Source organism: Rhodospirillales bacterium (genome assembly GCA_014323865.1).
In the GTDB taxonomy this organism is placed as follows: Bacteria; Pseudomonadota; Alphaproteobacteria; order SP197; family SP197; genus SP197.
Genome location: JACONG010000010.1, coordinates 281,552 through 339,222, shown reverse-complemented (window position 1 = coordinate 339,222; position 57,671 = coordinate 281,552). Strand labels below are relative to the sequence as shown.

General features: G+C 63.2%; 49 protein-coding genes and 3 pseudogenes (2 of these 52 running past the window's edge). 20 read left to right on the top strand and 32 right to left on the bottom strand.

All coding sequences use genetic code 11. The annotated features are described in order from the left end of the window. The 7 genes and pseudogenes from GDA49_05910 to grxD form a co-directional block, all read left to right on the top strand. A protein-coding gene (locus tag GDA49_05910) for a type I restriction endonuclease subunit R (GenBank protein ID MBC6439938.1) crosses the window boundary here: on the top strand, positions 1-2,904 show its 3' portion. It extends 138 nt beyond the left edge of the window; 2,904 of the gene's 3,042 nt are visible here — the last part of the coding sequence; its start codon lies beyond the left edge, outside the window; the stop codon is at positions 2,902-2,904. A 269-nt stretch (positions 2,905-3,173) separates the two neighbouring features. Next, positions 3,174-3,554 (top strand): annotated as a pseudogene (locus GDA49_05905) (restriction endonuclease subunit S). Between the two features lie 664 nt (positions 3,555-4,218). Beyond that, positions 4,219-5,880: a type I restriction-modification system subunit M gene (locus GDA49_05900; GenBank protein ID MBC6439937.1), complete on the top strand. Its 1,662-nt coding sequence runs from the start codon at positions 4,219-4,221 to the stop codon at positions 5,878-5,880. Between the two features lie 85 nt (positions 5,881-5,965). Further along, complete coding sequence (gene purQ / locus GDA49_05895) at positions 5,966-6,652, top strand: phosphoribosylformylglycinamidine synthase I (GenBank protein MBC6439936.1); 687 nt, start codon at positions 5,966-5,968, stop codon at positions 6,650-6,652. A gap of 53 nt (positions 6,653-6,705) precedes the next feature. Beyond that, complete coding sequence (purL, locus tag GDA49_05890) at positions 6,706-8,898, top strand: phosphoribosylformylglycinamidine synthase subunit PurL (protein ID MBC6439935.1); 2,193 nt, start codon at positions 6,706-6,708, stop codon at positions 8,896-8,898. 42 nt (positions 8,899-8,940) lie between these two features. Next, positions 8,941-9,249: a BolA family transcriptional regulator gene (locus tag GDA49_05885; GenBank protein MBC6439934.1), complete on the top strand. Its 309-nt coding sequence runs from the start codon at positions 8,941-8,943 to the stop codon at positions 9,247-9,249. Beyond that, positions 9,246-9,590 (top strand): Grx4 family monothiol glutaredoxin, encoded by a 345-nt coding sequence (gene grxD, locus GDA49_05880; GenBank protein ID MBC6439933.1) that lies wholly within the window; start codon positions 9,246-9,248, stop codon positions 9,588-9,590. Before GDA49_05885 ends, grxD begins: the two co-directional genes overlap by 4 nt. A gap of 74 nt (positions 9,591-9,664) precedes the next feature. Here grxD and GDA49_05875 read toward each other — a convergent pair whose 3' ends face one another. The 7 genes from GDA49_05875 to GDA49_05845 all read right to left on the bottom strand — a co-directional run bounded on the left by GDA49_05875 (position 9,665) and on the right by GDA49_05845 (position 18,305). Next, positions 9,665-10,396, bottom strand: a complete 732-nt coding sequence (locus GDA49_05875) for an HAD-IA family hydrolase (protein ID MBC6439932.1) — start codon at positions 10,394-10,396, stop codon at positions 9,665-9,667. A gap of 81 nt (positions 10,397-10,477) precedes the next feature. Further along, entirely contained in the window at positions 10,478-11,098 is a 621-nt protein-coding gene (gene rpsD / locus GDA49_05870) for a 30S ribosomal protein S4 (protein MBC6439931.1), read from the bottom strand. 249 nt (positions 11,099-11,347) lie between these two features. Continuing rightward, positions 11,348-12,094, bottom strand: coding sequence for an RNA methyltransferase (locus tag GDA49_05865; GenBank protein ID MBC6439930.1), 747 nt, complete (start codon positions 12,092-12,094; stop codon positions 11,348-11,350). A gap of 4 nt (positions 12,095-12,098) precedes the next feature. Next, positions 12,099-13,688, bottom strand: a complete 1,590-nt coding sequence (locus tag GDA49_05860; protein MBC6439929.1) for a citramalate synthase — start codon at positions 13,686-13,688, stop codon at positions 12,099-12,101. After that, on the bottom strand, positions 13,688-15,040 hold the full coding sequence (locus GDA49_05855) for a cysteine--tRNA ligase (protein ID MBC6439928.1): 1,353 nt from the start codon (positions 15,038-15,040) through the stop codon (positions 13,688-13,690). Before GDA49_05855 ends, GDA49_05860 begins: the two co-directional genes overlap by 1 nt. Positions 15,041-15,163: 123 nt before the next feature. Next, entirely contained in the window at positions 15,164-16,516 is a 1,353-nt protein-coding gene (locus GDA49_05850; GenBank protein MBC6439927.1) for a glutamate--tRNA ligase, read from the bottom strand. Between the two features lie 133 nt (positions 16,517-16,649). After that, entirely contained in the window at positions 16,650-18,305 is a 1,656-nt protein-coding gene (locus tag GDA49_05845) for an NAD+ synthase (GenBank protein ID MBC6439926.1), read from the bottom strand. 422 nt (positions 18,306-18,727) lie between these two features. Between GDA49_05845 and GDA49_05840 the strand changes: the two genes are divergently transcribed. Beyond that, on the top strand, positions 18,728-19,831 hold the full coding sequence (locus tag GDA49_05840; GenBank protein MBC6439925.1) for an SAM-dependent methyltransferase: 1,104 nt from the start codon (positions 18,728-18,730) through the stop codon (positions 19,829-19,831). Here GDA49_05840 and GDA49_05835 read toward each other — a convergent pair whose 3' ends face one another. The 13 genes and pseudogenes from GDA49_05835 to GDA49_05775 form a co-directional block, all read right to left on the bottom strand. Further along, positions 19,832-20,053: a type II toxin-antitoxin system HicA family toxin gene (locus GDA49_05835; GenBank protein ID MBC6439924.1), complete on the bottom strand. Its 222-nt coding sequence runs from the start codon at positions 20,051-20,053 to the stop codon at positions 19,832-19,834. Positions 20,054-20,056: 3 nt separating this feature from the next. Further along, entirely contained in the window at positions 20,057-20,269 is a 213-nt protein-coding gene (locus GDA49_05830; protein ID MBC6439923.1) for a type II toxin-antitoxin system HicB family antitoxin, read from the bottom strand. A 61-nt stretch (positions 20,270-20,330) separates the two neighbouring features. Beyond that, a complete protein-coding gene (locus GDA49_05825; GenBank protein ID MBC6439922.1) occupies positions 20,331-21,482 on the bottom strand; it encodes a nicotinate phosphoribosyltransferase in 1,152 nt (383 codons plus the stop codon). A 74-nt stretch (positions 21,483-21,556) separates the two neighbouring features. Beyond that, positions 21,557-22,936 carry a 3-deoxy-7-phosphoheptulonate synthase class II gene (locus GDA49_05820; protein ID MBC6439921.1) on the bottom strand — a complete coding sequence of 460 codons (1,380 nt, stop codon included), beginning with the start codon at positions 22,934-22,936 and terminating at the stop codon, positions 21,557-21,559. 240 nt (positions 22,937-23,176) lie between these two features. Continuing rightward, on the bottom strand, positions 23,177-24,592 hold the full coding sequence (gene gorA, locus GDA49_05815) for a glutathione-disulfide reductase (protein ID MBC6439920.1): 1,416 nt from the start codon (positions 24,590-24,592) through the stop codon (positions 23,177-23,179). A 256-nt stretch (positions 24,593-24,848) separates the two neighbouring features. Beyond that, a pseudogene (locus tag GDA49_05810) lies at positions 24,849-25,040 on the bottom strand (cation transporter). A gap of 226 nt (positions 25,041-25,266) precedes the next feature. Continuing rightward, entirely contained in the window at positions 25,267-26,505 is a 1,239-nt protein-coding gene (locus GDA49_05805) for an amidase (GenBank protein MBC6439919.1), read from the bottom strand. A gap of 3 nt (positions 26,506-26,508) precedes the next feature. Continuing rightward, entirely contained in the window at positions 26,509-27,942 is a 1,434-nt protein-coding gene (locus tag GDA49_05800; protein ID MBC6439918.1) for a hypothetical protein, read from the bottom strand. Further along, a complete protein-coding gene (locus GDA49_05795; protein ID MBC6439917.1) occupies positions 27,939-28,895 on the bottom strand; it encodes an ABC transporter ATP-binding protein in 957 nt (318 codons plus the stop codon). Before GDA49_05795 ends, GDA49_05800 begins: the two co-directional genes overlap by 4 nt. Positions 28,896-29,031: 136 nt before the next feature. After that, positions 29,032-30,489 (bottom strand): NADP-dependent succinate-semialdehyde dehydrogenase, encoded by a 1,458-nt coding sequence (gene gabD / locus GDA49_05790; GenBank protein MBC6439916.1) that lies wholly within the window; start codon positions 30,487-30,489, stop codon positions 29,032-29,034. A 262-nt stretch (positions 30,490-30,751) separates the two neighbouring features. Further along, complete coding sequence (locus GDA49_05785) at positions 30,752-31,507, bottom strand: GNAT family N-acetyltransferase (GenBank protein ID MBC6439915.1); 756 nt, start codon at positions 31,505-31,507, stop codon at positions 30,752-30,754. A 138-nt stretch (positions 31,508-31,645) separates the two neighbouring features. After that, a complete protein-coding gene (locus GDA49_05780; GenBank protein ID MBC6439914.1) occupies positions 31,646-31,897 on the bottom strand; it encodes a MoaD/ThiS family protein in 252 nt (83 codons plus the stop codon). Continuing rightward, a complete protein-coding gene (locus tag GDA49_05775) occupies positions 31,894-33,720 on the bottom strand; it encodes an aldehyde ferredoxin oxidoreductase family protein (protein ID MBC6439913.1) in 1,827 nt (608 codons plus the stop codon). The genes GDA49_05780 and GDA49_05775 overlap by 4 nt, the downstream gene beginning before the upstream one ends. 474 nt (positions 33,721-34,194) lie before the next feature. Between GDA49_05775 and GDA49_05770 the strand changes: the two genes are divergently transcribed. Beyond that, the gene (locus GDA49_05770) at positions 34,195-34,959 is read left to right on the top strand and encodes an SDR family oxidoreductase (GenBank protein MBC6439912.1); all 765 of its coding nucleotides are present in this window, start codon (positions 34,195-34,197) and stop codon (positions 34,957-34,959) included. Here GDA49_05770 and GDA49_05765 read toward each other — a convergent pair. After that, a complete protein-coding gene (locus GDA49_05765; protein MBC6439911.1) occupies positions 34,956-35,132 on the bottom strand; it encodes a hypothetical protein in 177 nt (58 codons plus the stop codon). The genes GDA49_05770 and GDA49_05765 overlap by 4 nt on opposite strands. A gap of 181 nt (positions 35,133-35,313) precedes the next feature. Between GDA49_05765 and GDA49_05760 the strand changes: the two genes are divergently transcribed. Next, positions 35,314-35,952 carry a DsbA family oxidoreductase gene (locus tag GDA49_05760; protein MBC6439910.1) on the top strand — a complete coding sequence of 213 codons (639 nt, stop codon included), beginning with the start codon at positions 35,314-35,316 and terminating at the stop codon, positions 35,950-35,952. 10 nt (positions 35,953-35,962) lie between these two features. Here the strand turns inward: GDA49_05760 and mfd are convergent, their stop codons facing one another. Together mfd and GDA49_05750 are read right to left on the bottom strand one after the other, a co-directional pair. Next, positions 35,963-39,475 carry a transcription-repair coupling factor gene (gene mfd, locus GDA49_05755; protein MBC6439909.1) on the bottom strand — a complete coding sequence of 1,171 codons (3,513 nt, stop codon included), beginning with the start codon at positions 39,473-39,475 and terminating at the stop codon, positions 35,963-35,965. 7 nt (positions 39,476-39,482) lie between these two features. Next, positions 39,483-39,746, bottom strand: coding sequence for a succinate dehydrogenase assembly factor 2 (locus GDA49_05750; GenBank protein ID MBC6439908.1), 264 nt, complete (start codon positions 39,744-39,746; stop codon positions 39,483-39,485). 87 nt (positions 39,747-39,833) lie between these two features. Between GDA49_05750 and recG the strand changes: the two genes are divergently transcribed. After that, complete coding sequence (gene recG / locus GDA49_05745) at positions 39,834-41,915, top strand: ATP-dependent DNA helicase RecG (GenBank protein MBC6439907.1); 2,082 nt, start codon at positions 39,834-39,836, stop codon at positions 41,913-41,915. Between the two features lie 9 nt (positions 41,916-41,924). Here the strand turns inward: recG and GDA49_05740 are convergent, their stop codons facing one another. Beyond that, entirely contained in the window at positions 41,925-42,626 is a 702-nt protein-coding gene (locus GDA49_05740; protein ID MBC6439906.1) for a DUF502 domain-containing protein, read from the bottom strand. Positions 42,627-42,660: 34 nt separating this feature from the next. On the opposite strand from GDA49_05740, the gene GDA49_05735 reads away from it, so the two are divergent. The 7 genes and pseudogenes from GDA49_05735 to GDA49_05705 all read left to right on the top strand — a co-directional run bounded on the left by GDA49_05735 (position 42,661) and on the right by GDA49_05705 (position 50,229). Beyond that, positions 42,661-42,921: a hypothetical protein gene (locus tag GDA49_05735; GenBank protein MBC6439905.1), complete on the top strand. Its 261-nt coding sequence runs from the start codon at positions 42,661-42,663 to the stop codon at positions 42,919-42,921. After that, positions 42,915-43,274 (top strand): annotated as a pseudogene (locus tag GDA49_05730) (hypothetical protein). The gene GDA49_05735 and the pseudogene GDA49_05730 overlap by 7 nt, the downstream one beginning before the upstream one ends. A 388-nt stretch (positions 43,275-43,662) precedes the next feature. Then, entirely contained in the window at positions 43,663-45,954 is a 2,292-nt protein-coding gene (locus GDA49_05725; GenBank protein ID MBC6439904.1) for a hypothetical protein, read from the top strand. A gap of 14 nt (positions 45,955-45,968) precedes the next feature. After that, entirely contained in the window at positions 45,969-46,874 is a 906-nt protein-coding gene (locus tag GDA49_05720) for a hypothetical protein (GenBank protein MBC6439903.1), read from the top strand. Continuing rightward, positions 46,871-48,163, top strand: a complete 1,293-nt coding sequence (locus GDA49_05715; protein MBC6439902.1) for a DUF2791 family P-loop domain-containing protein — start codon at positions 46,871-46,873, stop codon at positions 48,161-48,163. Before GDA49_05720 ends, GDA49_05715 begins: the two co-directional genes overlap by 4 nt. Beyond that, positions 48,160-49,623 (top strand): DUF2791 family P-loop domain-containing protein, encoded by a 1,464-nt coding sequence (locus GDA49_05710; protein MBC6439901.1) that lies wholly within the window; start codon positions 48,160-48,162, stop codon positions 49,621-49,623. The genes GDA49_05715 and GDA49_05710 overlap by 4 nt, the downstream gene beginning before the upstream one ends. A gap of 45 nt (positions 49,624-49,668) precedes the next feature. Next, the gene (locus GDA49_05705) at positions 49,669-50,229 is read left to right on the top strand and encodes a DEAD/DEAH box helicase (protein ID MBC6439900.1); all 561 of its coding nucleotides are present in this window, start codon (positions 49,669-49,671) and stop codon (positions 50,227-50,229) included. Between the two features lie 83 nt (positions 50,230-50,312). On the opposite strand, the gene GDA49_05700 is transcribed toward GDA49_05705, so the two are convergent. The 8 genes from GDA49_05700 to GDA49_05665 form a co-directional block, all read right to left on the bottom strand. Continuing rightward, complete coding sequence (locus GDA49_05700; protein MBC6439899.1) at positions 50,313-51,032, bottom strand: DsbA family protein; 720 nt, start codon at positions 51,030-51,032, stop codon at positions 50,313-50,315. Continuing rightward, positions 51,022-51,186, bottom strand: coding sequence for a hypothetical protein (locus GDA49_05695; protein MBC6439898.1), 165 nt, complete (start codon positions 51,184-51,186; stop codon positions 51,022-51,024). The genes GDA49_05700 and GDA49_05695 overlap by 11 nt, the downstream gene beginning before the upstream one ends. A gap of 155 nt (positions 51,187-51,341) precedes the next feature. Next, positions 51,342-51,983 carry a class I SAM-dependent methyltransferase gene (locus tag GDA49_05690; protein MBC6439897.1) on the bottom strand — a complete coding sequence of 214 codons (642 nt, stop codon included), beginning with the start codon at positions 51,981-51,983 and terminating at the stop codon, positions 51,342-51,344. A 44-nt stretch (positions 51,984-52,027) separates the two neighbouring features. Beyond that, positions 52,028-52,381: a hypothetical protein gene (locus GDA49_05685; protein MBC6439896.1), complete on the bottom strand. Its 354-nt coding sequence runs from the start codon at positions 52,379-52,381 to the stop codon at positions 52,028-52,030. 237 nt (positions 52,382-52,618) lie between these two features. After that, positions 52,619-53,452, bottom strand: a complete 834-nt coding sequence (locus GDA49_05680) for a histidinol phosphate phosphatase (protein MBC6439895.1) — start codon at positions 53,450-53,452, stop codon at positions 52,619-52,621. Continuing rightward, complete coding sequence (locus GDA49_05675; protein MBC6439894.1) at positions 53,449-54,084, bottom strand: glutathione S-transferase family protein; 636 nt, start codon at positions 54,082-54,084, stop codon at positions 53,449-53,451. The genes GDA49_05680 and GDA49_05675 overlap by 4 nt, the downstream gene beginning before the upstream one ends. Continuing rightward, complete coding sequence (locus GDA49_05670; protein ID MBC6439893.1) at positions 54,081-55,241, bottom strand: acyl-CoA dehydrogenase family protein; 1,161 nt, start codon at positions 55,239-55,241, stop codon at positions 54,081-54,083. Before GDA49_05670 ends, GDA49_05675 begins: the two co-directional genes overlap by 4 nt. A 33-nt stretch (positions 55,242-55,274) precedes the next feature. Beyond that, on the bottom strand, positions 55,275-55,916 hold the full coding sequence (locus GDA49_05665; protein MBC6439892.1) for a hypothetical protein: 642 nt from the start codon (positions 55,914-55,916) through the stop codon (positions 55,275-55,277). A gap of 345 nt (positions 55,917-56,261) precedes the next feature. Between GDA49_05665 and GDA49_05660 the strand changes: the two genes are divergently transcribed. Together GDA49_05660 and GDA49_05655 are read left to right on the top strand one after the other, a co-directional pair. Next, on the top strand, positions 56,262-57,317 hold the full coding sequence (locus GDA49_05660) for an ABC transporter ATP-binding protein (GenBank protein ID MBC6439891.1): 1,056 nt from the start codon (positions 56,262-56,264) through the stop codon (positions 57,315-57,317). Next, positions 57,314-57,671, top strand: the start of a protein-coding gene (locus tag GDA49_05655) for an ABC transporter permease (GenBank protein ID MBC6439890.1). Its footprint extends 560 nt past the window's final position; 358 of the gene's 918 nt are visible here — the first part of the coding sequence; the start codon lies at positions 57,314-57,316; its stop codon lies beyond the right edge, outside the window. Before GDA49_05660 ends, GDA49_05655 begins: the two co-directional genes overlap by 4 nt.

The window sequence follows — 57,671 nt, the reverse complement described above, 5'->3', positions numbered from 1 at the left end:
AACCGCGTCACGCTGACCGATAACGAATTCCAGCGGCTCCTCAACATGATCGTCACACCGGACGTTTACGAAGCCGCCCGCTCTCTGCGGACCATCGAAACCTTCATCCGCGACGACGGCACACCGCTCGACTACACCCTCGTCAATGTCAGGGACTGGTGCAAGAACACCTTCGAGGTCATCAACCAGCTCCGCATCAATACGGACAACAGCCATCATCGCTACGATGTCCTGCTGCTCATCAACGGCATCCCCGTCGTTCAGATCGAACTGAAGAGCCTCGGAATCGGTCCCCGCCGGGCCATGGAGCAGATCGTCGGCTACAGGAACGAGCCCGGCAACGGATACACCAGAACGCTTCTGTGTTTCGTCCAGCTCTTCATCGTCAGCAACCGCACGAAGACATTCTACTTCGCCAACAACAACACGCGCCACTTTGCCTTCGATGAAGAGGAGCGCTTTCTCCCGTTCTACAGCTTTGCAGACCCGGACAATGTGAAGATCGATCATCTCGACGACTTTGCGGATCACTTCCTGTCCAAATGCACACTCGGCCAGACGATCAGCCGGTACATGGTTCTTGTCGCGAGCGAGCAAAAGCTTCTGATGATGCGCCCCTACCAGATCTATGCGGTCAAGGCCATCGTCGACTGCATCGAACAGAGCTGCGGCAACGGCTACATCTGGCACACGACAGGTTCCGGCAAGACGCTGACCTCTTTCAAGGCCGCGACGCTGCTCAGGGACAACGAGAGCATTCACAAATGCCTTTTCGTGGTCGACCGCAAGGACCTCGACCGCCAGACCCGCGAGGAGTTCAACCGGTTTCAGGAAAACTGTGTCGAGGAAAACACCAACACCGCAACCCTGGTGCGCCGTCTGCTCTCGAACGATTACGCGGACAAGGTCATCGTGACGACGATCCAGAAACTTGGACTTGCCCTGAAGGAAAACGGCAAGGCCAAGGAACGGAACGGCACCCGCGGGCAATCGACCTTCAGGCAGCGGCTCAAGCCTCTGCGCGACAGGCGCATGGTGTTCATCTTCGACGAATGCCACCGTTCGCAGTTCGGCGAAACCCACGATGCCATCAAGACGTCTTTTCCAAACGCCCAGTTCTTCGGCTTCACCGGCACGCCGATCTTCAAGGAGAATGCGAGCGTCAAACAGATCGAGGACGAGGTTGCCAGCCTGCGAACGACTGAGGACCTCTTCCAGAAGCGGCTCCACGCCTACACGATTACGCACGCCATCGAGGACGGCAACGTCCTGCGCTTCCACGTCGACTACTACAAGCCGAAGGACGCCGACGCGCCTGGCCGGAAGCCTGACAAGCGGGCTGTTGCCGAGGCCATTCTCGGCAAGCACGATGCCGCGACCGGCAAGCGCCGGTTCAACGCGCTGCTGGCGACGGGCTCCATCGACGACGCCATTGCCTATGACAGGGTCTTCAGGGAACTTCAGGCGGAACGTCAGGCCGCCGACCCCAAAGCCGACCCCGGATTTGTCCCGCTCAGGATTGCCACCGTCTTTTCGCCGCCCGCCGAGGGCGACAGGGATGTCCGGCAGATCCAGGAGGACCTGCCGCAGGAGAAAGAGGACAACCGGCACGATCCGGAGGGCAAGAAAGCGGCGCTCAAGGCGATCATCGAGGCCTACAACCGTCAATATGGCACGGCCCACGACATCCATGATTTCGATCGCTACTATCAGGATATCCAGCAGCGCATCAAGGATCAGGAGTTTCCCAACGCCGATCTGCCAGGGAAAGGCGCGGAAAAGATCGATATCACCATCGTTGTCGATATGCTGCTGACCGGTTTCGACGCAAGATTTCTCAACACGCTCTATGTCGACAAGAATCTGAGGCATCACGGCCTGATCCAGGCCTTTTCCCGCACCAACCGCATTCTCAACGCAACCAAGCCCTATGGCCATATCATCGACTTCCGCGGGCAGCAGCAGAATGTCGACGACGCCATTGCGCTGTTTTCCGGTGCCCAATCCGGGCGGGCCCGCGAAATCTGGCTCGTCGACAAGGCACCCGAAGTCATCGGGAGATTCGCCAGGGCCGTTTCCGATCTCGGCGCGTTCATGACATCGCAAGGCCTCGAGGCAAGGCCCGATCAGGTCAGCCGGTTGAGGGGCGACGCCGCCCGCGCCGGGTTCATCAATCACTACAAGGAAGTCCAGCGCCTCAAGACCCAGCTCGACCAGTACACGGATATTGACGAGGATCAGCGCGAGGAGATCGAGCGCATACTGTCAACGGACGATAACAGAGCCTTCCGCGGTGCCTATCTCGAAACCGCCCGGCGCCTGAAGGAACAGCGGGGCAAACCGGGCAAGGACAACCAACCGACCGACCCCGAGCTCGATCAGCTCGATCTCGAGCTCGTTCTGTTCGCCTCCGCTGACATCGATTATGACTACATCATGGAGCTGATCGCCAGATACTCCGGCCAGGATCCCGGGCAGGTCGAAATCACCCGCGAGCAGTTGATCGCCCTTGTTCACTCTGACGCCAGGTTCCTGAACGAGCGGGACGATATCACCGCCTATGTCCATACGCTCAAGCAAGGCGAAGGCCTCGATGAAGAGGCGATACGCGCCGGCTATCGGCAGTTCAGGAAGGACAGGCAGGCCGGGGAGATCGACAACCTTGCGCATAGGCACGGTCTGACGGTTGAATCGCTCGCAGGCTTTGTCGAGACCATCCTTCAGCGCATGATCTTCGACGGCGAAGCCCTGACCGACCTGATGGAACAGCTCGGGCTCGGCTGGCGCGCGCGCTGTGACCGGGAGCTTGCTCTCATGGCCGACCTCATTCCGCTTCTGCACAAGCGGGCCGAAGGCCGCGATATCGCGGGTCTCAGTCACTATGAGAACGGGGGCGAGCGATAACGACCGAAAAGCCTCGGCACCCGGTGCCGAAGCTGCGGTTTCCGGAGTTTCGGGACGCGGGGGCGTGGGGGGTGAAGCAACTCTCAAACGCCGCTCACTTCGTGAGCAATCGTGTTTCGATTGGTCAGATTTCCAAAGGAGAATATGTCAGTACGGAGAACATGCTGCCTGACTTCTCTGGCATTGCTCCACCATCAAGTTTTCCGGCGTCAGGGTCAATAACTAGCTTCCGTATGAACGATTTGCTGATATCCAACATTCGACCATATATGAAAAAGATATGGCGAGCAACGAGGAGTGGCGGCGCATCCAATGATATAATTGTTTTGCGCAGCAAATCTGGCATTGTTGACAGCTATCTGGCCGCACTTCTAATGAGCGAAGCCTTCATAGACTACGTTATGGCAGGGGCTAAGGGCGTCAAGATGCCGCGAGGCGACATTAAACAAATCAAGCTGTATCCGCTCGGAGTACCGCATCCTGTAGAACAACAAAAGATTGCCGACTGCCTTGGCTCGCTGGACGACCTGATCGCGGCGCAGGGCCGCACGCGCGACACCCTGCGGCAGCACAAACAGGGGCTGATGCAACAGCTCTTTCCACAGCCCGGCGAAACCGTGCCAAAGCTGCGGTTTCCGGAGTTTCGGGATGTGACTGATTGGCATCGCCGGTTGATGAATCAGTATCTGAGCGAAAGCCGCGTCAAGGGCCGTGGAGGAGACGAAGCAAAGAAGCTTACAGTGAAATTGTGGGGTAAAGGCGTAATTGAAAAGTATGAAAATATTCAAGGAAGTGCAAACACACAGTACTACCGTCGACAAGCCGGACAATTTATTTACAGCAAGCTTGACTTTCTCAACCAGGCTTTTGGTATCATTCCGGAGTATCTGGATGGATTCGAATCAACAACTGATCTTCCGTGCTTCGACATCTCTCCTACGCTTAACGCAAATTTCCTGTTGGAATACGTTAAGCGTGAGGAATTTTACAGGACCCGGGGCGAGATCGCGGACGGTGGCAGGAAGGCGAAGCGCATCCATGTCGAGACGTTTTTGGACAGCTCAATCTATGTTCCGTCCCAAGCAGAATAACAAAAGATTGCCGACTGCCTTGGCTCGCTGGATAACCTGATCGCGGCACAGGACCGCAGGCTCGACGCCCTGCGACAGCACAAACAGGGGCTGATGCAACAGCTCTTTCCATCTGTGGAAGGGCAGTGATACATGAGCAAGACAAAAGAACTCCCGAACCGGTCGCGCCTGAAACGATGCCTGAACCGATGATGGAACCGATGACTGAAACGAAGGATGGATCATGACAGGGCAAGACCGGGAACAGCTTGGCCGGGAACAGCTTGGCAAAACACTCTGGGCCATTGCCGACCAACTCCGCGGTGCGATGGACGCGGACGACTTCCGCGACTACATGCTGGCCTTCCTGTTCCTTCGCTTCCTCTCGGACAACTACGAACAGGCCGCAAGGAAGGAACTCCGCCGCGGCTACCCGGAACCCGAGGCAAACGGTGCCGAAGGACGGCCCCCCTTTCCATCTGGCCCCCTTTCCATCTGGTACAATCGGAACCCCGATGACGTGGCGGCGTTCGAGAAGCAGATGCGCCTCAAGGTGCATTACGTCATCGGCCCGGACTATCTCTGGGACAGCATCGCCCACATGGCCCACACCCGGGACGACGAACTGCTCAACACGCTCCGGCAGGGTTTCAGCCATATCGAGCAGGAATCGTTCGGGAGCGCGTTTTCCGGGCTGTTCTCGGAAATCAATCTCGAATCCGAAAAACTCGGCAAGACATATGAGGACCGGAACGCGAAGCTCTGCACGATCGTAACGAGGATAGCCGAGGGCCTTGAGGCGTTTTCCGGGGACAGCGATACACTCGGCGACGCCTACGAATACCTGATCGGCCAGTTTGCTGCCGGATCGGGCAAGAAGGCGGGCGAGTTCTATACGCCGCAACGCATATCGGACATCCTCTCGGCAATTGTCATGCTCGACAGCCAGGAACCGGAGACCGACAAGCGGGGCCGCCTCGACAGCGTCATGGACTTTGCCTGCGGTTCAGGCTCGCTTCTGCTGAATGTGCGCAAGCGCATGGGGCCGAACGCTATCGGCAGGATCCTCGGCCAGGAGAAGAACATCACCACATACAACCTGGCGCGCATGAACATGCTGCTGCACGGGGTGAAGGACACGGAATTCGAGATCCACCATGGCGACACGCTGACCAACGACTGGGCCATGCTGCGCGAGATGAACCCGGCGAAAAAACCCTGCTTCGACGCCGTGATTGCCAACCCGCCATTCAGCTACCGCTGGGACCCGGATGAGGCCCTGGGCGAGGACATGCGCTTCAGGGACTACGGTCTGGCCCCGAAATCGGCAGCGGATTTCGCCTTCCTGCTGCACGGGTTCCACTACCTGAAGAACGACGGTGTCATGGCAATCATCCTCCCCCATGGCGTGCTGTTTCGCGGCGGTGCCGAGGCCGGAATACGCAAGAAACTCCTTGAGGACGGACATATCGACACGGTGATCGGCCTTGCCCCGAACCTTTTCTACTCGACCGGTATCCCGGTCTGCATCCTCGTCCTGAAGAAATGCAGGAAATCGAACGATGTCCTGTTCATCAATGCATGTGAGGACTTCGAGAAGGGCAAGCGGCAGAACCACCTTTCCGACGCGCATATCGAGAGGATCGTCGAAACCTATCGACAGCGACCCGACAACATCGAGCGTTATGCCAGACGTGTCGGCATGGACGAGATCGGGCGCAACGACCACAACCTCAACATTTCGCGCTATGTCAGCACCATCGAGCCGGAACCCGACATCGATCTTTCCGCCACACACAAGGAACTGGTCGGGATCGAACGTCAGATCCGGGAATCGACGGCGAGGCACAATGCGTTTCTGGAACAACTGGGGCTGCCTCCACTCCCATCGTCGGACGAGCAGTAAATCGACACCCCGCCCCCGCCCCCACCCATGCCCACACCATTCGCCCGCCCGTGCCCTTGATCCTGCCGGAGGCCTCTCCCTCTCCATGAAAGCCGCCATCGTTCTGTTTCCCGGCACGAACCGCGACACCGACATGAAGGATGCGCTTGCGCGCGCCGGGGCCGCGACCGAAACGGTCTGGCATGGCGATACCGGCGTGCCCGATTGCGATCTGATCGTCCTGCCGGGCGGGTTCTCCCATGGCGACTACCTGCGCTGCGGGGCCATGGCAGCACATTCGCCGGTCATGAAGGACATCGTTGCGAAGGCCAGGGCAGGCACGCCGACCCTTGGCGTCTGCAACGGCTTTCAGACGCTGATCGAGACCGGGCTGCTGCCGGGCGCGCTGCTCAGGAACGCCAGCCTGCGCTTCGTCTGCCGCGATGTGCACCTGCGGCTTGAGAACAGGCACCGCCCCCTGACCGGCAGGCTCGCCGAGGGCGATGTGATCCGCGTGCCCGTGGCCCATGGCGACGGCAACTATTTTGCCGCCGACGAGATGCTGAAGCGGCTCGAGGGCGACGGCCGTATCGCCTTCCGATACGTCGCCGGCCCCGGCGAACCGGACGAACGCGCCAACCCCAACGGCAGCACCGCCGACATCGCGGGCATCGTCAACCGGGCCGGCAACGTCCTCGGCATGATGCCCCACCCCGAGGACGCCACCGGCCCGCGCCAGCAGAGCCTTGATGCCGTCCCCCTGTTCCATGGCATCGTGGAGGCGCTCTCGTGAGCACGCAACCCGCAAGCACACAGCCCGCAGGCACCGAACCCGCACAGGAACCCATGATCACGCCGGACATCGTCGCCGAACACGGCCTGACGGCAGACGAATACGCCAGGATTCTGGAGATCGTCGGGCGCGAGCCGAACATCACCGAACTCGGCATCTTTTCGGCCATGTGGAACGAACATTGTTCCTACAAGTCGAGCCGGCTCTGGCTGAAGGCGCTGCCGACCGAAGCCCCCTGGGTGATCTGCGGGCCCGGCGAGAACGCCGGCGTGGTCGATATCGGCGACGGTCAGGCCGCCGTCTTCAAGATGGAGAGCCACAACCACCCGAGCTTCATCGAGCCGTACCAGGGAGCCGCGACCGGCGTCGGCGGCATCATGCGCGACGTCTTCACCATGGGCGCGCGCCCCATCGCCAACCTGAACATGCTGCGCTTCGGCGAACCCGACCACCCCCGGACCCGCTATCTGGTGGCCGGCGCGGTCGGCGGTATCGGCGCTTACGGCAATTGCATGGGCGTGCCGACCGTGGGCGGTGAGACAACCTTCCACCGCAGTTGCAACGGCAACAACCTGGTCAACGCCATGTGTGTCGGCCTCGCCCCCGCCGACCGCATCTTCCATGCCGCCGCCGGCACGGTCGGCGCACCGGTGATCTATGTCGGCTCGAAAACCGGGCGCGACGGCATCCACGGTGCCAGCATGGCCTCGGCCGCGTTCAGCGGGGACAGCGGGGAGAAGCGGCCCACGGTGCAGGTCGGCGATCCCTTCACCGAAAAACTGCTGCTCGAAGCCTGCCTGGAGCTGATGACGACGGATTCGATCGTCGGCATCCAGGACATGGGGGCCGCAGGCCTCACCTGCTCGTCGGTCGAAATGGCCGACAAGGGCAATGCCGGCATGGACCTCGACCTCGATGCCGTGCCCCGGCGCGAAGAGGGCATGACGGCCTGTGAACTGATGCTGAGCGAAAGCCAGGAACGTATGCTCATGGTGATCAGGCCCGAGGCGGAGGACCGCGCCCGTGCGATCTTCGGGAAATGGGAGCTCGATTTCGCGGTCGTCGGCCATATCACCGACACCGGCCGCCTGATCGTGCGCAAGGACGGCGCGATCGAGGCCGACCTTCCGGTCAAACCCCTGAGCGACGAGGCACCGATCCACAACCGGCCATGGACGGAGACGCCGCCGCGCCCGGTGCTGTCACCCGACGACATCCCGCCCCCGCTTCCCACCGAAGAGGCCCTGCTTGCGCTGGTCGGCGCGCCCGACCTCTGCTCGCGCCGCTGGATCTGGGAGCAATACGACCATCTGGTCATGGGCCGCACCGTGGAGCGCCCCGGCGGCGATGCCGCCGTTGTCGCGCTGCCGGGCGCGACCGGCAAGGGCCTTGCCGTCACGACCGACTGCACACCGCGCTACTGCGAAGCCGATCCGGTCGCGGGCGGCAGACAGGCCGTGGCCGAGGCCTTCCGCAATCTCACGGCGACCGGTGCCCGCCCCCTGGCGGCGACCGACTGCCTGAACTTCGGCAATCCCGAACGGTCCGACGTGATGGGAAGCTTCGTGGGCGCCATCAGGGGCCTGGGCGAGGCCTGCCGCGCGCTGGCGATGCCGATCGTCTCGGGCAACGTCTCGTTCTACAACGAAACCGACGGCAAGGCCGTGCAGCCGACGCCGGCAATCGGCGCAATCGGCCTGATCGACGATCTCGACCGCATGGCCCGCATCGGCTTCGGCGGCGCGAACCAGGCCATCGTCCTGATCGGCGAAACCGCGGGCCATCTGGGTTCCAGCCTTTACCTGCGCGAGCTCGCCGACCGCGAGGACGGCGCGCCGCCCCCGGTCGACCTCGAAACCGAACGCCGCAACGGCGATTTCGTGCGCGGCCTGATTTCCGGTGGCGACGTGACGACATGCCACGATGTTTCCGACGGCGGCCTGCTCGTGGCCCTGACCGAAATGGCCCTGGCATCGGGCATCGGTCTCGACGCCAACAGCCCGGACGGCGCGCCCGCCGCCCATGCCTTCTGGTTCGGCGAGGATCAGGCGCGTTATCTCATCGCGGTCGACGGTGACGGCTCCGATATCGTCAAAAAGGCCGGGCAAGCGGGAATTTCGGCCGTCATCCTCGGTGTGACGGGCGGCAGGACATTGACAGTGGACGCCGGCCCGCCCATATCGCTGGCAACCATTCGCGACAGACACGAGGGTTGGCTGCCGGCCTACATGGCAGGCGGCTCCTGAACGACGGCGGAGGACGCCACAGAGGACCCAACGGAGGACGTCATGGCAATGAGCGCGGCCGAGATCAAGGCCATGATCAGGGAAGCGTTCCCCGACGCCGCAATCGAGATCGAGGACCTGAGGGGCGACGGCGACCATTATGCCGCCACCGTCACGTCGCATGCCTTCGAGGGCAAGAGCCGGGTGCAGCAGCATCAGGCCGTCTATCAGGCGCTCAAGGGCAGGATGGGCGGCGATCTCCATGCCCTTGCGCTGACCACCAGAACACCGGCCCCCGGGACACCTTCCCCCCGGGACAGCAACCTGACCCGGACCAACCTCACGACGCCCACGGGAGGGCACCAGACATGACGCTCGATGACGGCACCAGGCAGCGTATCGATAAGGAACTTCAGGGCAACGATGTCGTCCTCTTCATGAAGGGCACGCCCGTCTTCCCGATGTGCGGCTTCTCGGCGGCTTCGGTCCAGATCCTGAGCCACCTGGGCACCCGCTTCAAGGGCATCAACGTGCTCGACGATCCGGCGATCCGCGATGGCATCAAGGCCTACAGCGACTGGCCGACCATTCCCCAGCTCTACGTGAAGGGCGAGTTTGTGGGCGGCTGCGACATCATGAAAGAGATGTACACATCCGGCGAACTCTCCGAGTACCTCGAAAACCAGGGCATCGCCCCCAACCCCGCAACCTGACCCCCACGACCTGATCCCCGCAACCTGATCGCGAGCCATTCCCGTTCCGGTCGCTGGCGTTCCGCGACCGGGAGTCAGTTCCCGGCCACGACGGCTGCGGCCATGGCAGCCATGGTCGGGAAGAGGAAATCGACCTCCGGTCGCTCCTCCACGATCGCCGTTGCACCCCATGCGCCACCGTCCGACAGGCCCCGGCGGTCGATCCAGGCCCTGGCAAGCCCCGCCCCGGTGGCGGGCACATGGTCGTGGAACAGGCTCTGTGCGGTGTGGAGGATGTCACCGGCACCGATGCCCCGGTTCGCCAATCTTTCGAGCATGACCTCGAAATTGCGCGGGTTCGGCTTGTAGCTGCCAATATCCTGGGCCGTGACGATCGCATCGAAGCTGACACCCAGCTTGCGGTTGGAGGCCGCGAAACCGTCGATGTGGACATTGGACAGGATGACAAGCCTGAAATGTCTCTTCAGCACGCGCAGCGCATCGGCAGTGTCCGGAAAGGCCGGCCAGTGCGGCACCGACGCGCCGAACACCCTATCCCTGTCGTCGGTCGTCGCGAGATCGAAGCGCTTCGCCAGCCCACGGTGCACATGTCTCAGGAGCTCCGGATAGAGCATATCGGGCGTTGCCGCCTGCTGCGCGCTCTCCAGCTCTGCAAAGGCCAGAAGGCCGTCCTGCCGCGTGATGTCGCAGCGCCCCGACGCGGCAATCAGCGGCTGCATGGCATCCCAGATGCCGCTTTCCCAATCGATCAGGGTGCCGTAGCAGTCGAACGTGAGTGTGGTGAAATCTGACAGGCGCCTGGCCATCGCCTCGCTCCCTGCCCCATCCGATCCAATCCGACAGAATCCTGCGTAATCCGATAAAAAACGATCCCATCGGATTTTCGTTCAGGCCTTCGAGTAGTACTCGACCACCAGGTTCGGTTCCATCTGCACCGGATAAGGCACTTCGACAAACGTCGGCACACGACGATAGGTGCCCTTCATGCTGTCGAAATCGACCTCCATGTAATCCGGCACGTCGCGTTCAGCCGAGGCAACCGCTTCGAGAACCAGCCGGAGCTCGCGCGAACTGTCCTTGATCGCGATGACATCCTCAGGACTCACGCGGAAGCTCGGGATGTTGACCTTCTGGCCGTTCACACGGACATGGCCATGGTTCACGAACTGGCGCGCAGCGAAGACCGTGGGCACGAACTTCATGCGGTAGATAACCATGTCGAGACGACGCTCAAGCAGGCCGATCATGTTCTCGATGGTGTCGCCCCGGCGCTTGTAGGCTTCCTCGTAGTTCCGTCGGAACTGCTTCTCGGTCATGTTGCCGTAGTAGCCCTTGAGCTTCTGCTTGGCAGCGAGCTGCGTGCCGTAGTCAGTCGGCTTGCGGCGACGGCTCTGACCGTGCTCGCCAGGCGCATACAGACGGTTCGTCAGGAAGCGCTTCGGGCGGCCCCAGAGGTTCTCACCGTAGCGGCGGCAAATCTTGTACTTCGACGACAGACGCTTGGTCATCGATCCTCGGCATTCGTTTAGAGGGCATGCGTTTAGAGAAAACGGATCGCGCTCCGTCTCCGGAGCGCCGCGGGGTTGTAATGAAGCGAACCGCCGTTGTCAAATGCCTTGCAGGGGGGCGCCTTGCAGGGGGGCACCTTTGCAGGGGGCGGGGCCATGTCGGAGCGAATAACGGCGCAGTGACAGCCTCACGGCAGGCGAAGGCCGTGCGCCGAACGGCGGGGAACGGCCAGCAACGGGCTGCGGGCCTCATCGCTCATCCTTGGTTGGCAGGGGTTTCCGGCCACTCGTCAGACAGCTCACGATCCCGCGCAGTGTGCGCACCTCCTGCCCGAACAGGCCCGCGCGCAGGAACATGTTGCGGATGTTGCGCACCATGATTGGCCGATGCTGCTCGTTGCGCAGGAAGCCGCATCTGTCGAGCTCTCCGATCAGGTGATCAAAAAAGCCTTCGAGTTCCTCCCTGGTCGCAGGCCATGTCTTGCCTGACGGAACGGCTGAATCCAGCACCTCGTCCTGCGCCTTGAACCACTCGTAGCCGATCAGCAGGACACACTGCGCCAGGTTGATCGAGGCATTGTCGGGCACCGTCGGAACCTGGAGGATGGCGTCGGCCAGCGCAACCTCGTCATTGTCGAGGCCGGTCCGTTCCGGCCCGAACAGCACGCCGCAGATCTCGCCCGCCGGCGCGGCGTGAAGGTCGACCGCCGCGCGTTCAGGCGTGACCTCGGGCTTGAGCATGTCGCGGCTGCGTGCCGTCGTCGCCCAGACATGATGGAGTCCGGCGACCGCCTCGGTCGTCGTGTCGTGCAGCGATGCATCCTGCACGATCGCAAGACCGCCCGCCGCCATGGCCTCGGCAGCCGGGTTGGGCCAGCCGTCGCGGGGCGCAACGATGCGCAGGTCCGTGAGTCCGAAGTTCGCCATCGCCCGCGCCGCCGCCCCGATGTTCTCCCCCATCTGCGGTCGCACGAGGATGATCGCGGGTGCGGTCACGGCATCACGCAGGCGCGTCGGTGCGCATGAGTTTGCAGGTAATCGAATCGACCAGAGCCTGGAACGAGGCGTCGATGATGTTGGCCGAGACGCCGACCGTGTTCCACGTTGCGCCGCTGTCGTCGGTGCTTTCGATCAGGACGCGGGTGATGGCCCCCGTACCGGCCTGGGGCGAGATGATGCGCACCTTGTAGTCGACCAGCCGCCAGTTCCCGAGAGCGTCGGCGTATTTGCCGAGATCCTTGGCGAGTGCGTGGTTGAGCGCATCCACCGGGCCGTTGCCTTCCGCGACCGACAGAAGCCGGTGGCCATCGACAATCAGCTTGACCGTCGCCTCCGAGACGGTGACCAGCTTGCCCAGCGCGTTGTGCCGGCGCTCGACCTGCACGCGGAAGCTCTCGACCTCGAAGTAGGTCGGCACCGTGCCCAGAATGCGCCGGGCCAGGAGCTCGAAGCTCGCTTCGGCACCGTCATAGCTGTAACCCTCGAACTCGCGGGCCTTTACCTCCTCGACCAGGCGCGGAAGCCTGGGGTGATCGGGATCGACCTCCATGCCCGCTTCGCTCAGACGCACCAGCATATTGGCCCGCCCGGACTGGTCGGAGACCACGATGTGGCGGCGGTTGCCGACGGTTTCGGGCGGCACGTGCTCGTAGGTCCGGGGGTCTTTCATCACGGCCGAAACGTGGAGGCCGCCCTTGTGGGCAAAGGCTGCGCTGCCGACATAGGGCGCGTGCCTGTCGGGCGCACGGTTGAGCAGCGCGTCAAGCAGGCGGGACGCATGGGCCAGGTGCACGAGATCCTTGTCGCTCACCCCGATCTCGTAGCCGGACTTCAGCTTGAGCGTCGGGATCAGCGAGACCAGGTTGGCATTGCCGCAGCGTTCGCCCAAGCCATTGAGTGTTCCCTGCACCTGGCGCACACCCGCTTCGACTGCGACCAGACTGTTCGCCACGGCATTGCCCGTATCGTTGTGGGCGTGAATGCCGAGTCGGTCGCCGCCGACCCTGGCGGCAACGGCGGCGACAATGTCTCCCACCTCGCCCGGCAGTGTGCCGCCGTTCGTGTCGCACAGCACGGCCCAACGGGCACCCGCCTCGAGCGCCGCCTCGATGCAGGCGACAGTGAAGTCAGGGTCGGACTTGTAGCCGTCGAAGAAATGTTCGGCGTCGAACATCGCCTCGCGCCCCCGCGCCACGGCGTGCGCAATCGAGTCGGCGATCATCGCGACGTTCTCGTCTTTGGAGATTTCCAGTGCCAGGTCGACGTGGAAGTCCCAGGCCTTGCCGACCAGACAGACCGCCTGGGCAGAGGCCGAGACGACCGCCTGGAGACCGGGATCGTTCCTGACGCTGCGACCGGGACGGCGGGTCATCCCGAAGGCCGTGAAGGCCGCGCGCTGGAGCGCCGGGGCGCTGCCGAAGAAAGCATCGTCGGTCGGATTCGCGCCCGGCCAGCCGCCTTCGACGTAGTCGACGCCCAGTTCGTCCAGCGCGTGCGCGATCTCGGCCTTTTCCGCGACATTGAAGTCGACGCCCTGGGTCTGGGCGCCGTCGCGCAACGTGGTATCGAAGAGATAAACGCGATCGGCCATCAGACGCGTCTCCAGGTCGTACCCTCCGGCCCGTCCTTCAGTTCGATCCCGCGTGCCTTGAGATCGTCCCGAATCCGGTCGGCTGCCGCGAAATCCCTGTTGGCACGCGCCGCCTTTCGGGTCTCGATGAGTCCTTCGATTTCGGACGCCTCGTTGCCGTCACCGCCTTGGAACCAGGCCTGCGACGGTGCCTGGAGCAGACCCAGCACCGCACCGGCACCACGCAGCGACGCCGCGGCTGTGCGATCGCCCTGGAAGACGCGGTCGGCAAGCCTGTGCATCGCGGCCACCGCCAGGGGCGTGTTGAGGTCATCGTCGAGCGCCGAGAGCACATCGGCCGGAATCTCGCCGTGCTCGGGATCACCGGCCTCGCCGATCGCGTTGTAGAAGCGGTCGAGCGTGGCCCTGGCCTGCCTCAGAAGGTCGAAGGTGAAGTCGAGCGGCTGGCGATACTGCGCGGAGAGCAGCGCGAAACGCAGCGCCTCACCCGGCCAGTCGTCCAGCAACGCGCGTACCGTGTAGAAGTTGCCGAGCGACTTCGACATCTTCTCCCCCTCGACCGAGAGGAAGCCGTTGTGCATCCAGATCGTCGCGAAGCCGGCATCGGCGTGGGCGGCGCAGGTCTGGGCGATCTCGTTCTCATGGTGCGGAAAGATCAGGTCGCGCCCACCGCCGTGGATATCGAAGCAACGACCCAGATGCTTCTCGCTCATGGCCGAGCACTCAAGGTGCCAGCCGGGCCGCCCGTAGCCCCAGGGGCTGTCCCAACCCGGCAGCTCGCCGGTCGAGGGCTTCCAGAGCACGAAGTCGGCCGCATCCTTCTTGTAAGGCGCGACCTCGATACGCGCGCCAGCGACGATCTCGTCCCGGCTGTTGCCCGACAAGCGCCCGTAGGCCGCATAGGACGGCACATCGAACAGCACGTGGCCTTCCGCGGCATAGGCATGGCCCTGCCCGATCAGCCGTTCGATCAGCGCGATCATCTCCGGGATATGAGCCGTGGCCCGTGGTTCCTCACTCGGTTCCAGGCAGCCCAGCGCAACCGTATCTTCGTGGAAACGCTCGATCGTCATTGCCGTCAGCTCGCTGATCGCGATGGCGCGCTCTTGAGCTGCAGCATTAATCTTATCGTCGATATCTGTGATATTACGAACATATTTGACATTTTCCTCACCGTAGCGATGGTTGAGGAGACGGAAAAGAACGTCGAAGACGACGAGCGGGCGGGCGTTGCCCAGATGAATCAGGTCATAGACCGTGGGGCCGCAGACGTAGAACCCGACCTTGCCGGGCTCAATGGGTTCAAGCCGCTCTTTCTGGCGCGTCAGCGTGTTATGGGCATGGAAGGACATGGAACAGACTCCGGAGCAAGGATTGGGACACATCACCGCGCCGGCAGGGCAGCAGGCACGGTCAGGCGATAACTCGCCCGCAGGCTCCACAACATCGAGGCGTCCGTTGTTCCATATCGCGCTCTATAGCTCCATTGCCCGATCGAGGCAACGCACCTGACCGCCCAGACGCGTCAGCACACGTTCGCGGCCGATCACGGGAAGCAGCGCCGCCAGCTCCGGCCCATGTTCGCGGCCCGTCAGCGCGAGGCGCAGGGGATGGAACAGATCCCTGCCCTTGCGTCCCGTCTCCGCCTTCACGGCATCGGTCCAGGCCTTCCAGGTTGCCGAATCCCAGGGTTCCGGAGGGAGCAGTCCGGCAGCCTGCGCACAGAACGTCGCGTCCCGGCTTCCGGGCCCGATCGTCTCATGGCATATCCGCCACCAGTCCATGGCGTCGGAAGCCCGATCGAGATTCCCGCGCACGATCTCCCAGAACACTGCGTCGATGCCCGGCAGTTCCGCGGCCACCGCATCGTAGGGCGCGCCATGAAGCCACTTGCGATTCAAGGCCAGCACCTCGTCGGGATCGTAGCGTGGCGGATTGCGCGAGATCTTCCCGAAGGCAAAGCCGTTCGCCAGGTCGGCCATGGCGTATATCGGCTCGATCGCATCGGAGGTCCCAAGCCGCGCCAGAAAACTCGTCACGGCCATCGCTTCGACCCCGTCCTCGCGCAGATCGCCAACCGCGCCGCCGCCCTTGCGCTTGGAAAGACCGTTGCCCGTAGCCGATGTCAGAAGCGGATGATGCGCGTAATCCGGCACCGCCCCGCCCAGGGCCCGGGTCAGTTCGATCTGGACCGCCGTGTTGGCAACATGGTCCTCACCACGAATGACGAGCGTCACGCCCATGTCGATGTCGTCCACCACAGACGCCAGCGTATAAGTCGGCGCGCCGTCCTCGCGCACCAGCACGGGATCGCTCACATGGCCGGGATCGAACGTCACAGCGCCGCGGATCAGGTCGTCGTAAGCGACGGTCTCGTCGCCGAGGCGAAAACGCCAGTGGGGCTGCCGCCCCTCTGCCTTCAGGGACATCATCTCGTCGGCTGACAGCCTGAGCGCCGAGCGGTCGTAAACCGGCGGCAGGCCTCGCACCTTCTGCAAGTTGCGCTGGGTCTCAAGCTCCTGAGGTGTCTCGTAGCAGGGATAAAGGCGACCCGATGCGGCCAGCCCGGCCCGCGCAGCCTCGTAGCGGGCGAAGCGGTCCGATTGCTTCTCCTCCCCGTCCCAGTCGAGGCCGAGCCAGGCCATGTCATCGCGGATGCCCTGCGCGAAGGCTTCGGTGGAACGCTCCCGATCCGTGTCGTCGAGCCGCAGAATGAACGTGCCACCCGCCTGGCGCGCAGCCAGCCAGTTGAACAGCGCAGTCTTCACGTTGCCGACATGCAGACGGCCCGTAGGGCTCGGCGCAAACCGGGTGACGACGGGTTTCATGGAACCTCGTCCCCATGTTTCATCCCGGGCGACCAGAGGGAGACCCTGGACCTCAAGGGGCAAGCGACGGCCTGTCGAGGTCGCGGATCGCGCTCGCTCCGCTTCCTTGTCCGGGATGACACGACAAGCACGGTCAGCTGCGGAAGCGGTTGGTGATGGGGTAGCGGCGATCGCGGCCGAAGGCCCTGGGCGAGATCTTGACACCCGGCGGGGCCTGGCGCCGTTTGTACTCCGCACGCATCAGAAGGCCCCGGATACGCTCAACCAGGACCCGGTCGTGACCGCGGTCGCAAATCCGGCTGAGGGTCTCTTCCTTCTCGACCATGCCGTGGAGGATATCGTCCAGCGTGTCATAGGGCGGCAGGCTGTCCCGGTCGGTCTGGTTGTCCCTGAGCTCGGCGGTGGGTGCCTTGTCAACGATGTTCTGCGGGATCACACGCCCCTCGGGGCCGAGCAGCCCGTCGGGCCTGTTCCGGTTGCGCCAGTTCGAGAGCGCGTAGACGCTCGTCTTGTAGACATCCTTCAGCACCGAGTAGCCGCCGCACATATCGCCGTAGAGCGTGGCGTAGCCCACCGACATCTCGGACTTGTTGCCGGTCGAGAGCACCATGTGACCGAACTTGTTGGAGAGCGCCATCAGGATCATGCCACGGCTGCGCGCCTGGATGTTTTCCTCGGCCTCGTTGGGATCGGAGCCGGCAAAGAGATCGTTCAGCATGATATCACAGGCACCGACAGCCGGCGCAATCGAGACGCTGTCATGGCGAACGCCCAGAAGACGCGAACACTCCGAGGCGTCGTCGAGGCTCTCCCGGCTCGTATAGCGCGAGGGCATCATGACACAGTGGACCCTGTCGGGCCCCAGGGCATCGGTCGCAACGGCAGCGGACAGCGCCGAATCAATGCCGCCCGACATGCCGATCAGAACGCCCGGGAACCCATTCTTGCCGACGTAATCGGCGAGACCCGTCACAAGCGCGCGGTAGATGGTCTCCCAGCGCCCGAGTTCCGGCGCGATGCCGGCGTCATCGCAACGCCAGCCGTCCGCCGTGCGATGCCAGGACGTCGTCACAACCGCTTCGCGCCAGCCCGGAAGCTGCGCCTTCAGGTTCCGCTCCGCATCGAGCACGAAAGAAGCACCGTCGAACACCAGTTCGTCCTGACCGCCAACCTGGTTGACGTAGACCATCGGCAGCCCGGTCTCGATAACCCGCGCCACCGCCTGGTTCATGCGTCGCTCGGTGTTCTCGACGTCGAAGGGCGATCCATTGGGCACGACGAGCAGTTCGGCACCGTTTTCCTCAAGGCACTCGGCCACCTCGCCGGTCCACATGTCCTCGCAGATCATCGCGCCGAGCCGGACGTCGCGGAACGGAATGGGTCCGGGCAACGGGCCGGCCTTGAAGACACGCTTCTCGTCGAAGACACCGTAGTTGGGCAGATCGTACTTCAGGCGAACATGGCGCACCACGCCGCCGTCGAGCAGATAGACCGCATTGTGGAGAGCGCCGTTGCTGCGATGCGTCGCCCCCAGAAGGACAGCGAGTCCGCCGTCGTCGGTCGCCCGTGCGAGGCGATCGACCGCCGCCTCGACCTGCTCCTGAAACGCCGGCCGCAGGACCAGGTCCTCGGGCGGGTAGCCGTTGATCACGAGCTCGGGCGTCACCATGAGATCGGCACCCTGCGCGGCAGCATCGGCACGGGCCGCCAGCACCTTGTCGGCATTGGCCTCGACCGCACCCACCGTGGGGTTGAGTTGGGCCAGGGCAATCCTGAGGGTATCGGTCATGAACGGTGCCCACCGCTGCGGCGGCTCTTGAACACCAGGGACAGGTAGGCAGGCGCGCCGGGGCTGTCAATCGCGGGAGGAACAGCTATGCCGGAAGGCCATGACGATCGACAAAGACGATCAATAAAAGGGCCAGCAGGACAAGCCAGGCCGAACTGGCGGTGACGACCGACTGGTTGGCCTTGCGGAACTCCGTCCAGCCACGCGGCCTGAGCCCCTGGAGGAAAAGGGCGGCGTGTGCCGCGATATGGATGCAGACCACAGAAGCGGCGTGCGGTGATTTCGGTCAGGCATTCGGCCATGCGGCAAGCGTGGCGCACGTTGCGGAAATCGTGCAAGAGTAGCAGTGCTCACACATGTGATGCGATACGTGTGATGCGATAGGGCCGTTATACTTCGCCTGCTTGGGACGGGTGTGGACGATGAGAGCAGACGGCAACAAGACCCATGTGGCGATGGTCGGCGGCGGTGCCTATTCGACCGCGACCAAGGGTGCCAAGGATGTGATCGACGGCGCATGGCCGCTGGTCAGGGACGCCATCGGAAAGATCCCCGACCGCATGGACCGGGCCTTCACCCTGAGCGACATGGGCACGGCGGACGCCGGCACCTCGTTCGACATGATCGGCGAGGCGATCGGTCTGATCCACAACCGTTTCCCCGAGCGCGATGTCCAGATCGTCTATACCGACCAGCCGCGCAACGACTACAATGCCATCTTCGGCCTGGTGCACGGGCTGACCGGGAAGGAAAGCTGGCTCAGCCGACATCGCAACGTGCAGGTGCTGGCCTCGGCCACGTCGTTCTACGACCCGATCCTGCCCGCCGGCACGCTCGACCTGGGCTTTTCGGCGACCGCCATGCACTGGCTTTCGTGCAAGCCCACCGACATCACGGGCCATGTCCACATGGTGGGCGCCGAGGGTGCCGAACTGATCGACTTCCACGTCCAGGCGGCCGAAGACTGGGAGACAATCCTGATGCGCCGGGCCGTCGAGATGGCACCGGGCGCGCGTCTGGTGCTGGTGAACTTCGGTATTGACGACGAGGGCCGCTACCTCGGCAACACTGGCGGCGTGAACATGTTCAATACCTTCAGCCTGATCTGGCAGGGCATGATCTCGGACGGTGCCATCACCGAAGCCGAGTACCAAGGCATGACCCTGCCCCAGTACTACCGCAACACCCAGGAGTTCCGCGCTCCGATCGACGACCGCGGCAACCCCGTCAGCATGAGTGGACTCGCGGTCGAGCATTGCGAGAGCCGAGTCGTCCCCTGCCCCTTCGCCGCCGAATTCAGGGAGCACGGCGACGCCGCCCGCTTCGCGCGCGACTACATCCCCACCCTGCGCTCGTGGAGTGCCGCCACCTTCCGCGCCGCGCTCGATGCCTCCCGCTCCGACGAGGAGCGCGACACCCTCATCGACACGTTCTACGACACCTACGAAGCCATGGTCCGTGAGGCTCCCGAAGGCCACGCCATGGACTACGTCCACATCTACATGACGGTGGCGAAGGCAGGTTGACTACCGACCGAGCAAGGCTTCGGCCGACATTCCGATGTCTTGGGCGATCTTTCTCAACAAGACCGGCGACATATCCCGCCCCGCGTGAAACGGGACTGTTGTCTGCCTTCCGTCGGCGTGGCGAAACTGCATGTGAGAACCCCGTTGGCGGATCAAGACGAACCCTTGCCGTTTGAGCAAAGACACGACTTCACATGGCTTGAGAACAGGGATGTTGCCCAACGATCAGGCCAAGGCGACTTCCTGAACCGATACGAACTCGGACCCCAGCTCAGGATTGCCATCCTCCAAGAGCATGGCTATGACTTCTCTGAGGTTCTCGCGCAGCTCTTCAATGCCAGCGCCTTGAGAATGCGCACCGGGCCAACCCGGAACATAGCCGACCAGAAGACCAGTCTGAGCGTCGCGTTCGACCACGAAGTTGTAGTTGCGTTGCATCGTCCGACCTACTCTTTTGCCGGATTTTAGCCGATTGCCCCGTCAACGCAACGCGAAGGAGCTAACTCCTCAGCAGGAACTCTCTTCCGACCTTGACGCGCGGGTTGCCGTCGTAGGCGACGATGTCGGCGGTGGCGTAGGTTTCCGACCAGGTGTCGGGCAGATAGCTGCCGGTGCCGATGACGTCGATGGGAGCCTTGGCGACGGCCATGACCTTGCACTTCGCCGGCGCGAAGCCGGACGAGGCGACGATCTTCACCTTGTCGAAGCCGGCGTTGTCGAGCTGTTCGCGCATGTGCCAGATGCCCGCGGCCGAGACGCCGGTGCCGATCAGGTAGCGCAGTTCGGTCTCCGAGCGATAACCACGGATGGCGTCGGGCTCGTTGCGTTCGAGCACGGCGTAGCTGCCGGGCGGGTCGAGTCCCTCGATGAAACGGCCGCCGCCGGTGTCGAGGCGGACCGAGAGTTCGCCCGCCGCTGCAAGATCGGGGAAGCGCCGGCAGACGGCCAGCGCATCGGTGATCTCGAGGCCGAAATAGTCAACCAGCACGGTCATCAGCACATTCGGGTTGGCCTGACGGAACATCTCGGCCGCGCGTACGGTGCTCCCGGCATAGCCGATCAGGGCATGCGGCATGGTGCCAAACCCCTTCTCGTTGCCGAAGTAGTGCGCGGTGGCGTCCGTGGCGTTACCGATGAAGCCCCTGGCGTTGGCCTTGCGCCGGGCGCGGTCCGAACCGACAGAGGCAGCATAGGCCATCATCTCGGCCATCTCGGTGCCGGCGCAGTGACGCGCATCCATGGCGAGGAATGCGGTGTCTGGCAGGTCGACGCACATCGTGTAGGCGTTGTGGGCGGCGACACATGCCGGGCCCAGCTTCTGCAGGAAGAGCGTTTCGAGATCGACCAGCGCGACGAATGGGCCGGTGATGTAAACGATCGGTTCGCCCGCGCCGACCCACTGGCCCTCGTTGAACTGCAGCTCGATGCCGATCTCGACGCCACGGGTCGCCGCCATCGCATTGACCCACTCAACCAGCAGGCGCGGCGCGCAGACCACGGGCCGGCGCATGAAGACGGCGTAGGTCACCTCGCAGTCGCCGAACGCCGCCACCGTGGTCCTGGTGCGGTTGAGGTAGACGTCGGTCCAGAGCCCGACATCGGCCTCGCGCGGCCAGGCCTCGTTGCCCTGGGACGGATCGCTCTCAGCCATCGGACATTCCTTTGCTGTCCTCACGGATGCTGTCCTCACGGAACCGGGAGGGGCCGGGGTGGGGGTTGATGTCGTTACTGCGCCGCGGCCACCTTGATCGTTTCGCCGCGCTCGTCACGAAGCTGCTCGGCAATCAGGAAAGCGAGTTCAAGCGCCTGGCTCGCATTGAGACGCGGGTCGCAATGTGTGTGGTAGCGGCTTGCGAGGTCTTCGTCGCTGATCGCCTGCGCACCGCCCAGACATTCGGTCACGTTCTGCCCGGTCATCTCGAAATGAACACCGCCCGCGTGAGTGCCTTCGGCGCGATGCACCGCGAAGAAGCTCTTCACCTCGGCCAGAATGCGGGCGAACGGACGGGTCTTGAACCCGGTCGATGCCTTGATCGTGTTGCCGTGCATGGGGTCGCAGGACCACACGACGCTGCGCCCTTCGCGGGTGACGGCCCGGATCAACGGCGACAACCCGTCTTCGACCCTGCCGACACCCATGCGCGTGATCAGCGTGATGCGGCCCGGTTCGTTGGCCGGGTTCAGGATGTCGATCAGACGAAGCAGTTCTTCCGCATCGAGCGACGGCCCGCACTTGATGCCGATGGGGTTCTTCACACCGCGCAGAAACTCGACATGTGCATGATCGTGCTGGCGGGTCCGGTCGCCGACCCAAAGCATGTGGGCTGAGGTGTCGTACCAGTCGCCGGTTGTCGAATCGACGCGGGTCATCGCCTGTTCGTAGTTCAGCAACAGCGCCTCGTGCGAAGTGTAAAACGCGGTCTCCCGCATCTGCGGCACGTTGTCGGGCGACAAGCCGCAGGCTTCCATGAAGGCAAGCGACTCATGAATGCGTTCGGCCATTGCGCTGTACTGGCGGCCATGAGCGTTGTCGGCGACGAAGGCGTTGTTCCAGCTTGACACCCGGTGCAGGTCGGCGAACCCGCCTTGCGCGAAAGCCCGCAACAGGTTCAGCGTCGAAGCGGCCTGATGGTAGGCACGCAGGATGCGCTGCGGGTCCGGCGTCCGGGCATGTTCGTCAAACTCGATGCCGTTGATGATGTCGCCCCGGTAGCTCGGCAAGGATGCGTCGCCCTGCGTTTCAACGTCAGACGAACGCGGCTTGGCAAACTGCCCGGCCATGCGGCCAACCTTCACGACTGGGCAGGCCGAGCCGAACGTCAGCACGACGGCCATCTGCAGCAGCACCTTGAAGGTGTCGCGGATGTTGTCCGGGTGAAACTCGGCAAAGCTCTCGGCACAGTCCCCGCCCTGAAGCAGGAAGGCTTTGCCCTCGGCCACGTCGGCCAACGATTGCTTCAAACTGCGCACTTCCCCCGCAAACACAAGCGGCGGGGCGGTCGAAAGCTGGGCTTCGACCTCCTTCAAGACCACCTCGTCCGGGTAGGACGGAGCCTGCTGAACGGGTCGGTCACGCCAAGCTGTCGGGGTCCATTTTGCGGCCATGATCTCAGTCCTCTTGTCGTTCCCGGTAGCCGTCCTCACGGCCCCTGTCCCTGGTGTGGTGGCAGGAGGCCGGTGAAGCCTCCAAAGTTATCCCCAGGATGGGGAGCCGGTCTCTATACCGCCCGAAGCCCGGATTTTCCAGTAAAACCGTGGCATTAAGGCAGGCAATCGGACGACACCGGACACGGCGCTGAGCACGTCATGGCGCTCATGAAAGTGCTGCGAAAGACCTGACGAAACCTATTCATGAGCCTCCTTCGCACCGCTGCGCGTGACCTCGCGCATGGTGACGAACTCCTCGGCGCTGGTGGGATGGATGCCAACGGTAGAATCGAAAACGGCCTTGGTCGCACCGGCCTTCAACGCAACGGCAAAGCCCTGGACCATCTCACCTGCCTCGGGTCCAACCATGTGGACGCCGATGACCACATCCGTGCTGCGCACCACGACGAGCTTCATCAGCGTGCGTTCTTCGTTGAGCGAAATCGTGTGCTTCAGCGGGCGAAACTCCGAGAGATAGACATCGACATCGTCGCGATGGATCTCCCGGGCCTGCGCCTCTGTCAGTCCCACGGTGCCGATCGGCGGCTGGCTGAAGACGGCCGAGGGCACGTTGTCGTAGTCGACCGTGGTGGCTTCACTGCCGAACAGTGTCTTGGCGATCGCCATGCCTTCCGTCGTGGCGACCGGCGTCAACTCGATGCGGCCGAGGACATCACCCAGTGCCAGGATCGAGGGCACGTTCGAACGGAAGCGGTCATCGACAGGGATGGTCCCGTTTTCGTTGAGCGTGACGCCGGCCTCCTGGAGGCCGATCTCGCGCGTGGCGGGGCAGCGACCGGTCGCATACATGATCATCCCGGTTTCGATCTGGCGGCCGTCGTCGAGGTCGGCCACCAGGCGATCACCCGTCTTCTCGATCATGTCGATGTTGCAGTTGAAGCAGAGGTCGATCCCCTTCTTGCGCATCTCGACGGCAAGGTGCTCGCGGATATCGTCATCGAAGCCGCGCAGGAAGTGCGGACCGCGATAGAGCTGCGTCACCTTCACACCGAGCCCGTGAAAGATACCGGCGAACTCGACGGCGATGTAGCCGCCGCCCACAATCACGATCTCCCTGGGCAGGTCCTCGAGGAAGAACGCCTCGTTCGAGGTGATGACGTGCTCCTTGCCCGGAATATCGGGCACGTGCGGCCAGCCGCCCACGGCGATCAGGATGTTGGCGGCCGAATGGCGCGCGCCGTTGATCTCGACGGTGTGGGGATCGACCACGCGGGCGCACCCCCACATAAGGTCGACGCCCGCGGCGCGCAGCATGCGGTCGTAGATGCCATTGAGGCGCTCGATCTCGGCAGTCTTGTTGTCGCGCAAGGTCGGCCAGTCGAAGCTCGGCTCGCCCACGGTCCAGCCGAAGTTCCGTGCATCGTGAAAGTCTTCCGCGTAGTGCGCGGCGTAACTGAAGAGCTTCTTGGGCACACAGCCGACGTTGACGCAGGTTCCACCCCAATAGCGTTCCTCGGCGATTGCCACACGCGCGCCCAGAGCGGCGGAAAAGCGCGCGGCGCGCACACCGCCCGATCCGCCTCCGATGACAAAGAGATCGTAGTCGTACGCGAACACGTCTGATCCTCCAGGTGCGGCGGTTGGGCCTGACATGGTGCGGTCTCGGTCGGTTCCCGGAGTTCGACCCTGTTGCCTTCAGGGTCGATGAACCAACCGAAGCGGCCACAGGGCAGTTCATCGATATCATCGCCAACCTCGACGCCGGAGTCCCGCACCCTGGCGAGGAGATCGTCGAGGCCGACGACCCTGAGATCAAGCATCGGATCCCCGGTCGAAGGCACGGGATAGTCGGTTTCCTGCCGAAATGAGCCCCAGACGGTGTGGCCGGTGTGGCCGGTGTGGCCGGTGCCGCCGGCCTGAACGAGCGTTTCAGGCCGTAGAGGATGAGGCCCTGGTTTCCGTTGTCGACCAGCGAATGCACGCCCTCGCTGAGCATCGCGGAACTACCGGTACAAGCCGCCGCGGTGAACCTTGTGACCGCAATCAGCGAGTTGCCGATGAGGGCCGCGAAGATAACACGTTTCGAGCGGTGCACATCCATGGCCGCAACCATAGCGAAGGCGCGTGACGGGGACTATCATTTCGCCCGATCCTGGAGAGGAAATGATGGCAGCTGCCGAGAAACCTGCGGATCCGGTGACCGCTATCTGGCCTGACGGGGCCGCCTGGTGCGACGGCGACTACGTGCCGTGAGCCGGCGCATCCACGGCGCGTACTGGCAGAAACACGACGAAGGCTGGCACGCCACACCGGTGCGCTACTGATCGTCAGGGCCTGATGGCGGGCTCCAGCGCCCGACATGCCGCGAGCAGCCGCTCGTCCTGGCCGGGCCGGGCGACTGCGCTCATCCCATAGGCGAGTCCATCGCCATCGGAGGCGCACGGCAGAGTCACGACGGGCCAGCCGACGAAGGTCCAGGGCGCGTTCATGGCGGGATCACCCGTAACGCCGATCCCTTCAGGCGCGCGTCCGCGGGCCGAGGGTGTCAGCCAGAGGTCAACACCAAGGTCATCGGTGAGCGCCGCCACCTCGTCGCGGACGTGCCGTTGGAAGGCGCGGAGCGGTTGGTAATCGCCCTCGCCCATCGCCATGCCGGCATCGAACTCGGCGAGCGTCTCGGCCCGATAGAGATCGCGGTGCTCTGCGACCAGAGGCCGGTGCAACGGCAACATCTCGTAGCTTGAGATGCCGCTGACGGCGGCGGCGATAGCCCTGTGGTTCGTAAACAGGGGCGCAGCAACGATATGGTGGCCGGCGAACGCGACACGATCGAGCGTATCGCTGAAAACCGCCTGTCCCGCATCGTCCACGAGAGACAGAAAGCCATCGTCGGGCACACCGATCGTCATGGGTCGGGGAGCAGCGGACGGCGGGCCGGTCCAACCGTCGCAGATCACCGACAGCGCCGCCTCGGCGCGATCGAGGCTGTCAGCGAAGAGTCCCAGGTGATCGAGACTGTCGGCATAGGGCAGCATGCCTTCGCGGTCGATACGTCCGAAGCTCGCCTTGACGCCGATCACGCCGCAAAACGCCGCCGGACGAATGACCGAGCCGGCTGTCTGGCTTCCGAGGGCCAGAGCGAAGAAGCCGGCCCCGGTGCCGGCCGCCGAGCCGCTCGATGAGCCGCCGGGGGTGTGGGCGAGGTTCAGCGGATTGCGTGTCGGCCCCGGTGCCCAGGCGGCGAACTCGGTCGTCACGGTCATCCCCATGACGACCGCGCCGGCAGCCTTGAGCCTGGTGACCACGGCAGCCTCCGGCCCCGCGAAACGTTCCGGCGGCAGTCTGGACCCACACCGGATCTCACGATCCGCAACGCGGATGATGTCCTTGACGCCAACGGGGGTGCCGAACAACGGCGGCCGATCGTCGCGATCGGGCCAGCGGGTTTCGAGTGCGGCCAGATCCGCTGTCACGCGATCGGGATCAAATCCGGTCTCGGTAAACGCTCTGACCTCGCCCTCGCGCGCCGCGATGTTCGTGAGGCAGCGTTCGGCGAGATCACCCATGGCTTACCCCGACACCGCCGACGCCCTGAAGCGACGCCAGCGCCAGCGCAGCAACAGCCCGACAAGGACGACCTCGCCCAGCGGCCAGAGCGCGGGCGGGACGGCGAGGTCGACGAAGGGCACGTCCCAGATCGGCACGAAGGCGGGCAGCAGCTGATAACCGCCGGAGAGCGACACCAGGGTCGGGATCAGGCTATAGAGCAGGGCCATCCAGATCAGCCAGGTGGCGAAGGCGCGGCGCGGACGCTTGCCGAGCCAGGTGAAGATCAGAAGCAGCAGGTCGCGAGTCACGAAGAAATAGGCCGAGACCAGCGACATCGCGGCGAGGCTCGGCAGGTCGATCTCTTCGGCAAGGGCCGCGAGCGCACTGTCGTCGGACATCTCGATGCCGAGCAGCATGACGACCGAGATCACGACCCCGACTAGAGCCAGGATATGTCCGACCACCCAGATCGGTGCGTCGCGCAGCACAGAAGAAAGGTCGCGCGCAGCGAACAGACGGCGCAGGCGAACGGGATCCATACGTTCGAGGGCGGCCGGCACATAGGTCGAGACCAGCACCGTGACGGTCATGACGACGATTGTGACGGTCATGCCGTCATGGCCGTCCTCGGGCCACATAAGACCGGCCAGCCAGAAGCCGCTCCAAAGCACGAAGAGCGGCCACATCAACGGCCAGTTGCGGATCTGCAACTCCTCGCGCATGCGCCGCCAGAGCCCAACCACCGCCCAGAGTGCGAAGATCACGGTGGAGCCGACAACGAAGCTTAGCGAGTTCCAGGTCTCGCCGTACCAAGGCATCGTGTTGGCCTGTTCCAGATCCTGCAGACCGATATAGGCGAAGAGTGCCGAGAGGATGACGATGATCTGGGCGATCGAGACATCGAGCTGGCGGGCGGTCTCGCGCTGGCTGACGGCCGTCATCGCTGCCAACATCACGGTGGCCTCAACCAGAACGGTCAGCGCAACAAGGCCGATCGCCATGCGGGCCAAGATCGAGCTGAGTGAACCGCCGACCTCTTCGGAGACGTCGCCGAAGTAGATCTCGAGCAGCGCGGTCGCGCCAAGGACGATGGCCAGAACGATCCCCAGCGCATACCAGACATAGACCGTGCTGCCGAACAGCTTGCCCCAGGTCATCGACCAGGCGTCCATGGACGATAGTCTTTGCTGGTCCCATGTCCGTTCAGCGATCTCGCGCACCAGGGCGCTCGCCGCGACGCGGGCACCCCAGAACAGCAGGAGCACGATGTAGATGGCCAATCCGGCCCAAACGATCGTGCCGAGGAAATCCGGCCCACCGAAGGCAAGCTCGTTATCGTAGATCGTGACCCCGATCAGCGCCGCGAGGAGGCCGATGACCAGCGGCATGAAGAGCAGACGCCCGAGCGACAGTTCGAGCCACAGGTAACGCCTGAGTTCGGGATTGAGCCTCATGACTGGCCCTCGTCGCTCTTGGCGACCTCGCGATAGATGTCGGTCAGACCGAGCTTCTTCTCGGAGAGGCCCGTGACCGGCATGCCCTCACCGACGAGTCGGCGCAGGAGATCGCGGCGAAACACGGCATCGCGCGGCGCCCGGAACGTGATACTGAGATCGTCGGTCGCCACCACCTCGCTGACGCGCTTGTCGTCCATCAGACGCTGGATCATGCCGTCGGTCGCCTCGGCCAGTTCGATCGCATAGACAACAAAGCGCGTGCCGTCGGCCAATTCGATCGCGCGATGCTCGACCACCCTGCCCCGGTCGATCACCAAGACGTCGGTGCAGTAGTCTTCGAGTTCGGCGAGGATGTGGGAACTCACGATCAGCGTCATGCCGTCGGCGCGCAAGCCGAGAAGCAGTTCCGAGAGCGCCATGCGGGCCAAGGGGTCGAGGCCGGAGGCCGGTTCGTCGAGCAGGACAAGCTCCGGCTTGTGAACGATCGACTGTGCGATGGCAAGCCGCTGGCGCTGCCCACGGGACAGCTCACCGGCACGCTTCTCCGTGAGCTCTCCGAGATCGAGTTGGCCGACCACGCGCGCGACGGCCGAAGTCTCGTCCGCTCCCCCGATCCCGTGTAACGCGACCGCATGCCGCAGACATTGGCGCACCGTGAGCTCGTCATAAAGCCCAAAGGAATCCGAGAGATAGCCGATCTTGCGATGAATGGTGCGCGGGTCCTCATGCCCATCCGTACCGTCAATCAGGACGCGTCCGCTGTAGGGCGTATCGAGAGCCGCCATGCAGCGCAGCAGCGTCGTCTTGCCCGCACCATTCGGCCCGACCAGTGCTGTGACCGAACCGCGCGCAACCTTGAAGGAGACGTCACACAGCGCCCGCGTCGTCGGGTAATCGAAAACCAGATTCTCGACGTCAATGACGGAGGTCGTGGATGAGGTATCGCTCATGCCAGAAACACCGTGTCATCCCGGCCGCAACCCAAAGGGCGGAGAGCCGGGACCTCGAGAGATCGGCATAGGCCTTTCGAGATCCCGGCTCGTGTTCGCAAGCTCACATGGCCGCGATGACATATCGGCGGCTGTGTCACTTGTCGACGCCAGCAATGCAGACGTACTTGGCTTCGACATACTCATCAATGCCCATGTGGCTGCCCTCGCGGCCGATGCCCGACTCCTTGACGCCGCCGAAGGGGGCGACCTCGGTCGAGATGATGCCGGTGTTGACGCCGACGATGCCGTACTCGAGGCCCTCGCTGACGCGCCAGATGCGGCCGATGTCGCGGCTGTAGAAGTAGCTCGCCAAGCCGAACTCGGTGTCGTTGGCGAGCCGGATGGCCTCGTCCTCTTCGTCGAAGCGGAACAGCGGAGCCAGAGGGCCGAAGGTCTCGTCGCGCGCGACCATCATCTGCGGGTTGATGTCGGCCATGACGGTCGGCTGGAAGTAGGTACCGCCGAGCTCGTGGCGGCTGCCGCCGGTCATCACGCGGCCGCCCTTCGCGGTGGCATCCGCGATATGCTCCTCGACCTTCCTGATGGCGGCCTGGTTGATGAGAGGGCCCTGGACAACACCATCCTCAAGGCCGTTGCCGACCTTCATCTCGGCGACCTTGGCGGCGAACTTCTCGGCGAAGGCGTCGTAGACGTCGGACTGGACGTAGATGCGGTTTGCGCAGACGCAGGTCTGGCCCATGTTGCGGAACTTCGACTGCATCGCGCCTTCGACGGCCGCATCAAGGTCGGCGTCACCAAACACCAGGAAGGGTGCGTTGCCGCCGAGCTCCATGGTAACCTTCTTCACCGTGGAAGCGGACTGCTCCATGAGCTTCTTGCCGATTTCGGTCGAGCCCGTGAACGTGATCTTGCGCACGATCGGGTTCCTGGTGAGCTCCTCACCGATCTCCGACGACTTGCCCGAGAGGATGCTGATCACGCCCTTCGGGATGCCGGCACGTTCGGCGAGCTCGCACAGCGCGAAGGCCGAATACGGCGTCTCAGTCGCGGGCTTGCAGACGAAGGTGCAGCCGGCGGCCAGCGCCGGTGCGGCCTTGCGGGTGATCATGGCGCTCGGGAAGTTCCACGGCGTGATCGCGCCGACGACACCGATCGCCTCCTTGAGCACGACGATGCGGCGGTCGGCCATGTGCTGGGGCACGGTCTCGCCATAGATACGCTTGCCCTCCTCGGCGAACCACTCAATGAAGCTGGCGGCATAGACAATCTCGCCCCTGGCCTCGGCCAGCGGCTTGCCCTGCTCCATGGTCATGAGGACCGCGAGGTCGTCCTGGTTCTCGAGCATCAGATCGAACCACTTGCGCAGGATCGCGGCGCGCTGCCTGGCGGTCATCGCCTTCCAGGCTGGCAGTGCGACATTCGCCGCCTCGATCGCCCGGCGGGTCTCGGCCGCACCCATGCGCGGGATCGTGCCCAGAGTCGCGCCCGTCGCCGGATCGCGTACGTCGACGGTTTCGCCGCTGTCGGCATCACACCAGACGCCGTCGATGTAGCACTGCTGGCGGAAAAGGCTCATGTCGGAGATATTCATGGGCGGTCCCCTGTCATCATGTGTGTTGCCTGCGGGCCAGGCGCAGCCCGTTCTTGCTTATTTGGCGTGGCGGGCAATCTAGGCAAGAAGACAGTGGAAGGAAACGGGGACGACGAAAGGGAGCGTCGGCAGGTGCCTGATCGCCCGAGCGCATGTGGCAGGGCGTGTCATCGTCACCCATCAGGTTCGAATCGTAAGGAAAACCGAACTGCTTCAGGATTTCAGCGGTGTTGTCGCTGAGGTCTCAGGCTGGTGATTTGAGTTAGCGCACCCGGACACGGTAGTGGTAGTCGTAGACCTGTTCGAAACCAAGGGAACGATAGAGCGAGACCGCGGGCTCGTTGTCGGCGACGACCTGGAGCCAGAGCTCATGGGCGCCGGCCTCATCGCGCGCCCAGGCGATCAGGCTGTTCATAATCGCCCGTCCCCAGCCCTTGCCTCGACAGTCGAGTGCCACAAGAATCCCGAGGAACCCGCACAGCGGCGGGTCGGCGACGGCCATACCGAAGGCCTTGAGGGTCCTCTCCTCCCTGATCGACGCGAAACATCGGCGACCCTCGATCCGTTCCAGCATGGCGGCCAGCGTGCCCTGATCGGTTCGCGCCACCGGGTTGTGGCGGCAATATCCTCTGAACCAGTCTTCCTCGACGCTGTCCGACAGTGTGACGTCGGGATGAGCCTGGAGAGACGCGGGAACACGGGTGGTGCGGACATTCGTTATGTCGAGCTTCCGATAGCCACGCCCGGTCAGCAGACCGTCGAGCGCTGGTTCGGCCAGGGGGGAAAGACGGAAGATCGCGGGCTGGCCAAGCGACGCGTAGCGTGCTTCGGCCGCCTCAATCCGCTCAGGCAGGGGGTCCCCGCTTCGCTCCAATACGTTCACCGAGTTGGCGCGTTTGGTATGGCCGTCCGCGTAGCGCAGCAGCCAGCCGCCGAGCCGTTCGGTGCGCAATGCCGGCCAAGCGCGGAAATTCGCCTCTTCCAGGCGCTGCACGACGTTTGGCGCGGTCTTCGTCATGGTCTGGAGACGATGCCGAAACCTTCGATGCTGGAATACGCGCCGCGCATCACCATCAGGACGATGACCATCAAGACGATGGCGAGGCCGCGAAAAGGCCGATCGTGAAATGCGTGATGTCGTGAAGCCCCGGCACGGTCACCCGCCTTCGATCGGAGGAAACACCGTCAGGAGATCGCCGGCCTTCAGCCTGTGCCCGGCCTGCAACGCGGGTCGAATGACCTCCTCGTTGACCAGGGTCATGGTCAGCGTTTCCCTGGCGACGTCGAGCCTTGCCAGAGCCTCGGCCACTGTGGTGTCTTCGGCCATATCCCACTCGCCTTCCCCGTCTGCATCGAGGCCGGGAATGGGCCTGCCGGCATGCGAGACGAGCTTGATACGAATCTTCACGAGAGCCCGAGGCGGGTCAGCGTCTGGCCACGCGGCTGCCCCTCTTCGTCCCAGCCACGAATCTCGTAGTACTCGGGAAGCATCTGATCGAGCTGGGCAGTAAGGCCCTTGGCGGTGCCGGACGGGGCCGGAGTATGCAGCATCCGGTGCGGCAAGGTGTCGTCCTTGCGGCCCATGCCCGCGGCGTTGTTGAAGAGCCGCTCGAGGTTCCAGATGCGCTCGCCCGTCTCGCGGATGCGCTCGGCTGTCCACGCGCTCTCAAGCGCACCGTCGAGCATGGCGGCGATCTGGTCGATGTTGATGGCAGCGGCGACGAAGGCGCAGATGCCCGCCGAATCGAACATCGCGGCGCGTTCGTCCTGGCTCGTCTTGACAATCTCGGCCTTGCCCTCAAGTTCGGTGGTCTGGAAATCCGAGGCGAACGGGCTGGCGCGCAAGTGGCAGGCACCGCGGTTGGACGTGGCATAGGCCAGAGCCATGCCCTGCATCGCACGCGGGTCGTAGCCGGGGAACTCCTGCCCCTTCACGGTCATCGAGAATTCGGGCCTTCCGTACTTCGCGGTCAGACGGGCCGCGCCGAGACCGACCTCGACACCGAACCCTTCGCCCCTGGCGCAGTCTTCCGCCATCTTCACAAGCCCCTCGGTCGAGCCGAACGAGAGATCGACGCCGGTCTGCTCAATCGTGATGACACCCTCTTCGTAGAGTTCCATGGCTGCGGCCAGGGCACCGCCGAAGGAGATCGTGTCCATGCCGTCTTCGTTGCAGAGGAAGTTGGCGAAGGTCACAGCATCGATATCGTCGACACCGACCATGGCACCGAGCGCGAAGACGTTCTCGTACTCCAGGCCGCCCGAGGCCGTGTGATACTGCGGCTTGTCCTTGATCGAGAAATGGTCGGGATCGATCTGGGCGATGCGCCCGCAGGCGATCGTGCAGGCGAAACACGCCTTGTTCGTGACAAGATTGACGGTGTCGTTCGGACCGTGCGGACGCTGTGAGGCTGCCGCATTGAGCTTGTTGACGCCCTCGAACCGGACGTCGCGCTCGTTGCGGGTGGGAAGGCTGCCGTAGTTGTGCGTGACATCAAGCATGGCGTGGGTACCGAGCTTGATGAAGCGCTGGCGAACCGGGCTCGGCTGCAGCGTGCTCCTGGCGTGCGCGACGGCCGCCATGAACTTCCGGGGGTCATGCACCGTGACGCCGCCGGATCCGCGCGCGGCCACGGCCTTCAGGTTCTTCGATCCCATGACCGCGCCGACACCGGAACGGCCGGCAGCACGGTGGAGGTCGTTCACGACACAGGCAAAACGTACCATCTTCTCGCCGGCACGACCGATCGAGGCGACCTTGATCGCGGGGTCGCCGAGCTCGGCCTTGATCCCGGGTTCAATCTCCCAGACCGAACGGCCCCAGAGGTGATCGGCGTCGCGCAGCTCGACGTGATCGTCATCAATCCAGAGATAGACCGGCCTGGGCGATTTGCCTTCGAGGATGACCATGTCCCATCCGGCGAGTTTGATCTCGGCACCGACCTTGCCGCCCGAGTTCGAGCACGCGATGGCGTTGGTCAACGCCCCCTTGGTGATTACGGAGTAGCGACCTGCCGTGGGCGCCATGGTCGAGGTCAGGGGTCCGGTGGCGAAGATCAGCACATTGGCGGGATCGAGTGCGTCGACAGCCGGGTCCATGGACTCCATCAGGTACTTCGATGCCAGGCCGCGTTGGCCCAGAAACTGCTCCGCCCAGCCCTTGTTCAGCGGTTCGCTCTCGCAGCGGCGCTCTGTCAGGTTCACGCGCAGAATCTTGCCGGTCCAGCCCATCCTTACCTCTCGATCGATCGTGGGTGTCGGGCCAAGCATAGGCAATAAGGGGCCCGATGCGTGTCAACCTAGCTGAATGTTGGGACGGCGGCTATCGCCACGGTCTCCGGTGTCTTCAGGCAAGCCGGCAACAACGAACGCGCCGGTGACGGCTCGGTGACCTGTGCCTACTGGCGCGATGACGAGACGGTCGAAGACCGCACGGTCGTGATCGCTGATGAAAGCGTTGACGAAACCCTTGCGAGCGTCTTCGGCATGACGGCAGAGACCATCGACGACGAGCCCGACCAGGGTCCGACGTGGAAACACATATGGGCCAGGACATATGGGTCAGGGCACGCCTTCCCGTGTCGGGAACCTGTGGAAGAACCCACGCATGGTCCGCGGATACCAGCGTTCACCATGCGATTGACGGATGTTGAATGCTCATTCAATTTCCTTAGGCGGACAGTAGCGGACAGGAGGGGAACAGGCATGACGAGACGGCTCGACGGCAAGCGTTGCGTGGTCACCGGCGGATCAAGGGGCATCGGTCGCGCCATCGTCGACCGCTTCGTGGCGGAAGGCGCGCGCGTCGTCGTCACCGCGCGTTCGGCCCCCCCGGCCCCGTTCCCTGACGACGGCTCCACGATCTTCGTTCCCGGGGACACGGCCTCGACCGCACAGGCCGACACGCTCATCGAAACCGCCCGGGATGCGTTCGGCGGGATCGATGTGCTGGTCAACAACGCGGCCATTCAGATCGAGAAGACCATCGTCGAGACAACCGACGAGGACTGGGACCTGATCTTCGGCATCAACGTGAAGGGTGTGTTCGCCACATGCCGTGCCGCAATACCCGTCATGGCTTCGGGCGGCGGCGGCTCGATCGTCAATGTCGGAAGTTACGACGGCTTCGTGGCCGATCCGGGCCTCGCGGCCTATTGCGCCACCAAAGGTGCAGTCCACGCGCTGAGCCGTGCGATCGCAGTCGACCATGGCTCCGAGGACATCCGCTGCAATGTGATCTGCCCGGGCTGGATCAAGACCGACATGATGGACGCCTATCTCGCCAGCGTCCCCGATCCCGATGAAGCGGCCAGGGCGCTCGACGCCAACCAGCCCATCGGCCGCATCGGCGCACCCCGGGACATCGCCAATCTCGCCCTCTGGCTCGCCAGCGACGAAAGCGCCTTCACCACCGGCCAGCTCATGATCTGCGATGGGGGGTTGACAGCGAGGGCGTCACAGCCCGGCTAGGTATCCGCCCATATCCTGAGCAGGTTGAAGCGGGTCTTCTCCGGGGCCATGAAGGTGCCGCCGTTGGGTTCCAGCTTGTGAACGTGTTCGGCAGCGACGGCGAGATCGAACAGAATCTCGCAGCGGCTGCGGCGCGGGCGGCAGATCACCTGGAGCTGTTTGTTCCCCCACATGCGTCCGCGACGGGGAAACCGGCCGTGCGCAGACCGTCGACGAAAGCGCCGGTTTCGGCCGCCTGCCTGACGGTGGCGACGTCCTCTGACGAAAGCAGTTGGCGAATGGCGCGCAGCATCGTGATGCCCCCGGTCTGGTCTGCCTCTTCCGGAGCAGAACGTCGGTCGTTAGAATGCTGCCATGATCCTTGACATCTTTTCCGACCCCGTCTGTCCCTGGTGTTATATCGGCAAGCGCCGTCTTGAGCGTGCCCTCGACCTTGTGCCGAAGCGACGCAGGCCACAGATCCGCTGGCGTGCCTTCATGCTGAACCCCGACATGCCGGCCGACGGCATGGAGCGGAACGCCTATCTGGCGCTCAAGTTCGGCAGCTCCCAGCACGCCATGGAGCTCTACGGCACGATCTCCCGGGCGGGCCATGACGAAGGCATTCTCTTTGCCTTCGGGGACATCTACCGGACACCCTCGACTATTGCCGCCCACCGCCTGATCGGCTGGGCTGGCGAGCGCGGCGTGCAGACGCGCCTGGTCGAGGACATGTTTGCGGCCTATTTTCTCAAGGGCATCGACATCGGCGAGATCGGCAATCTGGTGGCACTGGCCGAAGCTATTGGGCTCGACCGCGACGACGCCGAGGTGTTCCTGGAGAGTGACCAGTGCGCCGACACGGTGCTTGCCGAGCATAACCTGGCGCAGCGCATCGGGATCAACGGCGTGCCCTGCTTCGTTCTCGACGGTCGTTATGCCGTGTCCGGCGCACAGTCACCGGAGGTGTTGCAGCGCATGATCGATACCGCCCACGAGACCGCGGCGGCCTGATCCCGCTCGCTCAGGCGGCCTGCGCGGTGGCCTCGGCGATGCCGGCGATGGCCTGCGCCAGGTCCCGCGAACCGGCAAGCCGTACGTCGACCTTCTCCCAGCTCCGCATGACTACAACCTTGTGGTCGGGACGCAGTTTGACCGTACCGGCCTGGCTCGCGATCCAGTCGACGAGGCCGGCCGGATTGACGAAGCTGTCGCCGCGGAAGCTGACGATCGCGCCGCGCGGCCCGGCATCGAGTTTGACTATGCCCGCCTTGCGGCACAATGCCTTGATCACGACGATCTCCAGCAGGTTGTCGACCTCGATGGTCGGCTCACCGAAGCGGTCGTCCAGTTCCATGCGCAGGTTGTCGATGTCTTCGCGCTCTTGCAGGGCCGCGATGCGCCGGTAGAGGCCAAGCCGGACATCAAGATCGCGGACGTAGTTGTCCGGTATGAGCACGGCCGATCCGACGGCCACCTCCGGTGACCAGGTATGGGCGGCATGCGGTGCCACCCCTTCCCGCTCGGCGCGCAACGCCTGCACGGCCTCCTCCAGCATCTGCTGGTAGAGCTCGATGCCGACCTCCCTGATATGGCCCGATTGCTCGGTTCCCAGGAGGTTGCCCGCGCCACGGATGTCGAGATCATGACTGGCGAGGCTGAAGCCGGCACCCAGCGTGTCGAGGCGCGACAGAACCTCCAGCCGCCGATGCGCCGTCTGGGTCACGCGCTTGCCCGGGGGAAGCGTGAGATAGGCATAGGCCCGTGTCCTGGACCGTCCGATTCGGCCGCGCAGCTGATAGAGCTGGGCCAGGCCGAACATGTCGGCACGATAGACAACCATGGTGTTGACGTTGGGAATGTCGAGGCCCGACTCCACGATCGTGGTCGAGATCAGCACGTCGACCTCGCCGTCGTAGAAGGCACCCATGATCTTCTCGAGTTCGGTGCTGGCCATCTGGCCGTGGGCCACGGCGAAACGCGCCTCGGGGATCAGCTCCTCAAGCTGTTTGTGGACCCTCTGGAGATCCGCGATGCGTGGACAGACGAAATAGGCCTGGCCACCCCGCAACTGCTCGCGACGGATGGCTTCGCGCACGGTGACCGAATCGAAGGGCCCGACAAAGGTGCGCACAGCCAGCCGGTCGACCGGGGCCGTGGCGATCAGGCTGAGGTCCTTCACGCCGATCAGCGACATCTGAAGGGTGCGCGGGATCGGCGTCGCTGTCAGGGTCAGGACATGCACATTCGCCTTCATCTGCTTCAGGCGTTCCTTGTGCGCCACGCCGAAGTGCTGCTCCTCGTCGATGATCAGGAGCCCCATGTTCCTGAACGAGACATCCCTGGCGAGCAGCGCGTGGGTTCCGACAACGATGTCGACCTTGCCGCTTTCCAGGAGGTTCCTGGTCTCGTGCGCTTCCTTCGTCGTGACGAAGCGCGACAGCTGGCGAAGCTCTACCGGCAGCCCCTCGAAGCGCCCGGCGAAGGTCGCGTGATGTTGTCGCGCCAACAGGGTCGTCGGCACCACGACGGCAACCTGGAAGCCCTCCATGACCGCAACGAAGGCCGCGCGCAGGGCGACCTCGGTCTTGCCGAAACCGACGTCGCCGCAGATCAGCCGATCCATGGCGCGTCCGGACCCGAGATCGTCGATCACCTCCTCAATCGCCTTCTCCTGATCGTCGGTCTCCTGGAACGGGAAGCGCGCCGCGAATTCCTGATAGAGGCCATGGGTTGCACGCATGGCCGGGCCGGGCCGGGTCTTGCGTTCGGCGGCGACTTTCAGGAGTTCGCCCGCCATTTCCGTGATGCGCTCCTTCAGGCGGGCGCGGCGCGACTGCCAGCTCGCACCGCCCAGCCTGTCGAGCTGCACGACGGTGTCGTGAGAGCCATAGCGCGACAGCACATCGACATTCTCGACCGGTACGAAGAGCTTGTCGTCGCCGTCGTAGACCAGACGCAGGCAGTCGTGCGGCGCCTCGCCGAGCCTGAGGGTCTGGAGGCCGTCGAAACGTCCGATGCCATGTTCGACATGGACGATGATGTCGCCCTCGGAGAGTTGCGATGCCTCTTCAAGGAAACGCTCGGTGTCGCGACGTGTGCGCCGCCGCGATGTGCGGGCGATCCGGTCGCCCAGAATGTCCTGTTCGGTGATGAGCGCCAGGTCGTGGCTGACGAACCCCCGCTCCAGGCCGGTCACGGCCGCTGCAACCTTGCTGCGATCCAGCCCCTCGAGCCCCTCCACGGTCGCGATCTGCTCAACATGATCGATGCCGTGTTCGTTCAGCAAGCGCGCAAGCCGGTTGCGACTGCCGACCGAGAGGCCGGAGACGACGACACGGCGGTTGTCGGCGTGATGCTCGCGGACATGGCCGACAACGGCATCGAACAGATTGACATTGCTCTGCTGGCGCTCGGCGCTGAACTCGTGGCCCTGCCGACCGCCCGCCTCCAGCACGTTGACTTCACCGGACGGCGGTTCCGAAAACGGCGAGAGTTCAACGACCGTCTTGTCTGCCAGCATGTTGTCCCAGGCCAGCTCGGTGAGATAGAGCCGTTCGGGCTCGACCGCGTGATAGGTCGGTGCCCCGTCGGCCATGCCGACACCCACATCTTCCCGACGGTGCCCGAAGTGATCCCGGACCGTTTCCAGACGGGTGTCTCTGGCCTCGATGACGCGATGGTCGAGAACCACGAGCGGGTCGTCGAGATAGGCGAGAAAGGGCTCCAGGCGGCTGTGAAAAAGTCCCAGCCAGTGCTCCATGCCGGGATGGCGTGCCCCGGCCGCGACGGCTTCGTAGACAGGATCGTCGGTCGTGCCAATGCCGAAAAGCTCGCGCCAGCCTGCGCGGAAGCGGTTGATCGAATCCTCGTCCAGCAACGCTTCGCTGGCCGGATCGAGAACGACGCTGTCGCGTTTCCCCGACGAGCGCTGGCTCAGGGGATCGAAGTTCCGGATCCGCTCGATCTCATCGCCGAAGAACTCGATCCTAGCGGGTTCGGCAGCGCCCGGCGGGTAGATGTCCATGATGTCGCCGCGCAGCGAGACGTCGCCCGGCTCCATCACTGTGCTCACCCGGTGGTAGCCCATGGCGACAAGGCGACGCACGAGGTCCTGCGTATCGGTTTCTTCGCTGACGTTCAGGCGTTTGCGCAGCGGCCCGATGGCATCGGGCGGCGGAACGCGCTGAACCATGGCACCTGCCGTGGTCAGTACCAGGGTGCCTTCGCCAGCCGGGCGCTCGCAGAGATCGCCCATCACCGCGAGACGTTCGCCTGCGATCGTTGGGTGCGGCGAGACTCGGTCGTAGGGCAGGCAATCCCAGGCCGGGAACGAGACGACCGGTGTCTCCGGCGCAAAGAACCCGAGAGCATCCGCCAGCCTCTGGGCGCGCTCGGCGGTGCGCAGGACCACCACGATGTCGCGTTCCGGGCTCTCGCGAACCAGGGTCGCGAGCACTGTCACGTCGACACCCTCCGGGGCACCGCAAATCACATTCCTTGCCGAGGATGAGAGGCGTTGTCCGATAGTTTTCACATCATTATCACGTCTTGTTAAACGCAATCAGGAGCGAAAGAACGTCACACTGCTGCACCGGTGGCGCAATGCGCCGCTCGAGAATCCAGTCGTACATGTCGGGATCGGACTGATTGAGCAAGAGCTCGAAACGGTGAAGCTGGCCGTCGTCGAGCGCCTCCAGGTGCGCATCGGCGAAACGCCCGATCAGAAGGTCGAGCTCCCGCGTACCGCGATGCCAGGCGCGGTAGCGCAGGCGCTTGATCGTCCGGTGCCTGATCTCGAGAATCATCCGTTCCTGGTCGCAGGTTGTGGAAAGTCACCCTGTAGCCTGAGCTTCCCGGTATGTCACCTGCCGGCGCGGCTCTATGCTGGACCCATGCGGCCCGAGATTCTCTTTCCGCTCTTTACGCCTGTGACCGGGCTCGACGGGGTCGGGCCGCGTCTCGCCAGGCTGGTCGAAAAGGTCGCCGGTCCCAGGATCGTCGATCTGCTGTGGCATCTGCCCACCGGCATCATCGAGCGAACCATGGTGCCTGACCTCGGAAGCGCCATACCGGATGGCATCGTGACGGTATCGGTGACGGTCGGCGAGCATCGCAAACCGCACAACAGACGCCAACCCTATCGCATCGCCTGCCACGACGACACCAGCCTTCTGACCCTGGTGTTCTTCCACGCCCGTGAGGACTACCTCACCAGGCTCCTCCCCGTCGGCACGGTACAGATCGTCAGCGGCAAGCTGGAGCGTTACGGCGACGATCTTCAGATGGTCCATCCCGACCATGTCGTGACGCCCGACAAGGTCCGTGATCTGCCGCAGATCGAACCGGTCTACCCGTTGACCGAAGGCCTGACGCTGAAGGTCCTGCGCAAAGCCGTTGCCGGCACGCTCAGCCGGTTGATCAAACTGCCGGAGTGGATCGATCGCGCCTGGCTCGAGAAACAGGGCTGGAGCCCGTGGGACGAGGCCGTGCGCCAGGCCCACGCGCCGCGTGACAGGCTCGATCTGGAGCGCAACGCCCTGCCGCGTGCACGCCTGGCCTTCGACGAGCTTCTGGCCAACCAGCTTGCCCTGGCCCTGGTAAGGGCTTCACAGAAGAAGGCACGCGGCCGGCCCGTGAAGGGCAACGGTGCCCTGCTCGAACGGGTTGAACGTGCCCTGCCCTTCTCGATGACCGGATCGCAGCGCATGGCAGTGGCCGAGATCCTCGGTGATATGGCCACGGACGAACGCATGCTGCGCCTTCTCCAGGGCGATGTCGGAAGCGGCAAGACACTGGTCGCGCTGATGGCCATGCTCAATGCGGTCGAGACCGGGTGCCAGGCAGCTCTGCTCGCGCCGACGGAGCTCCTGGCGCGGCAGCACCATGCGACTCTCAGCAGGATGGTCAAGGCCGCGGGTGTCGAGGTCGTTCTGCTGACCGGTCGCGACAAGGGCAAGGCCCGCGCCGAAAAGCTGGAGCGGCTTGCCGCCGGGCGCGCGCAGATCACCGTGGGCACCCATGCGCTGATTCAGGGTGATGTCGCCTTCCACGATCTTGCGCTGGTGGTGATCGACGAACAGCACCGTTTCGGTGTCCACCAGAGACTGGCTCTGACCGGCAAGGGACAGGGCGTCCACGTGCTGGTCATGACCGCCACGCCGATCCCGCGCACGCTGCAGATGACTGCCTATGGCGATCTCGACGTCTCCAGGCTTACAGAGAAGCCGGCAGGCCGGAAGCCTGTCGAAACTCGCGCCATGCCGCTCGATCGCCTGGGTGAGGTCATCCAGGGCGTAGCGCGCGCCATCGGGCGCGGCGACCGCGTTTACTGGCTCTGCCCCCTTGTCGAGGAGAGCGAGGTCGGCGACCTCGCCACCGCCGAGGAACGACACAAGGCGCTCTCGATCACCTTCGGGGATCGCGTCGGGCTCATTCACGGCCGCATGAAGGGGCGCGAAAAGGATGCCGTGATGGAGAGGTTCGTTGCCGGCGACCTCGACATCCTCGTAGCCACAACGGTGATCGAGGTCGGCGTCGACGTGCCCGATGCGACCATCATGGTGATCGAGCATGCCGAACGTTTCGGTCTGGCCCAGCTCCATCAGCTGCGCGGGCGCGTGGGACGTGGAGACCGACCGTCGAGCTGTCTTCTGCTCTACGCCCAGCCGCTCGGCGAGATGGCGCGCTCGCGTATCAACATTCTGCGCCAGAGCGAGGACGGCTTCGAGATCGCCGAAGAAGATCTGCGTCTGCGCGGTGCCGGCGAGCTCCTGGGCACGCGTCAGAGCGGGTTTCCGCAGTTCCGAATCTCCGATGTGATCGCGCAGGCCGATCTGCTGGCCGCCGCGCGGGACGATGCACGGCTGATCCTGGCGCGCGATCCCGAATTGTCGGACGAACGTGGCAAGGCCCTGCGGGTGCTGCTTTATCTCTTCGAACGGGATGCGGCCGTCAGACTGTTGCGCTCGGGCTGACGCCGAGCGTTACCCTGCCCGGCCTCCGGGGGCCGGCGTGACGTCACCGTCGGGCCTGTCGGAGGCAACATCGGGTGTCACCACGCCGCCGGAAATTACCAGCTTGATCCCCTGCTCGACGTTCATCCTGAGAAATATCACGTCCTTCTTCGGCAGAAACAGCAGGTAACCCGACGTGGGATTCGGCGTGGTCGGCAGGAAGACATTGACCACCTCGTCCTGGATGGTGTCCTTTACCTCGCCCCTGGTGGTGCCGGTCACAAACCCGATCGCCCAGCATCCCTGGCGCGGATAGGGGATCAGGACGACATCGCGAAACGCCCGGGAGTTCTGCGCAAGGACGGTCTCGAAGATCTGCTTGAGCGCCGAGTAGACCGAACGGATGACCGGCATGCGGTCGAGCAGGTTTTCGCCCACGCGCACAACCGTGCGCCCCACCAGGCCTGTGGCAATCCAGCCGATCAGCGTGATCGCGATGACGAAGATCAGGACCCCGATACCGGGCACCGCGAACGGCAGGTAGGTCTCCGGGTTGTACCGCTCGCCGAGCAACGGGAGGATGCTCTCGTCAATGAAGCCGACGACCAGCGTCACAAGGTAGATCGTCAGCGCGATCGGCGCGACGACGATGATGCCGGTGATGAAGTAGTTCCTGAGGCGCGCCCAGAAGCTGCGCCTCGGTCGGTCGTGCGATTCGCTGCCTTGATCCATCGACGTCTCCCGGACGAACGTGCGATGCGGAGTGTTGCAGCGTTATGAACCTGCTCCGGGGCAACAGCAAGACACGAGGGCGCTCAATGCGGCACCGGACTTCATTCTCCGAAAGGGCGCCCGTGTCGGAGACATCGAGGCCTCTGGCACGGGTTTCCTCCTCTCGAATCCCGACCGCAGTCTCAACGCGCTGTCCGACACGGCTGCCGTGATCGAGCAGTTCGAGATCAGTGAGTGCCCACCGTCGCATGTCGTGCAGCGCATTGCCGGCAACGGCATTGGCGACACGTGCTGAAAGGTCCCCGATGTGCTCCCGGCATCAACAACCCACGCGTGGACGTGACGAAGGAGACAACGACGCTCTACGCCTCGGACCGCGACGTCTTCCTGTTCCTCGTCGACGACCTCAACCCGATCGATGCAGGGCTGCCGACCGATGAACCGCCCGACCTCCATTTCCGGGGATTCTATTGCTGGAACCCGGAGGTGGGCGCCAAGACGCTCGGCATCGCAACTTCTACCTGCGCACGGTCAGACGACGACCGTCAGGACGTCCTGCGCAAGCGCGGATTCTCGAAGGCGGAGACGGGGCGGATCGTCGAGACGGTTCTGGCCATGGAAGGCCGCCCACCCGAGAGTGTCTTCGACAACAAGCTGATGCTCAGCCAGTCGAACGTGCGCCACGTCAAGGCGGGCGTGTCGATCGAGGAACTGGCCGAGGACATCGCGCGGCGGACGCTCTTGAGTTCCATCACCGTGCGGCCGGTGCTGGACGCGAGCGGCGCAGAGACCGGCATATACACGATCCCCGCGGGCAGCGGTTCCGGGCGCTGGAATTGCTCGCGAAGCAGAAGCGCATGAACAAGACCTCGCTGGTGCCCTGCAATCGTGCGCACCAGTGGCCTCGCCGAGGAGGACAGCCTGGCCGAGAATGAGGATCAGTCACGCGCGCGTAGGCCCCAAACAATCATTATCAGGTCCGCTTGACAAGAGATATGCGGATTGCGTAACCTCACGAGTAGTGATGAGGGCAGCCATGAACGAACCAATTGAGCACGGCGACTTGGACAAGCGGATTTCACGCGACCAAGCGAACGCGCAAGCCGCGGTTCGATGCGCGCGACATGAGCTGGCCCGGTTTCGACCGCCTGCGCCCTATGGAAGTAGGCTGCATGGTCCCAACGAACACGATCGGAATCGCGAGGACTACGCGGATAAGCGTCGCGAATCCCTACAAGCGATCGAGTTGGATCCGTTCCAGGCCATGGTCGAAGTCAACACTGAGGTTGTAGACAAGCGTGGAGAGATCATTGAGAAAGAACAGCTTTGGTATGCGAACGTCGACTCCTCGGTGAATGAAGAATTTCAGGATGGACCGTCCAGCATTGCCGTTCTGTCCTGGACGCATCCGGGCCTCCAGTTGGCTCTGTCCACGGACCTCGGCGACTTCGGAGATGTGAAGGCAAGTGGCCTTAAGCTTCGTGGTGTCGAACCGCTGTCGAAGGCGCGCTTCGACACTTCGCTGCCACAGATATCGGCGGTCTATCAGCCTGGCGGTGCAGTGCGTCCTCGTCGGGCTGTACAGCCGAAGACCGGCTTGAAGGCCGTCAAGCTAGAGATGACGAAGGATCAGGTGCAGGCCTTCGTATCGCGGATGAGCGGCCTCATGATCGTGACTGGTGCACCGGGATCAGGAAAGACGACCGTCGCGTTTCAGCGGATCCGCTTTCTCTTTGATCAGCAGGACCAGCGCGACGACGCTGGTCGCCTGGTGAAGTACGCGCCAAATCTCACGCGCGTTTTCCTGGCGAACGAAAATCTGGCTGGTCAGACAAAGACTCTCCTGAGCAAGCAGCTGGCGATCCCTGCATCCGTCGTTGAAGGCGTAACCGATTTTATCAGTAACTATGTCGATCAGGTCTGGCTGTATAAGCACGACGCGCGCCCACGGCAGAAAAGGCTTTCCCAACTGGAGATAGCGGCGAGAAGCGCCATCCCGGGGCTTTCTGAGTGGCACGACCTCGTTGGACTCTGGGAACTCTACGAGCGTCAAGTGGCAGAACGTCTTCAGCATGGAGCGAATGCCAAATGGGCAAGCCTAACACCAGGTGCAGCGACTCAGCTCGCAACGCTGGCGTCCGTACTCCGACGCTCGGCAGAGACCGCCAATATGGGGCGTGATCCGGCCTCGTCGGCTCTTTCCATGGCAGCAGTATTCTCAAAGGTGACGCAGCCATACGCTGGTGCGCGCGACCGCATGAACCCAGCCGAGCGTCGGCAGTTTGATGAAACATTCCAGCAATGGCTTTACTGGGTGTACGACCCGCTGAGCGCCATCGCGGGCTACTTCGGAACAAGAGAGTCAGAAGCCGCAGACCGGATGCAGCGCGGCACCGGAGGCCGTGTGAACGAAGCTGAGATCCTCGCCAACGCTCAACGTGAATGGAATGAGCGGACCTACGGCCCCGAGGATGTTCCGTGGATCGCCTGGCTTCTTCGCTTTGCTCTGCCGGTAGAGTTGGAGCCTCAAGGGCGGTTCAGAGAGATGCCTTCGGCACTGAGCCCGGTCAGAGTTGACGGTGATCGATGGACGCACGTCGCCATTGACGAGGCTCAGGATCTCACGGTGGCGGAGGCGTCCCTTCTCGGCTCGCTCGTGGACCCCGACGGCGCACTGACCGTTTCCGCAGATTTTCGGCAAATCGTGAGTCCCGTGCAGGGCATGCGTAACGCCAAAGCGCTTCGCATCGGGCGCTCCTTGCGACGCAAGGATGCTGAGCAGTACTATCCATTTGCTCAGAACATGAGGCAGAGCAAGCAGATTGGTTGCTTCCTGAAGGGGTTCTACGAGGTAGCCTTTCGAGAAAAGCCAGATTTTGACGTGAACAGCATGCTGGAGGACAAAGAGCCTCAGCTTATTGTGGCGCCGCACCAGGATCATGCACGACGTATCAAGCAGCTTGTCGCGGTTCTACGCCGATCTGATGTGGTCTCGAGTATCGCACTTCTGCAGATCAACGAGGACCAGCAGGCGCTGAATGTCCTTCGCGAGGAACTGGCGGCAATCGATACTCCTCTTGCGCCGATTTGGGCCGCATCCGGCGACGGTCTGCTGACGTCCTCGGTGGAGCGAATCAAGGGCCTCGAGTTTGATGCATGCATCGTGCTGGGCCTGGAAGACGTCGAGAGCGCCGCACTGAATTTCACGCTGAACCGGGCATACGTTGCGCTTTCCCGCCCTGCGCGTCGCTTGGCTCTGATCTGCAGCGAGTACCCCCCACTGCTCCGCAAATTGGACAAGTCACTATTCGATGTGATCCAGTCCTAACAGAAAGAAGAAAAATGACAGAAACAGCCGATGCACAGCTCTTCCCTGAGTTCGAAAGATACGTCGATAAGACTGGTCTGCTCGCGAATGCGAAGGGAAAACTTGCGGCTCGCCTCCCCCGAATACTCGGTCAAGGCAAGACCCGCGCCGAGGGCCTTGATCTCCCACCTGCTACAATAGAGCGTCAGCAGGAGTTTCTTGCCCTCTCGCTTCCTGAGGAGGCAACCAGGGAACCCGCGATCCGCCATGAGAAGGAGGCAGCCCAGAGGGCCGTCGACGCCCATGCAGACCAGATGCGTCACCCTGAGAACCAACGGCGCTTTGCTTTGCAGGTGCTTCGCCAACTCGATGGGGTGAATACCGGCAACAAGAATAATCACTTCTTTGCTGGACGCTTCATTTTGGTGCCGGACAAGAGCGGCTTGAGCTGGTCGTGGTCGATGACACCACACTACGCCATGATTTCGAAGATTCCGGCGGACGTCGACTATGTCGTAAGAGCATACGAAGCTTCCGAGAGGGTTGCCAAAAAGTCGACGATGCCTGTTGATCAGTTCCTGGGCAGGCTGTCGCTCGCTTGGAGCATGGCGCGGCACTTTAGCGAAGACGAGAATGTCTTGATCACGGATGTCGCGCGCCTCTTCAAGATTGCCGTTCAGGACGATCGCTTCTGGAAAAGTCCTGCGCGAAGAAACTTCGGAGATGTTCCCGATGCTGTCTTTATTATCAATCTGATTAATTGGCGTCAGCACCAAAAAACCTCATCTGGACCAAACTTCGAGCTCGTACCCGCAACTCTCAATCAAGCGCACGGATCGAAGTCGCGGGCATTTTTTGTGCCTGGAAATGCAGAGGGCACCGTTGTCAGGCCGATGATCTACATTCGGCGTACTAGTAAAGTGATCGGGAGGAAGAAATGACAGTCGCTATTTCAAAAGTGGACGCACGCCGTCTCATAAGTATCCTTCTGAACTCTCCTATCGCACCAGGACGCTATTCCCACTTTATCAACGTCGGGACAGAGGACATCATTGATGCGCTCGGTGAGAACTATTTCTGCGGCTATCTCGCCGATGGCATCGGATGCTTCAAGTACCTGGAAGGGGACTATGGCAGCGGAAAGACGCAGTTCATCAACAGTCTCGCTCAGCGCGCGGCCAGTAACGATGTCGTAACTGCTCTTGTGACCGTTGGCACTGAATGTCCGTTCAACTCCCCGGCGGCCATCTTCCGGGCCATCATGCAATCCTTCCAGCCTCCTTCTCCTGCCGACGCGGACACTGCAGATGCGAAGGGAATCGAGGTGCTGATTGACAGCTGGATCAGCACGCGCATTCGCCAGCATGGCGCAGAGCCGGGGTCCGACGTTCCTGACCTTGTCCAGCGCCGGATTGAGGACCAGCTCGGGGGTCTGTGGAAGGGGGCGCCGGATACGCAGATGGCCTCGGCGTTGAAGGAGCTCAGCAAGCGTCTCCTGAAGACAAACTGCGGTGCAACGGAGGCGGTGGCCGATAGCGAACTCATTTCATGGGTCAGGGGCGATAATGTTCGCTCGACGGGGCTGAAGGCGATGGGCCTCTTCGAACCGGCACGAGATGACAATGCCTTTCGTCGGCTAAAGACGGTCATCACTTTCCTTCGGACTCGGATGGCTTATCGCGGCTTCCTGATCGCGTTCGATGAGGGAACTCGCACGTCTTCCTTTAGGAGAGGGTCTGTCAAGCAAAAGCAGGCAATTGAGAACCTCCTCACGATGATCAACCAGAACGCGGAAGGCGAGTTTGGTGGCGTGATGTTCTTATACGCTGCCACACCCGATTTTCGGTCAGAGGTGATCAGTACATATCGAGCGTTGCAGGATCGCATCGGGACGGTAGCGTTTTCGCGTGGGAGCCCGCAGGTACCATTGATCAACATCGAAGAAGCGAACTCTGAAGATGTAATTTTTCAGATCGGTGATCGACTTCTAACAGTCTTCGCCAAGGCGTATGATGTTGAGTGGGACCAAAGTCTCCAGAGAGCGAATATGAAGGCGATCGTCGAGGCGCAGAAAGACCGCCTATTCGAGACCCCAAAGCCGCGTTTCTTTGTTTACCAGTACTGTCGCTTCTTGAACGGCCAGCGCGAGGCCCAGCGCGCAATCAGCAATGAGCAAGCCAACGACTTCGTGAACGACAACGAACCTCCTCTGGAGGGTGAGGCAGCGTGATCAAGGCTGGCGATCAAGTTGAGCACGAGGAGTTTGGCATCGGCCAGGTTCTCGCTCTGCTCGGCGAGACGGCTACCGTTGAGTTCTTCGGGGAGACGTTCGATGTTGAAGTCGGAGAACTGCTGCCTCGTCCGAACGGCAGTAGTCCGGTCCTGAAACAGGCGCCAGTGCGAGAAGGCACCGATTTAGCCTTCAGACAATCGTTCGAAGCGGTCAATCTGGGCGTGGTGCCATCGAACCCCGACCAGTTGATCAAGCTGACGATAGGTGGGGACCAGATCTCGGCCGATATGCGTAGGATCCTTGACGATGCTCCTCGCAGCGGAGCGTCTCGTATCTTCATGGGTTACTATGGCTCAGGCAAATCCCACCATCTGAGGCTTGTTCGAGCTATCGCGCTGTGTGAGGGCTGGGTAACGGCATTGATCGAGCTTGACCCTAAAGCTGCCGATCCGGCCAAGCCGTTCTCAGTCTACCAGGAACTGATCACAGGCCTGGAGTTCCCGATGCGCAGCGATGGCAGCCGGAACGAGGACTTCTTCGATCTCATCAAGGAGATTCGAGAGAACTGGATGACTGTGCGATCGCTCAAGTACCTGAAGGCATCGCAGTGGTTTGGGAACGGTATCGAAGCGCTACAGTTTCTTACGCATCGTCGCGACGATCCTGATTATGTCTCAGCGGTCAACTGGCTGGCAGGGCAGGTCAAACTCATTAGTGCAATTCGCAAGGTCACGTGGCGCAAGGGCTACCGAGGGAAGATTCCGAAGATGCCACAGACCAAAGACACCGGACTTATCTATGCTTTTCATCTGGTGGTTCTGCACGAAGTGTTGAAGGCTCTGGGATATAAGGGATTGGCCTTGATCATCGACGAAGCCGAGCATGTCAGGACCTATTCAATCAATCGGTACCTCAGGGCGAACAATTTCTTCGATGTGCTAGCGCGATGTGCTCATCCCCCTCGCAAGGATCTTCAGGATCCGAATTGTGATTACGAGATGACGGGAGTTCCGCCGTTCTGGCGAGAAGGCCCGCATTTCGGTTTGTTCGTGGGCTTGACGGAGGGTGAAGACACGCAGGACCTCAAGATAAAGGCTGGCGAGATGAGCGTGCTCATTCACTCGCCGGATGAGGTCGTTTACCTTAAGCCACCGCGTGCTGCAGATTACGAGGCATGGGCAATCCGGTTCTTGACCGAGGCCTCAAGCCATCTCGGACCGAAAGTGAACCTGCTTTCGGATCCGGACTTGTGCAAGCAAATTACTGCTGTCCTGCGGGAGCATTTTGAGCAGATACCAGACACTGAGAAGTTGCTTCGGAACTGGACGAAGATGGCCGGTCTTCCGGCGGCGGTGCTGCTGAGCCGGCCGGCGGCTGTAGATCGCAATGAGCTACTTGCGATTATTGATGACGCGGTCAAACAGATTTCAGGGGAGGTGATGCCCTGGGATGAGTAACAGCCGAGCCGACCTGGCGCGTATGATACCGGACGCCTTGCGCCGATAGCTTCGAGCAAGACGGAAGCGGCCGTCGCGCCGCTCTATCAGCGGCATGTCAGTTTCCGACGCAGGGCTTTGTCCACGATCTACGTGGCACCGACCAAGGCACTCGTAAATGACCTCTACGAGCGCCTGGTCGCCTATTTGGGCATCAAGCACCCTGGGACGATCGCTCGCTACACTGGCGACCGCCACGAGTACTCACGCGCAGAAGGAGCCTTCTGCGTCGTGGTGACCCCGGAGGCGCTCGACTCCCTGCAGCTTAGGCACCCGGAACGTCTGCATTCGGTGCGATCGGTGGTAGTGGACGAAATTCATTTCACCGACGAGGAACTCCGGCATCTCGACAAATGGGTGCGCAGCCACACGGTTGACCGCTACGGCCCCGTGCGTGCCGTCGGGCAGCAGCTTGTTCTGGAGATCGCCTTCGAGGGTCTGCAGCGATCCACGCGGCACAAATCCGGCATCGCGATGCGGTTTCCCCGAATCTCGCGGATACGCTGGGACAAGCCGGCGGCGGAGGCGGATGTCATCGAAACTCTGGAGGCGATGTTGCCTGCCTGATGTCGACCGTGCGGCATGCGTGGCCACCGTCACCGGCGCGGGCGGTGAAATAACACCGTGGCGAAAACACTGTGGCGAACGCCCTATGGCGCGCGCTGGGAGGAGATCAGGCCGAAGAGCGTGCTTTCGTCGATGGTGCCGACGAAGAGCAGGTCGCCGACGACGAATGTCGGCGTTCCGTCGACCTGAAGCGCCGAGCCGATGACCCGGTTGTGCGCCAGTGTCTCGGCAACAGGATCACCATGGGCGTCCTCGCGCAGACGGTCGGGATCGAGGCCGAGATTTGCCCCGAGATCGGTCAGCCCCTCGTCGGTGTAGGGCACAATCGAGAACATCAACGCGCGATGATAAGGGCCATAGCTGCCCTGTAGCTTCGCGGCCAGTGCATATCGTGCCGCCAGGACCGATTCCGGTCCCAGGACAGGATATTCAAGCAGCACGACGTGAAGGTCTTCGGTGAGCGCGACGGCCTCGTCGACAACGGGCGCCATATGCCGGCAATGGCTGCAGGCGTAGTCGAAGAACGCGATCATCCGGACGCCGTCGCGGCTCGCATTGCCGATCACCGGCAGGATGGGTGACTCCTGCAGCAGGCGATCGACCTCGGCCGTATCGACGTCGACCAGAGCCGTGACGTCCCGGCTCTGGCCGAAGAAACCGGTCTGGGCGAGGACAAACACCACCGCCAGTGCGCCCACGATCCAGATCAGTGTCTGGCGCGGCGAACGGCGTGCCCGTTCCTCTGCGAACGCCTTGTCGACCGCGCGTCTGATCTCGTTCCGCTTGTCGTCGTCACCGGGCAAGGGCCGTGCACTCCCGTCGGGGATCGGTACCCGCAATGCGGTCGCCGTTCTCTTCGCCGATGGCAATGGCACAGACGCCACCGGAGCGCCAGCCCGGCGCGGGCCATGCGACGACGCTGCGGCTTTTGCCCTCCAGGGCCTCCGCCTGGTTCATGCAGCCCGGTTCGAGCGTCACAACGCCCGGCCTGTGCGTATCTGGCGGGCACCGCCACATCCCGGCGCCGACCTGCGTCATCCCCGATGACGCGGGTGACGACTCGTGACAGGTCGCGCCTGATGCCGTCGCCGAAACCCGGGTGTGCCATGGCCTCAGCGTTCGCAGAGGTGGAAGACGCTGCGGCAGGGATGGGTAAACGTCCGCTGCTGGATGGTCCAGCCGGCCTCACGAATCAGCGCTTCCCAGCGCTCAATGGTGTAACCCTTGTAGCCCAGCTCCCATTTGTGGCCCCAGGGATCGTCGTGAACCTTGAAGGCCTTCCGGCTGCGTAGCTTCTTCAGCGAGAAGGCATGACGCCAGGTGAAAGGGTTGAGGTAAAGCGACCATCCGAGCTGGAAACCTTCATAGGGAACCGACAGCACGAGATGGTACGCGCCGCTTTCGTGGAACGTCCTGAGGATCGGCAGGGCATCGTCCCAGCTGAGATGCTCAAGGGTTTCGCAGCAGATTATGGCATCGAAGCCGCTGGTGAGATCGGCGGTGACGCTGGTGAGATCGGCTTCGATGCTTGGTCGCCTGGGACGTTCGAAGGGCGGCGCGAACAGGTCGAGCGTGGTGACGTCGTACCCTGCGTTGTCGAGCATGGCCGTGACCAACCCGAGATACGGCCCCACCTCGAGCACCGAAGTGATGTCAAGTCCCGCGAGCAGATTGACCTGCATCCACTGCTGACCGATGCGTTTTTCCGAATAATAGCGATGCCATTCGGCGCGGCGGTTGGCCGCATCGTCCATCGACGATCGGGTGAGCGGAGTAAGGGGAGTAAGGAAGTTATGGTTCACATCAACAACCCATCAAAATGACAGCGATCAGGCGAGCGGCGGGCGACCGATGTCCTGAACCCGGGCTTTGCAGGCGCGTGCTGCGCGCAGGACGAGCGCATCGTTGTGGCGTGCCCCGACGACGTGCAGGCCGCAAGGAACACTGAATCCGGGCTGGCGCGCAAAGTCGGTGGCGTAGAGCGTGCCGGTCCAGAGCAGGTCGGCACGCACGCCGCCATCAGGATGGTCATGGCCATATCAAATGCGGTCACCGCCGTGGTTGCCGTCGGCATGATGTCGAAATCCTCAAAGAACTGCGCCATCTGCGCGCCGCCGCGGCGCTGTTCCAGCTTGGCGTGCTTGACGTCCATCGCACTGTGTCGGGTTCGGCAATCGAGGCGAAACAGAGGTTGTTGCTCACGGCGGCGACCTCGACCGTACACGCAATCAAGCCCGTGAGACACCCTTGTCGCGGGCTGGTCGTGTCGATGAGCTTCAATGTGCTGGCTTACGCGATGCCGCCCCACGTTCCCGATCGCCTGAAGCCCTGATTCAAGCCCAGGCTCGCGAAGAGGGCGAGCGGCCGAGGCGGCGACAGCCGTCACGAGTCAGAACATACCGGACGGCGGGACGGGCTCTGAAACCTGGAAGTCCAGGATCACCGCAAGCTGTTCGACGATAGCTGGCGTACCGAGCAGGACGTCATGGCCCCTGCCCCGTCCGGTCTCGCGCACCAGGCAGACGCCGCCCGCTTCCTCGATGATGACCTTGCTGGGCGCGAAGTCCCACAGCGAGAGATCGGGATCGAACACCGCATCGACAGCACCACGAGCGGCGGCGACATGGGGATAGACGTCCCCGAAGGCGCGTAGCTCCCCGGTTGCTTCGAACAGGCGACCGTAGAGATGTTCGGCGCCGCTGCGGCGGTACTGGTAGGGCGTGCCGGTCGAAATCATCGCCTCGGAGAGGTCGGTGCGGCCGGAGACGCGCACGGGATAGCCGTCACGAAACGCGCCGAGTCCGCGCGCAGCCCAGGTCGTTTCAGCCAGACCCGGAAGGTGTGCCGCACCCGCCACGACCGCCCTGCTTCTGAGATCCTGCAGCGCAACGAGCGTGCTGTACGTCGGAATATCGCGGGAGAACGGCGATGTACCGTCGATCGGGTCGATCACCCAGCGCCAGGGTGCATCGCCCGCCTCTTCGCCCTCCTCTTCCCCGATGATGGCGGCACCCTCCGGATAGCGCGCGTCGCGCAGCACCGATCGGACGAGCCGTTCGGCCTCGGCGTCCGTTTCGGTCAGGACGCTGCCGTCGGCCTTGAGTTCGACGTTGAGTTCGATGTTGAAACTCCGCTCGCGCGCGGCCTTTGCGATCATGGCCGAGGGGGCTTCGGCGGCCCGCCGGGCGATCTCCGCGGCCCGTTCGAGATCGATCCCTGTCACGCCCAGATGCCGCTCTCGTGTCTGGAGATCACACCCTTGATCGCGGGGCGGGTCAGCATGTTCTGACGGAAGGCCGCCATCGACTCGTCGTCGTCGATCCCCTCCATGCCGTCGAACCACCTGGCGAACATGGCGAGGTAGATGTCGAGCGCGGTCATGTGCGTCCCGACAAGCTGCTCGCGACCGCCGAGCGCTTCGCGCACCACGGCCCACTGCCGGTTCGTGACATGCTGTCCACGCGCCGCAACGCCTGCCTCGTGCTCCTTGATGTCGGTGTAGTTCTCGGGATGGAAGACCTGCATCGCCGAGGGATAAAGCGAGGCCGAGAGATACAGGAACCAGCGCAGGTATGGCGCACGTGCAGGATCGCCGATGGCGGGCGACCAGATGCCCGAGCCGTGGGTCTCGGCAAGGAACATCAGGATGGCAGCGGATTCTGTCAGGACCGAACCGTCCCCGAGCTTGAGCGCGGGCACGGCGCGCAGCGGATTGATCTCCGCGAACTCCGGCGGCCGGATGTTCTCGCGGTAGCCTGTCACCAGGGCGCGTTCATAGGGCAGGCCCATCTCCTCAAGCAGGAACTCGACACAAAGCGAGCCCGACCAGGGGCGTCCATAAAGTGTGCAGGTCATCGTTGCGCCCTCGCCTCCTTAAGCATGTCGCGCGCGATCACGAGCTGCTGGATCTGCGACGTGCCCTCATAGAGCCTGTATATTCTGACATCCCGATAGAGCCGCGCGGCGGGATAATCGTTGATATAGCCCGCGCCGCCGTGAATCTGCACGGCGCGGTCGGCCACGCGCCCCACCATCTCGCTGGCGTAGTACTTGGCTTCCGCGCCCAGCCGGGTGATCGGCTCGCCGGCCTCGAAACGCCGGGCGGTATCGCGCACCAGCGCCCAGGCGACATCGTGTTCGGTCTGGCTGTCGGCCAGCATGGCCTGGACAAGCTGGAAGTCGGCAATCGGCTGGCCGAACTGTTCGCGGTCCAGGGCAAAAGCGACCGACTCCCTGATCAGCCGGTCGGCGACGCCGCAGCAGGTGGCCGCGACATGCAGGCGGCCGCGATCCAGAACCTTCATGGCGGTCTTGAAACCCTGGCCTTCGACGCCGCCGATCAGGGCATCGCCGGGAATGTGGCAGTCCTCGAAGATGACATCGCAGATGTGGGCGCCCTTCTGGCCCATCTTGTTCTCGGGCGTGCCGAGACGGATGCCGGGTGTGTTGGCCTCGACGATGAAGGCCGAAACGCCGCGCGAGCCCTTCTCCTTCTGGTCGGTGCGCGCCATGACGGTGAAGGTGTCCGCAATCGGCGCGTTCGTGATGTAGCGCTTCGTGCCGTTGAGCACGTAACCGTTGCCGTCGCGATCGGCACGGGTTTTCACCGATCCGGCGTCCGAGCCGATATCGGGTTCGGTCAAGGCGAACGCGGCGACGATCTCGCCGGACGCCATGCCCGGCAGATATTTCTGCTTCTGCTCCCCGGTGCCGTCGATCACGAGACCCTGCGAGCCGATCGCCACATTGGTTCCGAAGGCCGAACGGAAGGCCGGCGCCGCGTGCGTGATGGCCCAGGCGACCTCGACTTGCTCGGACGGTGCCAGGCCGAGCCCACCGTACTCCTCGGGGATCGTCAGGCCGAAGAGGCCGAGCGCCTTCATCTCGTCGACGATGGCATCGGGCACCTTGTCGGTCGCATCGACCTCGGCCTCGGCCGGGATCAGGCGTTCGTCGACAAATCCGGTAACGGTCTCAAGAAACTGATCGAGCATGGCGCGGTCGAGCGGCATGGCAACTCCGGAAATCGGGCGGCAAGGCGAAGACTATCCGCCGATGCACAATAATCCCATCCCTGCCCCATCCCTCTCCGCCCAAAGGCTGCACGCCCCGGCGATGCAGACCTTGAGCCCGTCCGGGACATCACCTTTGACGCGCCGTTCAACAGGATCCGCATCGACTTCGGCAACGACGACACGAAGTTTGAGGGGCATCCGGTCGGCGGCATCGGCGTAGCTGATATGGGTCTGCCGGATGATCTCCGGCGTCATCGCGCGCGGTTTGACATGGTAACGCTCGTTCGGGACGGTCGAGGATGACCAGGTGACGCCAAGGGTCCCGTCGGCGCTGCCGATCACCTCGCGGCCGGGATGGAAGACCTGGCCGAAAATCGTCGCACCATGTGCCGTGACAGCATCGGTCATGCGCGCGTAGCCCGGGATACAGTCGTCGTTCATCGCCTGCAGAATGTGCGAGGTGTAGCACGCCTCGGGACTGATCGCCGCGACCTGCAGAACGATCAGGCCGGCGCCACCGCGTGCACGCGCTTCCTGATAGGCGATCAGCTGGTCGCCGATGACACCGCCATGGTCGGCCATGCCGGTGTCGTGTCCTGTCGAAACGATCCGATTGCGGACCGTCACCGCGCCGATCCGAAGCGGCGACATGAGATGCGGAAACTGCGTCACCTCCGCTTCCTCCCCCTGAGCTGTGCGAGAAACGAACTGTCCGGGAGCCTGGAGCATATCCCGTTCGGATTGAATCCATCTGAACGGGTGACGATGCGAAGATGCTCCGGGTCTTATCTATGCAGACCGGATTCACGCAGGGCGACAATCAGGGATTGCGGGAGCGGCATCATGGCCAGGCGGGTGTTGGCGGTCGGGCGGGGCATCAGAAGGGCGATCGGATTTCGAATCGGTGGCAGACGTATCGGCCCGGTCCGATCTGAAAACTGCTCTTCCGGCACGCCTGACCATCCACTAGGGTTGCGCATCGGCTTTTGTTGGGGCGTGCAGAAGACAGTCGGGGATATGAGCGGACTTGAACTCAAGGATATTTCCAAACGCTTCGGCGCGGTCACGGCGGTCACCGATGTCAATCTCGACATCCCGCAGGGGCGTTTCATCTCGTTTCTGGGACCGTCGGGCTGCGGCAAGACGACACTGCTGCGCCTGATCGCAGGGTTGGAGAGAGCGACCACGGGGCACATCGTGCTCGACGGCGAGGACCTGACCGAAAAGCCGACACATCGGCGCAACATCGGCATGGTCTTCCAGTCGCTGGCGTTGTTCCCGCATCTGTCGGTCGGCGAGAACATCACCTACTCGCAGAAGATCCGCGGCCTCGATCGTGCTTCGCGCCGCAAGCGCGCAGACGAACTGCTCGAACTCGTGCGCCTTCCCGGTGTCGCTGACCGCAACATCGGCCAGCTTTCGGGCGGCCAGCGGCAACGTGTCGCAATCGCTCGGGCACTTGCGCTGGAACCCAGGCTTTTCCTCCTCGACGAACCGCTTTCTGCGCTCGATGCCAAGTTGCGCGAGGAGATGCAGGTCGAGCTGCGCATGTTGCAGGAACGTCTGGGCATCACGACGATCATCGTGACCCATGACCAGCGCGAGGCGATGACCATGTCCGACGAGGTCGTGGTCATGTCGACCGCGCGTGTCCAGCAGATGGGCCCGCCGCTCGAGATCTATCGCAACCCCGCCTCGGCCTTCGTCGCGGAGTTCATCGGCACGAGCAATCTCATCCGTGCCCATCAGGCTGCCGGCGATACCATTCTGGTCGGCGACGACAGATTCGCGACGGCCGGGCGCCCGGAGGGTATCGCCGACGGCGACGAGGTGGTGGTCTCCGTGCGGCCCGAGGACGTGCATGTCTTCCCCGAAAGCAACGCGGGCCCGAATCGGCTCGACGGCGTCGTCACCTTCGTGCGCGACGTCGGAGCAAGCGTGGAGACATTCGTCGAATGCGGGGCTCTCCCCGTCATCGCCATGGCAACACCGAAGGACCGGCCCGACGTGCACAAGGGTGACCGGGTCAAGGTCGAGTTGCCGGCCGAAAGCTGTGTGGTCCTGAAGGCATGACCGACCGGGCGCTGCAGCAGGATTCCGGCCCGACCGAGGGCTTCTTCGGTCGCGTCGTCGTCAGGGGAATCGTCCACCCCCTGAAGGCGTTCCCCTTCGGCATCTATCCGAGCCTGATGATCGGCATCTTCTTCATGATCCCGTTCGTGATCATGCTGGTCATCAGTTTCGCGGTCCGGACGGAGTCATTCTACAAACCCGGTTTCGACCTCGAACACTACGCGCGTTTCTTCTCGCCGCTCTTCACCACTCATCTCTGGGTCTCGGTGCAGTTCGCCGCGCTGGCGAGCTTCTTCTCGCTCGTCGTCGCCGTGCCCTTCACCTTTTTCATCAGCCGCTTCCGCCGGCGCCCGC

Coding starts and splice junctions, on each gene's coding strand:
- GDA49_05740 (MBC6439906.1), bottom strand. CDS start 42,626: ATGGATCAAGGCAGCGAATCGCACGACCGACCGAGGCGCAGCTTCTGG.
- GDA49_05800 (MBC6439918.1), bottom strand. CDS start 27,942: ATGAGGCTCAATCCCGAACTCAGGCGTTACCTGTGGCTCGAACTGTCG.
- GDA49_05670 (MBC6439893.1), bottom strand. CDS start 55,241: ATGCCGCTCGACCGCGCCATGCTCGATCAGTTTCTTGAGACCGTTACC.
- GDA49_05690 (MBC6439897.1), bottom strand. CDS start 51,983: ATGGACGATGCGGCCAACCGCCGCGCCGAATGGCATCGCTATTATTCG.
- GDA49_05840 (MBC6439925.1), top strand. CDS start 18,728: ATGAGAGCAGACGGCAACAAGACCCATGTGGCGATGGTCGGCGGCGGT.
- GDA49_05750 (MBC6439908.1), bottom strand. CDS start 39,746: ATGATTCTCGAGATCAGGCACCGGACGATCAAGCGCCTGCGCTACCGC.
- gabD (MBC6439916.1), bottom strand. CDS start 30,489: ATGAATATCTCCGACATGAGCCTTTTCCGCCAGCAGTGCTACATCGAC.
- GDA49_05760 (MBC6439910.1), top strand. CDS start 35,314: ATGATCCTTGACATCTTTTCCGACCCCGTCTGTCCCTGGTGTTATATC.
- GDA49_05720 (MBC6439903.1), top strand. CDS start 45,969: ATGACAGAAACAGCCGATGCACAGCTCTTCCCTGAGTTCGAAAGATAC.
- GDA49_05900 (MBC6439937.1), top strand. CDS start 4,219: ATGACAGGGCAAGACCGGGAACAGCTTGGCCGGGAACAGCTTGGCAAA.
- GDA49_05875 (MBC6439932.1), bottom strand. CDS start 10,396: ATGGCCAGGCGCCTGTCAGATTTCACCACACTCACGTTCGACTGCTAC.
- GDA49_05685 (MBC6439896.1), bottom strand. CDS start 52,381: ATGGACGTCAAGCACGCCAAGCTGGAACAGCGCCGCGGCGGCGCGCAG.
- GDA49_05885 (MBC6439934.1), top strand. CDS start 8,941: ATGGCAATGAGCGCGGCCGAGATCAAGGCCATGATCAGGGAAGCGTTC.
- purQ (MBC6439936.1), top strand. CDS start 5,966: ATGAAAGCCGCCATCGTTCTGTTTCCCGGCACGAACCGCGACACCGAC.
- gorA (MBC6439920.1), bottom strand. CDS start 24,592: ATGTCAGGCCCAACCGCCGCACCTGGAGGATCAGACGTGTTCGCGTAC.
- GDA49_05850 (MBC6439927.1), bottom strand. CDS start 16,516: ATGAAACCCGTCGTCACCCGGTTTGCGCCGAGCCCTACGGGCCGTCTG.
- grxD (MBC6439933.1), top strand. CDS start 9,246: ATGACGCTCGATGACGGCACCAGGCAGCGTATCGATAAGGAACTTCAG.
- rpsD (MBC6439931.1), bottom strand. CDS start 11,098: ATGACCAAGCGTCTGTCGTCGAAGTACAAGATTTGCCGCCGCTACGGT.
- GDA49_05765 (MBC6439911.1), bottom strand. CDS start 35,132: ATGTGGGGGAACAAACAGCTCCAGGTGATCTGCCGCCCGCGCCGCAGC.
- GDA49_05855 (MBC6439928.1), bottom strand. CDS start 15,040: ATGTCCTTCCATGCCCATAACACGCTGACGCGCCAGAAAGAGCGGCTT.
- purL (MBC6439935.1), top strand. CDS start 6,706: ATGATCACGCCGGACATCGTCGCCGAACACGGCCTGACGGCAGACGAA.
- GDA49_05785 (MBC6439915.1), bottom strand. CDS start 31,507: ATGACGAAGACCGCGCCAAACGTCGTGCAGCGCCTGGAAGAGGCGAAT.
- GDA49_05715 (MBC6439902.1), top strand. CDS start 46,871: ATGACAGTCGCTATTTCAAAAGTGGACGCACGCCGTCTCATAAGTATC.
- GDA49_05825 (MBC6439922.1), bottom strand. CDS start 21,482: ATGGCTGAGAGCGATCCGTCCCAGGGCAACGAGGCCTGGCCGCGCGAG.
- GDA49_05725 (MBC6439904.1), top strand. CDS start 43,663: ATGAACGAACCAATTGAGCACGGCGACTTGGACAAGCGGATTTCACGC.
- GDA49_05845 (MBC6439926.1), bottom strand. CDS start 18,305: ATGACCGATACCCTCAGGATTGCCCTGGCCCAACTCAACCCCACGGTG.
- GDA49_05860 (MBC6439929.1), bottom strand. CDS start 13,688: ATGGCCGATCGCGTTTATCTCTTCGATACCACGTTGCGCGACGGCGCC.
- GDA49_05830 (MBC6439923.1), bottom strand. CDS start 20,269: ATGCAACGCAACTACAACTTCGTGGTCGAACGCGACGCTCAGACTGGT.
- GDA49_05805 (MBC6439919.1), bottom strand. CDS start 26,505: ATGGGTGATCTCGCCGAACGCTGCCTCACGAACATCGCGGCGCGCGAG.
- GDA49_05695 (MBC6439898.1), bottom strand. CDS start 51,186: ATGAACCAGGCGGAGGCCCTGGAGGGCAAAAGCCGCAGCGTCGTCGCA.
- GDA49_05820 (MBC6439921.1), bottom strand. CDS start 22,936: ATGGCCGCAAAATGGACCCCGACAGCTTGGCGTGACCGACCCGTTCAG.
- GDA49_05770 (MBC6439912.1), top strand. CDS start 34,195: ATGACGAGACGGCTCGACGGCAAGCGTTGCGTGGTCACCGGCGGATCA.
- GDA49_05660 (MBC6439891.1), top strand. CDS start 56,262: ATGAGCGGACTTGAACTCAAGGATATTTCCAAACGCTTCGGCGCGGTC.
- recG (MBC6439907.1), top strand. CDS start 39,834: ATGCGGCCCGAGATTCTCTTTCCGCTCTTTACGCCTGTGACCGGGCTC.
- GDA49_05675 (MBC6439894.1), bottom strand. CDS start 54,084: ATGACCTGCACACTTTATGGACGCCCCTGGTCGGGCTCGCTTTGTGTC.
- GDA49_05775 (MBC6439913.1), bottom strand. CDS start 33,720: ATGGGCTGGACCGGCAAGATTCTGCGCGTGAACCTGACAGAGCGCCGC.
- GDA49_05795 (MBC6439917.1), bottom strand. CDS start 28,895: ATGAGCGATACCTCATCCACGACCTCCGTCATTGACGTCGAGAATCTG.